Origin of the sequence: Amycolatopsis sp. lyj-108 (assembly GCF_046549005.1) — a bacterium.
GTDB lineage: Bacteria > Actinomycetota > Actinomycetes > Mycobacteriales > Pseudonocardiaceae > Amycolatopsis.
Genome location: NZ_JAJPWQ010000001.1, coordinates 620,916 through 675,976, shown reverse-complemented (window position 1 = coordinate 675,976; position 55,061 = coordinate 620,916). Strand labels below are relative to the sequence as shown.

The following is a 55,061-nucleotide window of genomic DNA, read 5'->3' as shown; positions in this document are numbered from 1 at the left end:
GTAGTCGAGCCCGCGCGGCGCCTTCGACGCCAGGATGTGGTCCAGCACCTGCGACTGGCCCTCGAAAACGTAGCTGTACCGCTCGTTCTCGGGCAGCGAAGCGATGAGATCCTTCAGCGCGCCACCGGCGGTCAGCGTCTGCACCGCGGGCGAGAACGGGTAGTCGTTGATGTCACCGGCGACCACGATGTTCGCGTTCTTGTCCGACGCGAGCAGCTTGTCGACGAAACCGCGGAGCACGGTCGCCTGCTTGACGCGCTGCACCTCGGAACTCCGGACCGGCGGCTGGTTGCGGCCGTGCGTCGGCTGGTCGCCGCCCTTGGAGTTGAAGTGGTTCGCGATGACGAACACGGTCCGGCCCTGGAAGACGAACTCGCCGACGAGCGGCTTGCGGCTGGCCTCCCACGCTTCGTTGGCGGGGTCGACGCGGCCGGGCGAGACGGTCAGGTGGGTCTTGCCGCGTTCCTTGACCACGTCGACCGGGGTGGTCGCGTCGCCGCCCTTGCGGTCCACAAAGGACACGCGGGCCGGGTTGAACAGGAAGCCGACGCGGATGTTGCCACCCGGCTGGCCGCCGTCCTTGCCGTTCACCGGGTCGATCTGGCGCCATTCGTAGCGCGGTCCACCGGCGGCGACGATCGCGTCGACGAACTTCTGCAACGTCTGATCGGCGGCGACGGTGCCGTCGTTCGCCGGGCCGTTGTTGTCCTGGATCTCTTCCAGGTTCAGGATGTCCGGCTTCGCCAGGTTGGTGGCGATCGCCTTGGCCAGCTCGCCGAACTTCTCCGCACCGTCCAAAGCGGACAGGTTCTCGACGTTGTAGGTGGCCACCGAAAGCTCACCGCCACGCTGCGCGCGGGTGCTCTCGCGTTGCAACCCGTTGTCCTTGGCGGCACCGACCTTCGTCGCGAACAGCGTGTAGCCGCCGAAGTTGCTGTACTCGACCGGGCCGGAGGTCTCACCGGTGAGCACGTCGCCGGTGTTGACCTTCGGGAACGGCTGCTGGGCGAACGGGATCAGCGAAGCGACCTTGAGCACGCCGGTGTTGAGCCGGTCGTAGTCCAGGTACACCGCGCCACCGCGGACGCTCGGGTTCTGCTTCGGTTTGGTGGTCACGTAAAGCTCGTTGAACGACGACGTCGGGCCGACGACGCGCGCGTCGGAGACGCTGACGATCTCGCTCTCGTGCGTCTCCCAGAAGTCCAGCGAGTACGTCGCCGGCTCCAGCGGCAACGGTTCGATGCTTCCGCCGGGCGCGGGGGCGACGGTGTCCGGGACCGTGTCCGGCGTGACGACGGTCGCCGCGGGCAACGCGTTTCCGCTCGAATCGACCGTCCACTGTGCACTCGTCAGTTCGGTGAGCGACTGGTACGGCGAGGTCGCGGGCGCGTCCGGGTAGAACTCGCGGACGGTGCCGGTGGCGGTCACCGCGTCGCCGACGGTCACGGCGGGGGTGGTCGAGCCGGTGAAGACGAACAGGCCCTCGCTGGTGCGCGGGTCGGCGTCGGGAGCGGTGTCGGTGAGCCAGAACCCGCGGGCCGAACCGAAGCTCCGGATCGCGGTGACCACACCGGTGACCCCGGCGACCTTGCGGTCCTTGAACGGCGAGATCCGGGTGGTGCCCTGGATCTCGTGGATCTTGGCGGTCACCGGCGGCGGGCCGGTCTCGCCCGGCGTCTCGCCCTTGCCGTTCGTCGGGGTGGGCGCCCCGGAGGTGAAGTCCGCGGCGTTGTCGTCGGTGTCCGCGAGCGTCGTCCCCCTGGCGACGGACGCGGTGTTGGACGGCGCGGGCGCCGCGGCGCCCTCACGGATGGTGGCTGTCGAGCCGAAACCGACCAGGTCCTTGATCCTGGTGTCGGCCGCGCAATCGGCGGCCGTCTTGCAGGTCAGCGCCGTGGTGCCCTGGACGAGCGCGATGGTGCCGGCGCTCGCGGACAGGGCCAGCGAACCGGTGGCGTCCGGCGTCGGCAGCGCGACGGTGCCGCCCGCGCCCTTCGCCTGCGCCACGAGGTACCGCGCGCCCGGCGCGACACCGCCGGTCAGCGGCGTGACCTGCCAGCTGCTCCCCGACGCTGGCGCGTACTGGACGCTGAAGCCGTCGAGGCTCACGGCGGCCGCGCCGCGGTTGGCGAGTTCGACGAAGTCGTTGGTCAGCGTGGCGCCCGAGTTGCCGCCACCGCCGTAGACCTCGGCGATCACGGCGTCGGCGCTGGGCGCGGCGAGCGCGGCCGGAGCGGATACACCGCTCACGACCAGCCCGGAGGCGACGGCCACGGTCAGGGCCCTTCTCCGGGCGGCACGTCGGGATATGGTCACTCTGAGTCCCCATTTCGCAAGATCGGTCGAGGAATACTCCCCCGGACAAGTGAAATGAGGAAGACGGCAAGACAACGATTCGTCACCGCTGGTCCGTTCGGACCCACACTTTCGTAGTTCCCAGTGCTGGTTTCGCGTGAGATGATCGGCTTCCGCCGCCTGTCACACCAGGAGGCGTCCTCATGCGCAGACTGCTTTGCGTGCTCATCGCGGCAGGTCTCGTGACCCCGGTCCCCCAGGCGGCCGCCAAACCACCGGAGAAGACCTCGTTCGAGGTGATGACCCCGGCGAGCACGGTCGCGTCCCGCACCGACCGGCGGCCGAACGCGGGCGGGATCTTCGACCCGGTCGCGCGCAAGACGTTCATCTCGTGGTCCGGCAAGGCCGCGGACACCTACGTCCAGGCCTACGACCACCGGACCGGCGCCTGGACCGCGCCGAAGAAGATCGCCGACGGCGAATCCGATCCGCACAACTACCCGACGATGCTGCTGGCGGGCGACGGGCACCTGCTGATCTTCCGCGGCATGCACAACACGAGGACGGTGATCAGCCGCGCGCCGCGTGCCCATTCCCTCGAGGGCACCTGGACGGACACCGAGGTCCCCGAGGGTGACGCGGCGAGCTACCCGATGCCGGTCAAGACCACCGACGGCACGCTGTTCCTGTTCTATCGCGAGACGGCCAATCAGGTCACGCCGGGCGCGAACACGGACTTCCGCCCGATGAAGTACCTCGTCTCCCGCGACAACGGGCGGACGTGGAAGAACTCCGTTCAGCTGACCGGAAAGCAGTGGGCGTTCGGCTCGCTGGGCAGGGCCGACCACATGGACGAGGTCTATGTCGGGCAGCTGCGGTACCTGCCGTCCGCCGGGCGGATCCAGTTCGTCTACACCCTCGCGGGCGGCGGGCCGGCACAGCACAAGCACGACGTCTACCACCGCAACGTCTACTACCTGTCGTTCGACGTCCGCACCCTGCGGTTCTTCTCCGCGGCGGGCCGCGACCTCGGCACGCAGGTCGACGACGCCGAGCAGGAGCGGTACCTCAAGGTCGCGGAAACCCCGCTCGAACTCCCCGGCGGGCTCAAGTCGCCGGATTACATCCTTCAGGTCGGCACCCAACGCGACGGCAAACCGTTCGTCACGTGGTTCCAGTTCGACGCCGCGGGTTCGCCGCGCGATTTCGCGGGTGCGTGGAACGGCCGGAACTGGGAAGTGCGCGAAGTCGCGAACGGACTCCGTTTGCGCGAGATCGAACAGCTCAATGGCGGCACTTGGCGCGTTTACGCCACCCGCGACGGACAACCGAACATCGAAACGTTCCTACTGGAGAACGGCCGCGTCTGGACGCCGGAAACCGTGATCACCACACCGAAACCGGTCCAGCGCGTGGAAATGATCACCGGTTTCCGCGACCCCGCGCGCATTCTGGCGACCGGCGCGTCCAGTGCGCGTGACGTCTCCGTGGCCGACGGTGACGTTTATGTCGCGGGAACCCCGCACAAATAGCCCATTGGGGTTTCCCTGCCTTAAATGAACCTCAAGTCCGGGTACATCCGGCCATTTCCGGCGCTACCTTGGATCACGTGAGCGAGGACACATTCTCCCGCTCACGGGACCCGAGGGGGTGTCGGATGGGATTGCTCATCGCAGGCATGGTCGTCGGATCGCTGCTGGCCTTCGCCTTGATCGTCGATCTTCGCGACCTGAAGCGCGGCGGCTCGCGCGAAATCCGCCGGAACGCTCACCGGGGAGGGTGAGCAGGGGGAACTGGGGGCGCACCGCCGGTGCACGGGACCCGTCGGGGGAGGACGGAGCCCGTACACCGGCGGTGTGTCATTTCGGCCTCTTTGAGGGGACCCAGAGGGTTATTGAACGTGTCGTGGCGTGGGGCCGGTGTCCGCTTCTGCGTACGCGTTCTCCTGGCAGTGAGGGCCTCCTTGCCTACTCTGACGGTAGTGGGACGAGTGTGACCTCAGCGGCTGGTCGTGAAGTAAGGCGTGACTCGCGTCGGCTCTAGCCGTCCTTGCCGCTCGCGAGTTCCTGCCTGCTCTTGTACTTCCCGATGAGCGACTTCGCCCCGGCGACCGCCGCCTTGCCCGCGCCCTTCGCGCTGGCGGCCAGGAAGGTCGTCCAGTCGAAGTAGTCGCGCCACAGCACGATCCGGCCGTCGCGCACCTCGAACGTGCCGCATACCCAGAACTCGGCCTCCCACGAACCGCGGCGCAGGACGTCGGTGCGCTCGGTGAGCACGATCGGGCCGTCGGCGGCGATGTGGTGGGTGCGCGCCTCGAACCCGCTGCCGTAGCGGGCCATGGTGCGCAACTGCTTCTCCACCGCCGAAAGGCCACGCGCAGGCGGCAGCGGGACGTTCTGATAGACGATGTCGATCGCGACGAAGCCCAGCGCGCGATCGATGTCGAGCTCTTCGAGGGCCTGAAGGAAACCGGTCACCACGGTCTTCGGATCCGTCATGCCTGCCAAGGCTAATCCGATTTTGAACCACCGGAAGGTCACAGCCGTATCACAGGAGGAGAGGGGCCGGTTTCCCCTGACTACGGAGGTATCGATGCGACGGCGACTGCCGATGGCACTGTTCGGGCTGGTCGTGTGGGTGCTCGCGGGCTGCTCGACGGCCACGGGCGCGGCACCGGCGACGCCGGGCGCCAACCAGGCCGACATCACCTTCTCTCAGCAGATGGTGCCGCATCACCAGCAGTCGATCCAGGTCGCGAACCTGGCCGCGGAACGGTCCGCGTCCGAGTACGTGAAGGCCACCGCGGCCAAGATCGTCAAGGCCGAGTCGGCCGAGGTCCAGACGATGACGGGCTGGCTGCAATCGTGGAACGCGGCCGTGCTGCCCGCGGCTGGCCACGCCGGGCACACGATGCCGGGGATGATCACCGCCGGGCAGGTCGCCTCACTGCAGAACCTGACCGGCGCCGAGTTCGACAAGACGTGGCTCCCGCTGATGGCCGAACACCTGCGCAACGGCGTCGAGATGGCCAAAACCGTGCTGTCGTCGGGACAGCACGCCGAGACCAAGGCGCTCGCCAAGGAGATCGTCGAGAACCAGACGGCGGCGATCGACGAGATCACCGCGCAGCTTTCTTGACCCCCTGAAGGCCCCGGAAGCCCCTCCGGTATTGTTCTCGGCGGTGGCGTGTCCGAGCGGCCGAAGGAGCACGACTCGAAATCGTGTGACGGTTAATACCCGTCCGTGGGTTCAAATCCCACCGCCACCGCAGCGAAGAGCCGGTCTCCACGGAGACCGGCTCTTCTGCGTCCGGACTACTTGTTGAACTTGTCCTTGAGGTCCTGCACGCCACCCTCGGCGCGGTCGCGCAGGTCGTGGCCGGTCTCCTTGACCTGGCCTTCGGTCTGGTCGGCCCGGCCCGAGTTCGCGAGGTCCTGGTTGCCGGTCTTCTCGCCGAGCTTCTCCTTGGCGGCGCCGATGGCCTGCTCGGCCTTGTCCTTCGCCTTGTCGAAAACGCTCATGGCGGGTGTTCCTCCTTCGACTGCGGCCGCCGTTTGCGGCCGCCTGCCCCAGGGTTACCCGGGTCGCCGGATCCGACACATCCGTCACCCGGTGCGGTTACCCCGTTGCCCGTGGAAGAAGTCTTCGAGCAGGGCCGCGCATTCGGCCTCCAGGACGCCGCCGACGACTTCCGCGCGGTGGCTGAGCCGACGGTCGCGGACGACGTCCCACAGCGACCCCACGGCCCCGGTCTTGGGCTCCCATGCGCCGAAGACGACCTTCGCGACCCGGGCCATCACGAGGGCGCCGGCGCACATCGTGCACGGCTCCAGTGTCACGGCGAGCGTGCAGCCTTCGAGCCGCCAGCCGTCGCCGTAGAGCTTGGACGCGGCCCGCAGCGCGAGGATCTCCGCGTGCGCCGTCGGGTCGCCGAGTTCCTCGCGGGCGTTGCGCGCCGAGGCGAGCGGTGTCCCGTCCGGGGAGAGGACGACGGCGCCGATCGGCACGTCGTCGCCCGCACCTCGCGCCGCGCCGATCGCCGCCCGGACGGCGGCGATGTCGGCGGCGGAGGCGGCGGGGCTCAGATCTCGTCCAGGATCTTGGTGAACTCGGGGGCGAATCCGCACCGCTGCGCGACCATCTGGAGTTGTTCGTCCGGATAGAGGTCGACCTCGCCGACGATCACCTGGAGTTCGGCCCCCGGCAGTCCGAGATCGGACAGGATCTCCAGATCGCCTTCCGGCCAGACCGCGTCGTCGTCCTCGTCCGGCGGGTCGACTCTCAGCACGTCGAGGACGTCGGCGGCGATGTCGTAGTCGAGCGCCGCGGCGGCGTCGGACAGCAGCAGCGACGGCCCTCTCGGACTCGGCCGGACGATCACGAAGAACTCGTCGTCGACCGCGAGCAGCCCGAAGGCGGCCCCGGTCGAACGCAGTTTTCCGAGCTCAGTGATCGCAGCGTCGAGTTCGGCCAGGGCCCCGGGATCAAGGGAGCTGCACCGCCATCGACCGTCCTCCCGCACCACGGCCACCGCGAACCCCGTGATCGGCTCTTGCACCGCCATGCGCACACCGTATTCCGCCCGCTTTCGGAACGCACGCACGGTGCGCCCGAAGCGCCGCATGCGCCACTATCGAGACATGACCGGACCGACCGACCTGCCCACCCTCCCCGATGCGCGCTTCGCCGGATTACTGGAGGAAGCCCGCGCGCTCCAAACGAAAACCGTAGAGCTCCGCCGGGAGATCCACCGGAATCCGGAGATCGGCCTCCACTTGCCGAAAACCCAGGCCTCGATCAAGGCCGCCCTCGAAGGCCTCCCGCTGGAGATCACCGAGGGCAAATCCACCACCTCGCTGACCGCCGTCCTCCGCGGCGGGAAGCCGGGTCCGGCGATCCTGCTCCGCGGCGACATGGACGCGTTGCCGCTGCAGGAGGACACCGGCGTCGACTTCACCTCCGAGGAAGACGGCGCGATGCACGCCTGCGGGCACGACACCCACGTCGCGATGCTGGCGTCGGCCGCGCGGCTGCTCAGCGAGCACGTCGACGAGCTGGCCGGGTCGGTGGTGTTCATGTTCCAGCCCGGCGAGGAAGGCGAGCACGGCGCGCGCCACATGATCCACGAAGGCGTGCTCGAAGCCGCTGGCGAACGCGTCGAGAAGGCGTTCGGCCTGCACATCTTCACCTCGGCCGCGTCCGGGGTCGTGCAGACGCGGCCCGGCCCGATCATGGCGTCGGCGAACAGCTTCCACGTGAAGGTCACCGGCAGGGGCGGGCACGGCTCGGCGCCGCATCAGGCGATCGACCCGGTGCCCGCCGCGGCCGCGATGGTGAGCGCGCTGCAGACGATGGTGACCCGCAAGGTGAGCGTGTTCGAGCCCGCGGTGGTCTCGGTCACCCGTATCGAGACCGGGACGACGACGAACATCATCCCGGAGACGGCGTTCCTGGAGGGCACGATCCGCACGCTGTCCGACCGGACGCAGGCGTACGTGCGCGAGGAACTGCCGAAGGTCTGTGAAGCGGTCGGCGCCGCGCACGGCGTCCGGGTGAGTGCCGAAGTCGTCGCCGGCTACCCGGTCACGGTGAACGATCCGCTGGTCGCGGAGCGCGTGCTGGAGCTGGCGGCCGAGGTGCTCGGGGCCGACAACACCGAGGTCATGGAGAACCCGGTGATGGGCGCGGAGGACTTCTCCTACGTCCTGCAGCGGGTTCCGGGCGCGTTCGCGTTCCTCGGCGCCCGCCCGGCGGGCGTCGACCCGGACGAGGCGGAGGCGAACCACTCGAACCGCGTGGTCTTCGACGAGGACGCGATGGCCAACGGCGTCGCGATGTACGCCGCCTTCGCGCTGGACGCGCTTCGGTAGCCTTTACACAACAGTGTTGATTTAATGGACGTCATGAGCGATGACATCCTGGCCGTGCTGGCCGCGCAGGAGGAGCGCCTGGTCTTCCGCCGGTTCGACAACGAGACCGCGCTGAAGCTGGGCGCCCACCTCCTCGCGGCGGCACGGGACCGGGCCCTCCCGGTGACGGTGTCCGTGCGCCGCGGCGGCCAGCGGCTGTTCCACGCGGCCCTGCCGGGGACCTCGGCCGACAACGACGCGTGGATCGACCGCAAGAGCCGTGTCGTCGACCGGTACGGCCACAGCTCGTTCCTCGTCGGCGAACAGTTCCGTGCGAAGGGCACGACGTTCGAAGCCGCTTCCCGCCTCGATCCGGACCTGTACGCCGCGCACGGCGGCGTGTTCCCGGTGCTCGTCGAGGGCGTGGGACCGGTCGGCACCGTCGGCGTCTCGGGACTGCCCCAGGCTGACGATCACGCGTTCGTCGTCGAGCAGCTGGAAGCCTTCCTCGCCACACTGTCCTAAGCAGACTTTCCACGGAGTTGTCCACAGGTTGTCCACCTGTGGACGGCTTCGAGTTCTGTTAGGGTGAGGCGTCACATCATATATCAGATCGGACATACCAGTGGTCTCCTCGCGGTTCGACGAGCGGAAACGGCGGCTGTCCGGGGTCGTGGCCATCCCGGTGACCCCGTTCGACGCCGACGGCGCCGTGGCTCCGGAGTCCTACGTGAACTTGGTGGACCGGCTGATCACCGGCGGTGTCGACGTCGTGACTCCGAACGGGAACACCGGCGAGTTCTACGCGCTGGACGAGGCTGAGACGCGTCACTGCCTCGAACTGGCGGTCCAGGCCACGGCGGGGCGGGCGAGTGTGGTCGCCGGTGTCGGGCACGACGTCCGCACGGCGATCGGGGCGGCGCGGCACGCGCGCGAGGCGGGCGCGGAGCTGATCATGATCCATCAGCCGGTGCATCCGTACGTCTCGGCGGAGGGCTGGGTCGAGTACCACCGCGCCATCGCGGTCGCGGTCCCGGAACTGGGCGTCGTGCCGTACGTGCGTGATCCGAAGATCGACGGCGGGCAGCTCGCCAGGCTCGCCGACGCGGCGGAAAACGTGATCGGGGTGAAGTACGCCGTGCCGGATCCGGTTCGTTTCGCTTCGGTGGCACGGGACGCGGGGATCGATCGCTTCGTGTGGATCGCCGGACTGGCGGAGCTCTCGGCGCCGGGCTACTTCGCCGTCGGCGCGACCGGGTTCACGTCGGGGCTGGTGAACGTCGCGCCGTCGATCTCTCTGGAGATGTTCCGCGCACTGCGGGACGGCGACTTCCGCGGCGCGATGGCCTGCTGGGAACGCGTCCGGCCGTTCGAGGAGCTACGGGCCGCGGACGGCAACGCCAACAACGTGAGCGTGGTGAAGGAAGCGTTGGCACAGCTGGGTTTGTGCCGCTCCGATGTCCGGCCGCCGAGCCGCGCGCTGACCGACGTCGAACGCGCGAAAGTCGCCGGGCTGCTTGAGAAGTGGGGCCTTCGCTAGCGGTTTTCGGACCGTGTCCGCACCCACCAGGGGCGGGTGCGGACACGGCGACAGGTCAGAGGTCGTGGCCATCGACGATCGCGGCGTGGCCCTAATGGGCGCCTCGGGGCGCGCTGTAGCGCGGCGGGCGGCTGCTCACCGGACAATGCCGGCGGGACCATGAGCGCGAAGAACGATGTGTCTGGCCGGTGCTCCTGTCTCCGATCGAGTCTCACGACCGGATGGAACCGGGGGAAATTTCCCTCGATGTCTTCGACTGTACGCCGGATCGTGCTGTTTTGGTGAATTGCTTCCGCTCCGCCGTCGTGGGACACTGGAGGCAGGCCACGGAGCGACCGTGGCGTGTTGTGGTACCAGTGCCTTTCTCGGCCGAACCAGACCCCTTCGGTGTTCTGAAACCCGTTGCTGGATTGCCCACTTTCACGAACCAGAACGGTGTGACTCTTCTATGACCTCCACACAGACAAGGCAGGGCAGCGACTTCGCTGAACTGTCCAAATTGGTCAAAGACGCCGGGCTCCTCGACCGACGGCGCAAGTACTACGCGGTGAAGATCGCCTTGAACCTGCTCGCTTTCGCGGGCGGCTGGGTCGCGTTCGCGCATCTCGGGGACTCCTGGTGGCAGCTGTTCCTCGCCGCGTTCTTCGCGATGATGTTCACGCAGCTGTCCTTCATCGGCCACGACGCGGGACACAAACAGATCTTCCGCGGCCGCAAGGCGAACGACGTCACCGGTTTCGTCCACGGTGGACTGACCGGGCTGAGCTACGGCTGGTGGGTCGGCACGCACACCCGCCACCACGCCAATCCGAACCATGAGGACGAGGACCCGGACGTCAACCTCGCCGCGCTCATCTTCACCAAGGGCCAGGGCACCGAACGACGCGGTTTCCTGCGCTGGATGGCGAAATACCAGGCGTTCCTGTTCTTCCCGCTGCTGCTGCTGGAAGGCCTGAACCTGCACGCCTCGAGCGTGACGGCGATCTTCCAGCGCGGCTTCAAACGGCGGAAGCTCGAATCGGCGCTGATACTGGCCCACACCGCCGCGTACCTGACAGCGGTGTTCGTGGTCCTCTCTCCCGGTGTCGGCTTCGCCTTCATCGCCGTGCACCAGTGCCTTTGGGGTGTCTACATGGGCTGCTCGTTCGCCCCGAACCACAAGGGCATGCCGACGCTGTCGGCGGGGCACACGCTCGACTTCCTGCGCAAGCAGGTGCTCACCTCACGCAACGTGCGCGGCGGACCGGTCGTCGATTTCGCGCTCGGCGGGCTCAACTACCAGATCGAGCACCACCTCTTCCCGAGCATGCCGCGGCCGAATCTCAAGCACGCGCAGGTGATCGTGCGGGAGTTCTGCGCGAAGCACGGCATCGACTACGCCCAGTGCGGCTGGGCGGCCTCCTACGGCTACGTGCTCCGGCATCTGCACGAAGTGGGGGCGCCGTTGCGCGCTCAGGCGGTGGCCGCGCGATGACCTCCTCCATCCGCTCCCTCGGCGATGTGGCCGAACCCGCCGCCGACGACCGCTGCCCGAGCTGCCCGCATCCCCTGTCCGCGCACGACGCGATCGCCCGCCGCTTCTGCACCGCGACCGCGGCAGGCGGGTTCAGCCGCGGCTGCACCTGTGCCACGAAACCCGAAACAACCGAATAGAGGATCACCATGAACGCCGATACCGTCCCCGTCTCCCGCTACGAGATGCGGGTCGACACCGTGAAGAAGATCGTCAACGAACACACCGACCTCGGCAACGAGGCCGCGTTCGCGTTGGCCGTGCACATGGTGCGCGCGCTGGACACCGTTCCGGAGCCCGTCCGCTGATCGCTGTGGCCCGGGTTACTCGCGCGTAAACATCGCGTCAGCGAGCCCCCGGAACGCGTCAGGGAGACGTTGCCGAAGCGGCCGTGCCGGGTCGATCGGAGTTGTGCTGAGAGAGCACTGACCGATCGACGCGGAGGTAACCGTGACGCTCAGCGAGCTCCTGCCCAGCCTCGGCTGCGAAGCCGCCGACCACCTCGAACCCGGGGTCTGGCCGCGGAGCACCCGGCTCGGGGACGGCGGGGAACTGCTGTTCGCCGGCGCGCCGGTGTCCCACCTCGCCGCGAGGTTCGGGACACCGGCGTACCTGCTCGACGAGGACGAGGTCCGCCAGAACGCCCGCGCGTACCGCCGGGCGCTGCCGGACGCCGAGGTGGCGTACGCGAGCAAGGCGCTGTGCATCCGCGCCGTCCTGCGCTGGGTCGCCGAAGAAGGACTTTCCCTCGACACCTGCTCGGCGGGCGAGATCGCGGTGGCGCGGTCGGTCGGCTTCCCCGCCGAGCGGATCCTGCTGCACGGCAACGCGAAGACCCCCGAAGACCTCAAGGCGGCGCTGTCCTACGGCGTCCGCCGGATCGTGGTGGACTCGCTCGACGAGATCGAGCAGCTCGGCGCGCTGGCCACCGGCGCGCAGCAGGTGCTGATCCGCGTGACACCCGACGTCGCGGCGGGGACGCACGCGGCGATCACCACCGGCACCGAAGGCCAAAAGTTCGGCTTCTCATTGCGCGAGGAGGTCCGCGACAACCTCGGCCGCGCCGTCTCCGCGGTGCTCGCGCAACCCGGACTCCGCCTGGCCGGTCTGCACTGCCACATCGGTTCGCAGGTGTCCCGGGTCGATTTCTACGAACTGGCCGCCCGCAAGATGATCGCGGTGCTGGTCGCACTCCGCGAAACCCACGGCATCACCCTGCGCGAACTGGATCTCGGCGGCGGGCACGCCGTGCGCTATCTGCCCGGCGACACGGGTTTCGACATCGACGGTTATGTACGGCGTCTGCGTGTCGCGCTCGCTTACGAATGCGCTTCGCACGGTTTCCCGCTGCCGAAACTGACGATCGAACCGGGCCGCGCGATCGTCGGCCCGGCGGGGATCACCGTGTACCGGGTCTGCGCGGTGAAACGCGGTTCGCGCACCTTCGTCGCCGTCGACGGTGGGATGAGCGACAACGCGCGGCCCGCGCTCTACGGCGCGGCGTACACCGCGCGCTTGATCGGCAGGCGCAGCCGGGCCGCACGGCGGCCGATGACGGTGGTCGGACGGCACTGTGAATCGGGCGACGTCCTCGCCGACGGGCTCTCGCTCCCCGACGACGTCCACCCCGGCGATCTGCTCGCCGTTCCGTGCACCGGTGCCTATCACCACTCGCTCGCGTCGAATTACAACCTCGTCGGCAGGCCCCCGGTGGTCGGTGTCTCCCGCGGTGCGGCGACCCTGCTCGTACGCCGCGAAACCGAGGAAGACCTGCTGAAACGCGACCTGGGCTGACGCGCCGTCCGAAAACCTCGGCACCCGGCCTGTCACGCGACAGAATCCTCGGCTCCAAGGCGCCGGGAAAGAGAATCGCGACAAACAACTTAACGGCGGTAGCATTCTGGACATTGATCGATACGCTGCGCGACAAGAATCGCATGCCGAAACAAAGGGAGGGACGGCATGGGTGACGAACCACGCGCGCAGATGGAGCAGCGCACGCCTAGAGGTTTGGACCATACCGATCGCACTCTGATCGCTCTACTGCAAGTCGACGGGCGGGCCTCGTTCACGGCCTTGGCCAAGGCCGTCGGACTGTCGGAGGGTGCCGTGCGGCAGCGCGTCCAGCGACTGCTGCGGGACGAGACGATGCAGATCGTCGCGGTCACGGATCCGGCGAACGTCGGGCTCGGCCGTCAGGCGATGGTCGGGATCAAGGTCCATGGCGATCCGCGAGCGGTCTCCGACCAGCTCTCCGGATTGCCGGACGTCCATTACGTCGTGCTGACCGCGGGAGGCTACGACCTGCTCGCCGAGGTCGCCTGCAGGGACGACGAACACCTCTTGAGTGTGCTGAACGACGACATCCGGCCCATACCGGGTGTCGTCAGCACTGAAACACTGGTCTACCTGAAACTGGCAAAACAGACATACGCCTGGGGAAACCTGACCAAGTAGGCCGGGGCCGCCGCGCATCGGACCGGCGGCGGCCTGAAGGGGACTTTCCCCGCGTCTCATGCGCTGAAAGTCCCCTTCGCCTGGCTGGGGCTTCGGGTTCTGCCGAGGTGGCGTGCCGGTCGCTTGACCGGTGTCCCCAATGCGGCATTGGGGACACCTGGCCCGCGCCGAACCCCGGACCACGAAACCTCACTCACGACCCCGTGACCACGGGCTCGCGGGCACCCGATTCAAGGACCGAAGGCGCAATGAAAGGTCCCTTCCTTGCAAATTTTGCAAGGAAGGGACCTTTCATTGCACTCCCGGAGGGGCTAGACACAGCGCAGGTACGCGTCCGGCGTCCGCCGCCGCGTGTCGAGCCCGCGCAGCACGGCGGGCAGCGCCCCGCTGTACAAGACCCCGAGCCGCTGCGTCGCCCGCGTCAGCGCGACGTACAGTTCCGCCTCGCCGCTCGGGCCGTCCGCGAGGATCCGCTCCGGCTCCACCACCAGTACCGCGTCGTACTCCAGCCCCTTCGTGGCGGACGGCGGGATCGCGCCCGGCACGCCCGGCGGCCCGATCACGACCGAAGTCCCCTCACGCCCCGATTCCTCGCGGGTGAACTCGGCGACCGCCTCTTCGATGTCCATTTCGGACAGTCGGCGCGCCCACGGCCGCACGCCGCAAGAACGCACCGAGTCCGGCGGAACGGCGTCCGGCGCGAAACTCGCCAGCAGCGAGGCCGCCACCGTCATGATCTCCGACGGCGTCCGGTAGTTGACGATCAGTTTCCGATACACCCATCGGTCGGCGACGTACCGCGACAGCATCGCGTCCCACGATCGCGCGCCGGACGGCGACCGCCGCTGCGCGAGATCCCCGACGACGGTGAACGACCGGCTGGGACAGCGCCGCATCAGCACCCGCCAGTCCATTTCGGACAGTTCCTGTGCCTCGTCGACCACGACGTGGCCATAGGTCCACTCCCGGTCTGCGGCGGCGCGTTCGGCCAGATCCCGTTCGTCGCGTTCGGCGAACCGGTCCGCCAGCTCCTCCGCCATCAGCACGTCCGTCGGCCGGAGCGCGAATTCGTAGTCGTCGTGGTCGTCCTCGACCTCGACGATCTCCAGCACCCGCTCGGCGTATTCCTTCCGTGCCAGCCGCTCCCGTTCCGCCGCCCGGCGTTCGGCGGTGCGGTCCCTGCCGAGCAGTTCGACGGCTTCGTCCAGCAGCGGCACGTCGGACACCGTCCACGCGTCGGCGTCCTCGCGGAACAGCGCCGGATCGGCCCCCGCCGCCCGCAACCGCTCCGGAGAGGCGTAGAGGTCGGCGAGCAGCCGCTGTGGCGTCAGCACCGGCCAGAGGCGGTCGAGCACCGCGCGGAGCTCCTCGCTGGCTTCCAGGTCGCGCCGGGCGTTCTTCAGCAGCTCCGGACGCGTGTGCTCGTCGCCGGACGGCAGCCAGCCCGCGCCGAGCCGGTCGACCGCGCGGGTGGCGAGCGCGGCGATCACCTCCCGGTCGAAGACGGGCCGCGCCTCGTTGTGCAGCAGGCCGCTTTCCCTGGCCACCGCACGCGCGGCGGCCGCGACCTCGGCGTCCACCGGCACGGTGACGTCGTCGAGTTCGATCGGCTCGGCCTCGGCCGGTAGTTCCTGCCGGTCCGCCACCGCCGCCGAAAGCACGTCCAGGATCGCCAGCGAACCCTTCAGCCGCTGCACCGGCGGCGGATCCTCGCGTTCGGCGCGCAGACCGGCGACGAGGTCACCAGGCGTCGCGAAGACGACGCTGGTCTCGCCGAGCGACGGCAGGACCCGGCCGATGTGATCGAGGAAGCCGCTGCTCGGCCCGACCACGAGCACGCCGCGGCGTTCCATGCGCTCCCGTTTCGTGTACAGCAGGTACGCCACCCGGTGCAGTGCCACCGCCGTCTTCCCGGTGCCGGGGCCACCCTCCACGACGACGACGCCCGCGTGGTCCAGCCGGATGATCTCGTCCTGCTCGGCCTGGATCGTCGCGACGATGTCCCGCATCCCCTCGCCGCGCGGCGCGTTGACCGCGGCCAGCAGTGCGACGTCACCCCGTTCGCCCGCCGATTCCGGACGGCCGAAGACCTCGTCGGTGAAGTCGAGGACGTCACGTCCGAGGGTGCGGAATTGACGGCGCCGGGACATTCCTTCCGGGGACGCGCCCGTCGCGCAGTAAAACGCGCGCGACGCCGGCGCCCGCCAGTCCAGCACCAGCGGTTCGTAGTCGTTCTCCTCGTCGAAAAGGCCGATCCGGCCGACATACCTCCGTTCTCCCGAAAGGGCGTCCAAACGGCCGAAACAAAGGCCCTCGTCGGCGATCTTCAGCCTGGCCATCTCGCTCGCCTTGGCGCCGACGGACACCTCACGGTCGGAAAGCGCGAAGCCTTCTCCCCGCAGCGCACCGGCATACGCCTCCCTCACCCGCGCGCGTTCGGTGTCCAGCCGTCCGTAGAGCGACGCGACATACTGCCGTTCGGACCGCAATTCCTCGTCGTACCCCTGATTTGACAAGTTCCCCTCACAGCGGTTAGACTGACAACACATTCGGCGTACCGATCAGCATTCTTGATTGGGCGCCGATTTTCTATTGTCCACCGCTTGTCAAGAGGGGCCCGGTATTCCACCGGAAACGACGGTGCGCGATAATGGGGACGAAGATCCACCATTACCGCGCACCATCCGGAGCACTCAGCCGAGCATGAACTCGCGCGGGTCGAGCGCCCTCCCCACCACACGGACGTCGCCGAGCCAGCCGTGGAACGCCTGCTCGACGATCGAGTCGTAGGCGTAGGCGCCGATCAGCCAAGAGCCGCCGGGGTTCGCGATCCCCGTGGCAGGCGTCTTCGGATTCCGCAGCACAGGGCAGCCGTCGACGTAGAGCGTCGTCCGCCTGCCGTCGTTGACGGCCGCGACGTGCGTCCACTCCTGCAACGCCAGTTCGTGGCTCCAGCAGGTGGAAATCCCGTTCTGGTTCACCGGGAACACCGCCCACTGGAACGCCGCACCGTCCGAAAGGGACAGTGTGGCCGACGGCTCGCCGGGGTCGTCACCGGTTTTGCCCGCCTTGCCGCCGGAACCCTGCCTGCCGAAGATCGCGGCCCAGGAGTGCTTGCCGTCCTTGAAATCCGCGGGCAGTTTCACGAACGCCTCGACGGTGTAGCCGCGGGCGAACGTCTCCGCGTTCATCGGCGCGGAGTCCGCCGTGCGCAGATACCCGCCGCGAGCCGGTTTCTTGCCGCCGTCGAAACGAAGGCTCGACCTCGACGGCTGCCGCCCGGAGAACTCGCCGGAGAACCGCAGCGCCTCGGGAGCGCTGCCGGGCAGGGTCACCCGGACCAGATCGTTGCCACGGCCCGAAAGGTCCCGGACACCGTCTACGGGCGCGCCGTCACGGCCTTCGAACCGCCAGTAGGCCACGGTCCCGCGGATCAGCTGCCGTTCGGCGGGCCGCGCGGGCGGGACCGGGACCGGCGCGAAACCGGCGAACCTCGACTCGAAGTCGACCTCCAGGCTGAAGTAGTCCGCCGGGCCGGTGCGTTCGATCTCCCGCCGTTGCAGTTCGTTCAGTCGTGGCGCCTGGTCCGCCAGCCACGGCGAGAACGTGCGGACGTCGATCACGTTCCGCGCCAGGTCGAACCGGTAGAGCCGGATCATCGCGCTGCCGCCGTAGTAGCGGTCCTGGTAGTTGGTGATGTGCAGATGGACGTCGTTGCCCGCGTTGTTCCGCTTCACCGCGCGGCCCGGCGGCCAGAAGTGCCCGTTGAGGGTCAGGAAGATCTGGTCGTTCCCGGCGATCAGCTCGTCCCAGACCCGCTGCCCGAACTCCGAGAACTGAGCCTGTCCGGCCTCGTCGGCCCATACCAATTCATGGATGGTCAGAATGGCCGGAAGCCGCGGGTTCCGCGCGAGCACCGACCGCGCCCACTCCAGCCCGCCGGCCGACGGCCTCCAGTCGAGCGCGAGCAGCAGCCACTCACGCCCGCCGGCACGGAAGACGTGGTGGCTGTTGTAGCCGTCCGGGCTCGCGCCGCGGAAGGTCCGCGAACCCCGTTGCCGCTGCGGACCGAACGCGTCCAGATACGGCGTGCGGCCACGCTGGTCGTCGGTCGAGGACTTGATGTCGTGGTTGCCCGCCAGCGTGCTGTACGGGAACCGGCGCCGGTCCAGGTGCTGGAACGACCGGCTGATCTGGTCGAACTCGCCCGGCTGCCCGTTCTCGGTGAGGTCGCCGAGATGCGCCAGGAAGACGATGTTCTCGTCGCCGCCGGTGACGTACCGCAGCGTGGCGTCCAACGGCGCGGGATCGCCGCGGTCGGCGTCGAAGAGGTACTGGGTGTCGGGCAGGACCGCGAGGGTGAAGCGGCCGTCTTCGGCGTCCGGGCCGTGGTGGCCGAAGGTCGCCGAAGCCGCTGGGGCACCGAGTGCCGGCAACGCGGACACCGCCGCACCGGCGCCGAGCAGGCCCGCACCGCGCAGGAAGGTCCGTCTGGAGGAGTCGTTCACGGCCGCAACCTACGGTCGCGGAGGCAACGCGTCCCGAACCGCGGGTGAACACTTGCCCCGCTCGGTAGCTTCGTCACATGGGGAACGTCAAACGCTGGCCCGTGCTCGCGGGGGTCGGTGTGGTGGTGACCGCGGCGGCCTGGTGGATCGTGGACGAGATGCCGACGGTGGACGACGCCGTCGCGCGGGAGGCGCTGCCGCCGATCGATCGGCATGTGCGCGCGCTCGCCGGTTCCGGCGGCCCGGAAATCCGCTGGGTGTGCACGCAGAAGGTGATCGAGACCCGGCCGGACGGCGAGCGGGTCAAGATCGGCCTGGTCGCGAGCTGCGACGAGGTCGCGAAAGAGGGCGGCGAGCTCGTCACGCGCAGCGGATTCCGCCGCCGGGCGATGGTCTACCGCGTCGAACGCACTCCCGACGGGTACCGCGTGCTAGACCGGGAACTCGCGAAGGACGGTGCCGGCTATTCGCCCTCGGTCAAGGAGATGTTCTCGTGGGTCGGCGCCCGCCGGGTGCTCGACGGCGCTAGCCCGGACGAACCGAAGTCGGTGTCGGCCGCCGCGTTCGGCCTGCCGGCCGGAACCCCGGTGCGCACCGGCCGGTGATCAGTCGCCGTTGCGGTCGATCTTCTTCGGCACCACGAACCACATGACGACGAACAGCACCGCCGACACCACGCCGAAGATCGTCATCGAGATCGGGCCGTAGACGACCTTGGCGATGAGCGCGACGGTCGTGGTGATGGCGGCCGCGAGGCAGCCGAGCCCGACGAGGACCGAACGGTTGCCGACGGTGAGGATCCGCTCACGGTTGCCGGTGCGGAACAACAGCCGATGCCATGCGGCGGGCGCCGTCAGCAGCACCGTCGAACAGACCGTGAGCAGGACCGCCGTCAGGTGGACGGCTTTCTCGAACCCGCTCGCCGCGTGGAACTCGTCGGTGAACACCACCGTGAGCAGGAAACCGAAGAGGATCTGAACGCCCGCCTGCGCGACCCGCAGCTCCTGCAGGAGCTCACTGACGTTGCGGGTCAGGCGTTCGTTCTTCGTCTCGCCGGTGTGCTCGACCATGTGGTGGCTCCAGGACCATCGGTTGACGCCTGACCTTCTCGTGCCAGCCGAGAGATGTCACTGACACGACCACTACGGCGAGGCCCAGCCACTGAGTACCCGACAAATCGGCGTTCAAGCACAATACGCCGATGATGGCGGCCGTGACGGGGAACGCCAGCTCGGCCAGCGTCGCCCTGGCCGCGGGCGTCGACCGCAGGCCAACGTAGTAGAGGCTCAGCGCCAGCAGGCCGGGGACCAGCGCGAGCAACGCGAGCCCGAGCGCGTTGTCCCAGCCGACCGCGAACTCGCCGCCCTGAAAGGCCACGATGCCCGCCGCCACCGGGAGCCCGACGGTGAACCGCAGGGTGGTGACCTCCTTCGGCGCCAGTTCGGTGGAGAGCAGCCGTCCGAGCACCGTGCCCGCCGCCCACAACGCGGCCGCGCCGATCGCCAGCAGCGCCGCCTTCGCCGCGGCGAGCTGGATGTTCAGCGGATCCTTGAACGCCAGCAGCCAAGCGCCCAGCAGCGCCGGGACCGCGAAGAAGGCGTATCCCGGGCGGACCCGCTCACGGAGTACGAAATATGCCGCCAGAACGGCGAACACCGGCTGGAGCTTCTGCAGCACCAACGGCGTCACCGGGTCGCCCAGTTTGAAGGCCGCGGTGAACATCGCCGTCGCCAGCGCGGAGGAGCCGCCGCCGATCGCGAGCACGGCAAGCCATTCCCGCGGCCCGCATCGGCGCAACGCCCGGAAGGCGCCGGGGATCAACGGGCTCAGCACGAGCACCACGAGCAGGTGCTCCCAGAAGACGACCGTGGCCGCCGGGAGCGCCTCGGCGAGCGGAAGCCTCAGAAGCCCGTCGGTGCCCCAAAGAGCGGCGGCGACCGCGACCAGCCAAGTTCGATCCGGAGGGTTGGTACTCACTTTTCCTGCCCATAGTTTGAGAATGATCGCCCGACGGAGTGACCGCTCTGGCGTGTCCGATTCGGGCGGACTAGGCAGGGGGCATGCGCCCCATCCCCACACTCGCCCTCGTCCTGTCCGCGGCCGCAGTGGCCCTGACCGCCGGCGCCGGGCCGGCCACCGCCGTCCCCGGCTCCCGCGTCCACGTGATCACCGCCAAGAGCGGCCTCACGATCTACAAACCCGAACTGGTGCCGCCCGGCGCCCGCGCGCACGTCTTCGGGTTGACGTCCAAGGCCTACGGCACCTCGACCGCGGTCCTCGTGACCGGCCTGCTGCCCAACCGCGAATACGGCGCCCACGCGCACACGAAGCCGTGCGGTGCCACCGGAGACCTCGCCGGCCCGCACTACCAGAACGTCGAAGACCCGGTGAAGCCGTCGGTGGATCCGGCCTACGCCAACCCCCGCAACGAGATCTGGCTCGATCTCACCACCGACGCCACCGGCCGCGGCGCCGCCGTGTCCAAAGTGGACTGGACGTTCACCGATCGGCGCGCGAACTCCATCGTGATCCACGAAACGCATACGCACACCCACCCGGGTCACGCCGGGACCGCGGGCGCCAGGCTGGCCTGTGTGACCGTCGGCTTCTAGCGGCGCTTCTTAAAACCCCCAGGTGCGTTCGGGCCGGATCCTGATCCGGGCGCCGTACTCCTTGTCGAACTTCGCGATGTCGTAGTCGATCGCCGGGTAGTGCTTCTCGTACTTTTCGAGATAGCCCGGCTGCTCGGAGGGGAGGCCGTCCGGCAGGATCTCGGCCCTGCCACCGATCACCAGGATCGAGCCGCCGTGCTCGTCGCTGTTGAAGTGGAGGCTGACCTCGGGGTTGGCCTCGATGTGCCGGGTCTTCGCCGTGTCCGGCTGACTGAAGACGATGATGTCGTCACCGTCGAGTACGAACCACACCGGGCGGGGCGAAGGGCGTCCCTTCGGGCTGATCGTGGTCAGCCAGGCGACGTATTCCTTCGCCCGCTCGGCGAGCCGCGGGTCGGGTCGGTAGCTCATGCCCGACCCAACCACGACCCACCGACATTTCTTCCTCGTCCGCTCAGCGGGACGCGACGAGTTTCGCGTAGCGCGTCCCGGCGCCGAGCAACACCAGACCGGCGAGGAGGAAGGCGGCGACCCTGGCGAGACCGTCGAGCGCGGAGAGGTCGAACAGCACCAGCTTCAACACGGCCGCCCCGACCAGCACGAATCCGATCACCCGCAGGCTGACCGCGGAGATGCCGCGGATGAGCAGCACCAGCGCGGCGACCGTCCAGGACACCGTGATCACCACGTGGCCGACCAGGAAACCAGAGCGGCCCGGGACGGCCAGCAGCGCGCCGCACAGCACCATCGCGCCCGCGCCGTAGAGCCCGCAGACCCCGGCGAGGAGCCACGGCACCACGTTCTCCGACGCGGCTTTGAACAGCCCGAGCCGATGCGCGACCCACGGAAGCGTGATCGAGACCGCCAGGATCGCGACGGCCACCAGCAAGGAGGCGGCGAGGTCGGCGTCCGGCCGGTTCCGGATCAGGAAGAACAGCGTCGGCGGGACGTCGAAGGCAAACGCGATCATGCCGCCGATGACGGCGAAGCCCAGCCCGCCGAAGAGCGCCACGTGCTTCTTCGTCCACAGCGCGACCAGTGCCAGCAGAACGCCTTCGCCGATGAGGATCGCCGAACGGGCACTGCCGTCGAACAGCGTCATCGTCGTCTGCAGGGCCGCCAAAAGCCCGGCGGCGCCCGCGAGGTCACCCGTCCAGCCGTCGAGCCACTGCCCGGCCGCCCACACCCCGAGCAGCACCAGCGCCACCGACGCGGTGACGAGCACGGCCGGCGTCTTCGGCAGGAACAACGCGGCGAGCAACGACGGCGCCGGCGCGACGGCCAGCAGGGCGAGCGCGGCGGCGTCCCCCGGCCGCTTGGCCGTGACGATCAGGGCCAGCGCGAGCGCGACGCCTCCCGCGGCCAGCGCGGCCGCGGTGTTGGCCGTGCTGCCACCGAAACCGGTGAACGCCGTGCTGAAGACCGACGCGACCAGCGGTGGGATCCCGGCCGCGACCGCGACCGACGGCCACGACTGGCGCAGCTGCACCGGCGTCGAAGCGACCTGGACCACCAGCAGGAACGCGACCAGTTGCGGGGTGAAACCCTGCGTGATGATCGGCGCGCAGACCACACAGCCGAGCACGACGGCCGTCGCGAGCAGCGAAGACTTCCACCGCACGGCCAGCAGCAACCCGCCGACCGCGATCAGGAGCCCGATCGCGAGACCGGCGTAGGCAGGGAGGTACTCGTACATCGTCGTCGCGGCGATGGCGTCGAGGTACAACGCCCCGATCCCGGTCGCGGCGAGCGCGAACGCCCCCGTGCGGCCCGCCGGCGTGCGGTGCAGGCGAAGCCCGATCCCGACCAGCACCGCGCCGAGCACAGCGCCCCCGAGCACCCGCGGCAACGGGCCGAACCAGCCACGCTGGATCGCGAGCACGAGGAACAGCACGACACCCAGCAGCGTGACCGCGCCACCGATCCAGGCCAGCAGCCTGCTGCCGGCGCCTTCCTTGCTCAACTTCTCGCCGAGCGTGACCTTCGGGGCAGGCTGATACGGGCGGTAGGGCTGCTGCGGCGCGTGCTGCTGCCGGTACTGCTGTTGCTGCCACTGCGCGTACTGGGCCTGCTGGTATTGCTGCTGGTATTGCTGCTGGTAGTGGGCGTACTGCGGGTGCTGGTACTGGGGGTGGGGGTACGGCTGCTGCGGCACTTGGGGCTGCGGCTGGGGCTGCCCGGCTTGCGGCTGGGCCTGCTCAGCCTGCGGTGCCTGCTGCTCCGCTTGCGGTGCCTGCTGCTCGGGCTGCTCTTGGGCAGCCTGCCCAGGCGCCTCTTCGCGCGTCGGCTCCGCTCCTGATCGGACGGTCCGCAGCTCCGTACCGACCCGCGCGAGGCGGGCCCCAAGGTCGTCGATCTCCCCGGCGAGCCTGAGGAGCACATCCCCATCGGTGGTCATGGCGATCAGCATGCGGCCTGAGACCCGCCGATGGATCCGTAGCACTACTCAATCGTGATGACGATGTGGTCGCGACCTGCAAGATCATCGCGAGCGAGCCCACGCCCGGAGCGCCCGCAGAAGGTCGATGTACCGGAAGCCCGGCCAGTTGGCGTCGCAGAAGTACAGCTGGGAATCCTTCGCCTGCCAAAGCAGGAATCCGGACAGCCGGACCTCGCCGCTCGTCCGGATGATCAGGTCCGGATCGGGACTGCCCACCGTGTACAGATGCGCGGACAGGGCGTCCACGGAAACGGTTTCCGCGATCTCCACAAGGGACTTGCCGTCCGCCGCCCCTTCGAGCACGAGATCGCGTACGGCGTCGACGATCTCCTCGCGGCTTCCGTACCCGATGGCGAGAGTCAGCTCAGGCCCCGTCGCGCCGCGAGTGTCCTCTTCGGCCCGCTTCAGCACTTCGGCCGTGGACGACGGCAGCATGTCGAGACGCCCCACAGGCACGACACGCCAGTTCGCACCCGGCGCGGTGAGCCGGTCACGGACGACGTCCTCGATCACCTGCATCAGGAAGGCCATCGCGGGCGACGCACGCTTCGTCAGATTGTCGACCGAAGCGAGGTACACCGTCACGTGCCCGATGCCGAGGCCTTCGCACCACGTCATCAACCGCGCGATGTGCCGGGCGCCGTGCCGATGCCCTTCGCGGACGTCCTCGAACCCCATCTGGCGAGCCCAGCGGCGGTTGCCGTCGATGATCACGCCGACGTGCCGCGGTAGCGGGCCTCGGCGGAGACCGGCGCGGAGCCGTCGCGCGTAGAGGTCGCCGAGTCTGGTCCGGACGCTCATGGAGGCGAAGCTACCGAAAGAGAACGTTCTTCACTCCGGCCGAGTGGTCCACAGCGCGCTGATCGGGAGACAAGCGAGGTTCTCTCCGAAGGGAAGCTGCTGGTCGCCGCAATAGAGGACGAAACCGGCACGAAACCGGTCACCCAGCCGGCGTTGCAGAACCCGGATCGAGCGAAAATCGTCGGTCCGGACGGTTTCCGCGGCCTTCACTTCGATAGCCACCACCAGACCGGCGTTGTCCTCCAGCACCGCATCGACCTCGTAGCCGTCGCGGTCACGATAGTGATGCAGACGAGGCATCGTCTGGCTCCACGTGATCTGGCGGGCTAGTTCGCCGATGACGAAGGTTTCGACCAGTCCGCCGGTCGTGGCGTCGTTGGTGACGCCGGAGACGAGGTGCCCTGCCAGCCCCACGTCGTTGAACACCAGCTTCGGCGTGGCGACCGCCCGTGTCGTCGCGTTCGCCGACCACGCCGGAATCAATCGGATGAGGTAGATCAGCTCGAGGAGTCCTACGTAATCACGGACAGTCGACGCGGGGAGAGCCAGATCCGATGAAAGCCGGCTGTAGTTGAGCAAGCCGCCGGACTGCGCCGCGAGCGTTCCGATCAATCGCCGCATATCGGAGATGCGTTGGATGTCCGCGACTTGGTGCACGTCCCGGCTCATGATGTCGTCGAGATACGACCTGAAAAACTGAGCACGCCGCCGGGGCGTTTCACGACGAACGGCTTCGGGGTATCCACCACGAGTGGCAAGAGCCAGATAGTCGCGGCGGCGCAAGGTCGAGGATGCTGCTCGCAGCCGGCTGCCGTGCTCGAACGCGGCGTCGACGAAACCATCGGGCTCGCCAGTGATTTCCCCCTGCGACAAGGGGAACAGTTCGATCGTCTCCGAGCGTCCCGGCAGGGAATCAGGAAGTTGGCTCAAGCCGAGCAGCCGTGCCGAGCCGGTCAACAGGAACCGCCCCGGACGCGGGTCTCGGTCCACTATGTGCTTGATGGTCAGCCACAGTTCCGGAACCCGCTGGACCTCATCGATGAGCATGGCCCCCGGCGCGTCCAGAAATGCCACTGGATCCGCAGCGGCCGAAGCCCTGGTCCGCGGATCATCCAGGTATCGCCGCACGCCAGCAGGGTGGTCACGCAAACACAGTTCAGCAAGGGTGCTTTTACCCGTTTGACGTGCTCCGTTAAGGATGACGACACGCGTGTCGCCGAGCGCCTCCACGACCATGTCAGCCGCTCTGCGCGGAAGGTAGCCGTCAGCTCTGTGCACGGCTCGACCCGTGCAGCGTCCGTGGATCTGCCGATACACATGTCGCTGATCTGCCGAAGAATCTGTCGCTGATCTGCCGATGAGTAGCCCGCGCATCTGCCGACTCAAGACCGCTCGTGGGCGTCCCAGATGGACTCATCGGCCGTCCGGCACCGGATCTTTAGTCTGGAGTGACCGCGATTCCGGCGAGGCAGCCCCTGTCGACCCGCCTCGCCAACGACGGCGGAGTCGCGCCTTGTCTGGACGCTCATGAAGGCGAAGCTGCCGAAATCCGGTGATGCGCGGCGGCAACGAGCGGACCGTGCTCATCCCATCTCGGGAGATGCCCAGCCCGGCCTTGACGACTGCGTCTCCCCGCCTCTGGACAGGCTCACTGTCGCCGCCAGGCGGCAACGCGCGGCGTGGATCCTAGAACTGGGCGAGGTCTTCGCCGTCGACATTTTCAAGGAATGCGAAGGCGTCCTCGGGAAAGGATGGTGGAGGAAGTGAAGACCTACCACGCCGAAGTCACTCGCGATGGAAGGTTCTGGCTGATCCGGGTCCGCGAGATCGATCGCTCGACCCAGGCTCTCCGCTACAAGGACGTTGTGACGATGGCCAACGAGCTCATCGAAATCATGGACGGTGCCGAAGACGAGTACGACCTGCACCTCGAGGTGCACCTGCCGAGTTCCGTGAAGGACCATCAAGCCCGCGCCGAAGTCCTGCGCGAAGAGGCTCAGCGCAAGCAGGCCGAAGCCGCCGCCGAACACCGGGCGGCAGTTCAAGAACTGCTCGCACTCGGCGTTTCACAACGCGAAGCGGGCAAAGTGCTCGGCATGTCGTTCCAGCGAGTCAGCCAATTGGCGAAGTCGTCCTGACGAGTCCGCTTGTACGGCAGGATCAGCTCACTGGGCCGGGCTCATGAGTTCGATGCTCCGCCACTAAGGTGTTACCCCGATCACGGAGGGTCAGGGGGACATCATGAGTGATGATCAGGAATCCGCAAAGAAGACCGGCTGGGGTCAACTCGGCCATCAATGGATCACCGCGATCGCCGCATTGGTGACCGCGTTGGCCGGGGCCGGTTTCTTCCTCGGCCGCACGAGCGCTCCGGACGCGGAACAGCCGAAGGCAACGACCGTCTCCTCGACTGAGACGGTCACCGTCACCGCGACGCCAGAAGTTCGGCCCGTCGGTGAAGCCCCGACAACAGCACCGCAACCCAAGACCGACGGTGCGGTCTACTGGACCGGCGAGCTCACGTGGGGCAAGTTCAACCTCGACCACAACCCACCGAATTACACCGACGGTGAGTACCTCGCCAGAATTTCGAGCGACTCCTTGTATGTCAAAGGAAATACGATCGTGACGTCCTGGAAGAAGAGCGGACGGCCAGGCAAAGGCGAGTGCGCTTCGGCCGTGGACACGGACGGCTCCAACCAGGTCCAGGTCACTACCGGAAATCAGGTATGCGGGCGCACTGCCGAGGGACGGATCTTCGTCCTTGACGTGGTCGGTGCCGGTAACACCATTCGTACCAAGGTCACCGTCTGGAACAAGTGATCCGAACCGGCAGCCGAGCGGTCGCGTGGTTCTCCGTCGGGCGCGTTCCACCTGCGAGCGACAGGCAGCACACGCCGCAATGGAGGTTTTCAGTCTCTGCGCGCACACGAGCTACGCTTGTGATGTCGCCCGAGCAGGTCCGGACGACGCGGAGTGTGGCGCCGTGGGCATCGCACGAGTCGCAAGGCCAGGTGCACCCGGGGAATACCGGGACCCTGGCCTTACGCATGTCTGAACTGCGCATCACTTCCGAACCGGGTATCGGAATTTCTCCATACTGGCCTGATGAACCCCGGTGAAACGCTCCTCAGCACGTCCCGCACCTTCCAGCTGTGGCGATACGGCGCCGGGCACTCGCAGTTGATCCTCCGGTCCGGGTTCAGGCCGGAGACCGAGCCTGTCGAACTCCACTTCGAGGGCGTCCGGTCAGTGCGCTTCGACAGCCTCACCTTCCCCGAGCTGACCGTGTGGCGAGACGAAGACGAAGTCGTCGAGAACGACAGAGCCCGCTTCTACAACCTGCGGATCGAATTGAGGTCCCCGAAGCACACCGGCGTGATCACCGCCGGTCGTATGACCTGCATCGACGGGACCTACCCCGACGGCACGATCAAATGGTGGGTGACCTCCCCTCGCGGCGAGGCGATCGGCGGCGGAGACCGGCCCACCTGCGAGTGACAGACACCACAGGCGACAATGGAGGACGTGACAGCCACCCTGAGCAAGCCCGTCCTGAAGATCGGCCCCTACGAGGTCGATCCGCCGGTCGTGCTCGCTCCCATGGCGGGCATCACCAACGTCGCGTTCCGGCAGCTGTGCCAGGAGTACGGCGCGGGCATCTACGTCTGCGAGATGATCACCGCCCGCGCGGTGGTCGAGCGCCATCCCGGCACCATGCACATGATGACCTTCGGCGAGAACGAAAAGCCCAGGTCCATGCAGCTTTACGGGGTCGACCCCAAGACGATGGCCGAGGCCGTCCGCATCATCACCGGCGAGGGGCTCGCCGACCACATCGACAGCAACTTCGGCTGCCCGGTGGCGAAGGTGACGCGCAAGGGCGGCGGCGCGGCGTTGCCGTTCAAGCGCAAGCTGTTCGCGGACATCGTGCGCGAGTCGGCGAAGGCCGCGGCCGAGGCGGGCGTGCCGTTCACGGTCAAGTTCCGGGTGGGCATCGACGACGACCATCTCACCTACCTCGACGCCGGGCGGATCGCCGAGGCGGAGGGCGCGGCGGCGGTCAGCCTGCACGCGCGCACGGCCGCGCAGCGCTACTCCGGCCAGGCCGACTGGACGAAGATCGCGGCGCTCAAGGAAGCCGTCACCAGTATCCCGGTGCTCGGCAATGGCGACATTTTCTCCGCCGAGGACGCGTTGCGCATGGTCGACGAGACCGGCTGCGACGGTGTCGTGGTCGGACGCGGTTGCCTGGGCAGGCCGTGGCTGTTCGGCGAACTGGAAGCCGCCTTCGCCGGGCGTCCGCAGCCCACGCCGCCGAATCTCGGCGAGGTCGCGAAAGTCTTGCGCCGCCACACGGAACTACTCGTCGAACACGACGGCCACGACAAGGCGATGCGGGACATCCGCAAGCACATGGCCTGGTACTTCATGGGTTTCCCGGTCGGCTCCGAACTTCGCCGCGGCTTCGCGATGTTGTCCGGTATGGACGAACTCGACGATCTCATCGCCAAGCTCGACCACGACGCCCCGTTCCCCAGCGCCGCCACCGGGCCGCGCGGGCGGCAGGGTTCGCCGGGCAAGGTCACGCTGCCGCACGGCTGGCTCGACGACCCGGACGACGACTGCGTCCCCGAAGCCGAGGACATGCACTCGGGCGGCTGACCGTCCCCGTAAAGTCGGTGTCGTGATCGAGCAGCTGACCATTCCCACCGACGCCGGTTCCTTCGACGCCATCGCGGCGGGCCCCGAAGACGGCCGCCCCGTCCTGTTGCTGCACGGGTTTCCCGAGGCCGCGGTGGAATGGGAGCACCAGGTCGCCACGCTCGGGGTGCTGGGCTATCGCGCGGTGGCACCGGATCAGCGCGGTTACTCGCCGGACGTCCGGCCGGAACAGGCGTCCGAGTACAACATGGATCACCTCGTCGCCGACGTCATCGCGATCGCGGATCGCTTGGGGTGGAACGAATTCGATCTCGTCGGGCACGATTGGGGCGGCGCCGTCGCGTGGTGGACGGCCGATGCGCATCCCGGCAGGCTCCGCAGTCTCGCCGTCATTTCGACGCCGCATCCGGCGGCGCTGGCGGAGGCCATGAAGACCGACGAGGACCAGCACCTCCGTTCGGGGTACATGACCGAATGGCGGCAGACCCGCGTCACCGAACGGCGGATGCTCGAGAACAACGCCGACGCGCTGCGCCGCATGTTCGACTGGAAGCTGCCGCCGAGCAAGGTCGACGAGTACGTCCGGCGGCTGTCCGAACCGGGCGCGCTGACCGCCGCGCTCAATTGGTACCGCGCCGGCCGTCCCGGCGGGAAGATCGGGCCGATCGAGGTTCCGACGCTCTACATCTGGAGCACCGAGGACGCCGCCTTCGGGTCGACGGCCGCGCTCGACACCGCGAACCGGGTCACCGGCCCGTACCGCTTCGAGATGATCGAGGACGCCTCCCACTGGGTGGTGGAAGAGGCGCCCGAGGCCGTCACTTCTTTGCTCGTGGAGCACCTCTCATCCCACTAACAGGGGTAACTCTGGTCGCGGTACCGGTTACAGCGAGCCTGCTGGTTCAGTGGGTCCGGTGAACGAAACGACCGAAGTGGACACCGAACGCATCGTCTACGTCACCGAGGACGGCGAGCCGACCGGCGAAACCGCGCCCAAGCTGGCCGCGCACCACGAGCACACCAGGCTGCACCTGGCGTTCTCCTGTTACCTGTTGCGCAGCAGCGACCAGGCCCTGCTGATCACCAGCCGCGCCGCCACCAAGAAGGTGTGGCCCCGGGTCTGGACCAACAGTGTCTGCGGGCATCCCGCACCGGGTGAGCCGATCGAGGAGGCCGTCAGGCGCCGTGCCGACTTCGAGCTCGGCCTGCCCCGGCTGAACGGGCTCCGCTGCGTCCTTCCGGCGTACCGCTACTCCACGCCACCATTCGATGGAGTGGTCGAGAACGAGTTCTGCCCGGTCTTCGTCGCCTGGGTCGACGACGATCCGGAACCGCATCCGGACGAGGTCGGCGACTGGCGCTGGGTGAGCTGGAATGATTACGCACTGTTGCTGAATGACGATGTGACTGACGTGAGTTACTGGGCGAAAGATCAGTTTTCGCAGCTCAAAGACGCCGAGCCGTTTTCGGCCTTACAGAACGGCACTTCGGTGCGTGACAATGGTGCGCGACCGTCGTCCACTTGAGCGATATTCACTTTGGACCGTACTCATACCTCAAGAGATCCCTCCTATACGACGAAAACCAATTCGTGGCGGAGGTGAGCGTGGCAGCCGACGACGAGGCCGCGCTCCCATCGGGCGCGCCGACCACCGATCTGCTCAGCCTCCACGAGTCGATCGCCGGGGTGCTCGCCACCCAGGGTGACTGGCGCCGCGCCTATCACCACCTCAAATCCGCCTTCGACCTCGCCAGGGCCGGCAGCCTGCGGGACACGCTGACGTCCAGCTACAACCGCCGCTACCTCGACCAGTGGCTGCACGGCCCGGCGGTCGACCACCGCGGCCCGCCCGGGATCGCGATCGCGCTGGTCGACCTCGACCTGTTCAAGGGCGTCAACGACACTTTCGGGCATCTCGTCGGCGACCGGGTGCTGCGTGAAGTGGCCGATCTGCTGCAGCAGGGGTTGCCGCCCGAGGCGTTCTGCGCCCGCTACGGCGGCGAGGAGTTCGCACTCGTCATCCCGGACGTCGACGCCGCCCGCGCCGTGCGCATCGCGGACACCGCCCGTATCCGGGTCGCCCGCCATCCGTGGCGCCGGATCCGGCCCGGTCTGTCGGTGACGATCAGCGTGGGACTCTCGCACGAGAGCCGCGCGGAAGCGAATCCCGCGGTGGAACCGGAACGACAGTTGCGCAGTGCCGACGCTTTGTTGTATATGGCGAAACGGGCAGGACGGAACAAAGTCGCCTATCACGATGAGGAATCTTCACGGACGATTCCGCATCCGATGAACGCCGCGGACTCCGCCGGCGGCTAGGCCACTCACTCGGCCAACACTCGCACTCTGCGTAGTGGTTTCACACCTTTTAACGCAGCTTTAACCACGACCGCTCACCCGATCGCATGGACCGCTCGGCGCTTCTCGGTACCTTGGGTGAAGAAAATTCCGGGATGGTTGTCGTCACGAACCCAAGGTGTCCGTACGATAACGAAAGAGCTTCGACCGATTCGTGAAAGGAGACCGAGTGCCCGACGAGCACCACAACCCGGGGACCGGTCGCCACAGCCAAACGGAGAGAAGTCCCGGTGAGCGCGGCCGCAGGGCTCGACGCCGCTCGATGGACACCCACGGCGGGATCAGCGTTTCCGACGTCGTCGCACGTCATACCGGTGAGCGCCCGATCTTCGACCCCGCCGCCGAGGCGCCCGCTCCGCGCCGTCTCCGGCAGGACGAGCCGTCTCCCGAGCCTCCGAGACCCGGTGCGCGTGCCGCCAGGGTGGAGCCGCCCGCACCGCGTCGGCCTCGTTCGGCCGCCCCCGTCGAAAGCCCGGCGCCCGCGCCTCGTGCGGCCAGCCCCGCCACACCGCCTGTTCAGACGCCGCCCGCGGAGACCCCGCGCCCGCCTCGCGCACGGCAGCCGCGCCGTACTCCGCAGGTCGCGCCCACCCCCGAAGCGCCGACGCAGCGCCGTCCGCCGGTGGTGAACCCGGGCGCGCAGCAGCAGCCCGTCGCACCGGCGCCCCCGCGTCGTCCCCGCCGCCCGCCGCAGCGGCCGGTGCAGCAAACCCCGGTCCCGCAGCCGTCCCTCTCGCCCGGTGTCCCGCCGCGGTCCGAGATGGACCCGCTCACGATGACCGACGAGCTCGAAGCGATCGACGACGCGACGATCACCAAGCGCAAGATCGACCACACGCTCGCCCGGTTCTCCGCCGCGCACGACGAACTCGAGGCCGAAGAGGCCAAGAAACGCGAGCGCCGCGAGCGGCTCGCTTCCCGTCCCGCCGCGCTGCTGGAGCAGACCCGCACGGCCCTGCAGCGCGTGGTCACGACCACCGATTCCGAGCCTGCCGAGGCCTCCGGGGAATCGTCGCCGCAGACCCGCCTTCAGGAGAAGAAGGAACGCAAGACCAGGCAGACGGCCAAGGCCGGCCGGATCGCGGCCGCCGTCGTCGCCGCGCTCGTGTTCCTCTCCATCGGTTCGGCCTGGGGTGCCCAGACCTGGTTCGACGCGAAGTTCAACAACGTCGCCTCGCTCGACGAAGACTCCGCCGACATCCAGGACGCCGCCGGTCAGACCGGCGACGAGAACTTCCTGATGGTCGGCTCCGACACCCGTGACGGCGCGGCCGCCGAAGACGGCGTCGGCGACGCGGACGGCACCCCGGGCGCCCGTTCGGACACGGTGATGATCGCGCACGTCCCCGCCGACCGGCAGCGCGTCGTCATGGTGTCCTTCCCCCGCGACCTCGAGATCAACCGTCCCGAATGCAAGCGCTGGGACCCGGCGACGTCGTCGTACAAGGAAGAGACCTCGCCGGCGCAGAAGATCGCGAAGCTGAACACGGCCTACGCGGTCGGCGGCCCGCAGTGCGTCACGAAGGTCATCCAGCAGATCACCGGCATGAAGATGAACCACTTCGTCGGGATCGACTTCAACGGCTTCAAATCCATGGTCGACGCCGTGCAGGGCGTCACCGTGTACAACGAGAAGCCGGTCGACGACACCACGCTCGGCATGATCATCCCGCAGGCGGGCGAGGTCCGGATCTCCGGCGACCAGGCGCTGAACTACGTCCGGGCGCGGCACGTCAAGGGCGACCCGACGTCGGACTACGGCCGGATCAAACGGCAGCAGGCCTTCCTCGGCGCGCTGCTGAAGACGGTGATGTCGAAGGACGTCATCCTGGACACGGGCAAGCTCAGCGGTTTCATCGACGCGTTCGCCAAGGCCACCTTCGGCGAGAACCTCGGCATCAACCAGATGATGACGCTGGCGAAGTCGATGCGCGGGATGGGTTCGGACAAGGTCAAGTTCCTCACCGTGCCCACCACCGAAGAGGCGAACAAGCGCGGCAACGAGGTCCTGGTGCAGAGCCGGGCGAAGGCCGTCTTCGACGCGCTGATCAACAACACCCCGCTGGAAGAGAAGGCGCCGGCGCCGCCCGCGAGCGACACGGCGGCCGCTCCGACCAGCTCCGCCAAGTCCGGCGGCGCCAAGAAGAGCACCAGCTCAGGCTGAGGATCATTCGTTAGTCCGGGTTCACGTCGGGTTCACTCTGGGATGCGGCTTTTGGTGCCCGTTCCCCGTAGGGTTGGGCCATGCGTGAGGCTTACCATGTCGAACTCGAACAGCTCGCCGAGAACCTAGCGAGCATGTCCCTCCAGGTCGCCGACGCGATGGAGCGGGCGACCCGGGCGTTGCTCGAGGTCGATCTCGGACTCGCCGAGCAGGTGATCAGCGACGACGCGAAGGTCGACGACGCGCGCGCCGAATGCGAGGAGCAGGCGTACGCGCTGCTGGCACTGCAGGCACCCGTCGCGACCGACCTGCGGACCGTCCTCGCCGCGATCCACGCGGCGGAAAGCCTGGAACGGATGGGCGATCTGGCGCTGCACGTGGCCAAGGCCGCGCGCCGCCGTCACCCGGACCCGGTGCTGCCCGACGAGGTGAAGGCCGACTTCGCCAAGATGGGCGAGGTCGGGGTGAGCCTGGCCCGCCAGGTCGAGCAGGTCATCAAGTCCAAGGACGTCGAGGCCGCCCGCACGATCGAGTCGGACGACGACGAGGTCGACGAGATCCACAAGCACCTGTTCACCGTCATCATGGACCGGAACTGGGACCACGGTGTCGCCGCGGCCGTGGACGTCACCCTGCTGGGCCGCTTCTACGAGCGCTTCGCCGACCACGCCGTCTCGGTCGCGCGCCGGATGATCTTCGTGGTGACCGGCAAGATGCCCGGCTACGGACCCGACGAGCTGTAACTTCTGTCAAGCGCTGACGAAGGGGCTCTTCGCCGCATGTGATGTGGTGAAGGGCCCCTTCGTTGTGTCGACGGCTCAGTGCTCACGACCGCCCTGCGCGGGTGTCGCGAAAGCCACTTTCGGGACACCCAGCGTCGCGAAAGTGGCTTTCGCGACCTGCCTCGCCTGCCCCACCCGGCCCAGACCCCCAAGCGCGTGAAGGCCCCTTCCCTCGGCTGAGCCGAGGGAAGGGGCCTTCACGCGCAAAAAGACTCAGCCGAACCGGCCCGAGATGTAGTCCTCGGTCGCCTTCTCGTCCGGGTTCGAGAAGATCTTCTCGGTGTCGTTCAGCTCCACCAGGCGGCCCGGCTGGCCGACGCCCGCCAGGTTGAAGAACGCCGTCTGGTCCGAGACCCGCGCCGCCTGCTGCATGTTGTGGGTCACGATGACGATCGTGTATTCCTTCTTGAGCTCGCCGATGAGGTCCTCGATGGCGAGCGTCGAGATCGGGTCGAGCGCGGAGCACGGTTCGTCCATCAGCAGCACGTCGGGCCGCACGGCGATGGCCCGCGCGATGCAGAGCCGCTGCTGCTGACCGCCGGAGAGGCCGCCGCCCGGCTTGTTGAGCCGGTCCTTGACCTCGTTCCACAGGTTCGCGCCGCGCAGCGCGCGCTCGGCGACCTCGTCGAGTTCCTTCTTGCCCTTGGCGCCGCCGAGGCGGAGGCCAGCCACGACGTTGTCGCGGATCGACATCGTCGGGAACGGGTTGGGCCGCTGGAACACCATGCCGATGGTGCGGCGGACCTGCACCGGGTCGACGCCGGCACCGTAGATGTCCTCGCCGTCGAGCAGCACCTCGCCCTCGACGCGGGCGCCGGGGATGACTTCGTGCATGCGGTTCAGCGTGCGCAGCACCGTCGACTTGCCGCAGCCCGAAGGGCCGATGAACGCGGTGACGTTCCGCGGCGGCACCGAGAGGGTGACGCCGTCCACGGCGTGGAATTTGCCGTAGTAGATGTCCACGTCTTTGACGTCGATTCGTTTGGCCATCTCAAACAGCTCACTTCTTCTTCGGGGCGACAAGACGGGCAAAGAGCATGGCGAGGAGGTTCACGATCGCGATGATCAGCACCAGGGTGAGGGCGGCACCCCAGATCCTGTCGAACGCGACGGTACCTTCGTCGAACGGGTTGCTGACCCGTTCGTTGTTCATCAGAAGCGGCAGAGCGGCCTGCTCGCCACCGAAGATGTCCCAGTTCACGTAGGCGGAATAGCCCACGAGGACCAGCAGCGGCGCGGTCTCGCCCATGACCCGGGCGAGCGCCATCATGATGCCGCCGATGATGCCGGACAGCGCGGTCGGCAGGACGATCTTCATGATCGTCTTCCACTTCGGCACGCCGAGCGCGTAGGAGGCTTCGCGCAGGTCGTCGGGGACGATCCGCAGCATCTCCTCCGAGGACCGCACGACCACCGGGATCATCAGCAGCACCAGGGCGAGCGACACGGCGAAACCGCTGCGCGGGAGGCCGAACGTGGTGATCCACAGCGCGTAGATGAACAGCGCCGCGACGATCGAGGGGACACCGGAAAGGATGTCCACCATGAACGTCGTGGTCTTCGCCAGTTTGCCGCGGCCGTACTCGACCAGGTAGATCGCGACCAGCATGCCGATCGGGACCGCGATGATCGCGCAGACCACACCCTGCAGCACCGAGCCGATGACGGCGTGTGCCACGCCGCCGCCGACCTCGTCCGACAGCACCGAGCCGAAGTCCTCGGTCCACCAGTTGCTGTAGGGGATCCGCTTGACACCGTTGATGACCACCGTGGCGAGCAGCCACACCAGCGGCACGACGGCGATGAGGAACGACAGCCAGATCAGGGCCGTGGCGAGGCCGTTCTTGGCCTTCCTCGCGAGGCTGACCTGCTGGAAGGCGGGGGTGGTGGCGGGGGTCTTCTCGAGCGTGGTGGACATGCTCAGTCCCCCTTCTTGGCGATGATGGATCGCGCGGCGAAGTTGACGATGAACGTCAGCAGGAACAGCACGAGGCCGGCCGCGATGTACGCGCCCGCCGAGATCTCGTTGTTGAGTTCCGCGTAGTCCGCCGCGATCTTCGAGGCGAAGGTGGCGCCGCCGTCGAAGAGGCTCCAGGTGAACTCGCGGCCCACCGCGCCGGTCAGGATGATCGCGAGCGCGATCGTCTCGCCGAGCGCGCGGCCGAGGCCGAGCATGGAGGCGCCGATGTACCCCGCCTTGCCGAACGGCAGCACCGTGGTGCGGATGACCTCCCAGCGGGTGGCGCCCAGCGCCAGCGCGCCTTCGATATGCGGGGTCGGGGTCCGCTCGAACACCTCGCGGGACAGCGAGGTGATGATCGGCAGGATCATCACGGCGAGCACGATGCCTGCGGTGAAGATCGTGCCGCGCATGTCCGGCGAGACGTTGCCCGCCGCGAAGATCGGGATCCACGAGAAGGTGTCGTTGACCCACCGGGAGAAGGGCTCGATCGTCGGCGCGAAGACCATCAGGCCCCACAGGCCGTAGATGATCGAGGGGACCGCGGCGAGCAGGTCGATCACGTAGGCGAACGGCCGCGCCAGCCGCTTCGGCGCGTATTGGGTCAGGAAGAGGGCGATGCCGAGCGAGATCGGCATCGCGATGATCAGCGCCAGCAGCGACGAGTAGACCGTGACCAGCAGCAGGCCCATGATGCCGAAGCGCATGTCGCCCGGATCGGTCTGCCAGACCTGGCTCGTCAGGAAGCTCGCTTCGTCGGCCTGGAGCGCCGGAATGGCCTGCACCAGCAGGAACAGTCCGATCAGGCCGATCAGTGCGACGACGAAGACGCCGGCACCGGTGGTCAGGAACTGGAAGATGCGGTCACCGGGGCGCACCGTCCTGGAATTGGGGCTCGCGAGCGGCACCGAGGACTTCTCGGGCGGTGACGCGGCAGGTTGCTCCGAAATCGGGTCCTCCGTGAAGGTCTCGCGGACGCCAGAACGCCCACCGGGGTCGCCGGTGGGCGTTCTGGGCGAAGAGGAATCGCTCATCGACTACTTCTGTCCAGCCTGTCTTTACTGATCAACCTGAAGGTTGGCAAACAGGGTCAGGCGATGGCCTTGACGGCGGTCAGGACCTTGTCCTGCAGGCTCTGCGGGATCGGCACGTAACCCTTGTCCGCGAGCGGCTTCTGGCCGTCCGTGGCGGCGACGGTCAGGAAGGCCTTGACGGCCTTGGCGACCTCGGCGTCGGCGTACTTCGAGCAGACGATCTCGTAGGTGGCGAGGATGACCGGGTACGCGCCGGCGACGTTGCTGCCGTAGATCGCGTCGAGGTCGAGGGCGAGGTCGTTCGACCCCTCCTTCTTGAACTTCGCCGCATCGAGGGACTTGGCGACGTTCGCCGCGGTCAGCTCGACACCGCCGGAGCCGCTGTCGATCAGGGCGGCGTTGAGGCCGTCCTTCGCGAAGGCGGACTCGACGTAGGTGATGGCGCCGTCGGTGGCCTTGACCGCGCTGGCCACACCGTTGGACTTCTCGGCACCGTTACCGACGCCACCGTTGAACTTCTTGCCGTCGCCCTGGGTCCAAGCGCCCTTCGAGGCGATCTTCAGGTACTTCTGGAAGTTGTCGGTGGTGCCCGACTCGTCGGTGCGGGAGATGACCTGGATCGGCTTGTCCGGCAGGTTGACGCCCTCGTTGCCCTTGACCGCCTTGATGGCCGGGTCGTTCCACTTGGTGATGCCACCGTTGAAGATCTTGGCGGTGACCTCGGGGGTCAGGGTCAGCTTGTCGACCCCGGAAACCTTGTAGGCGACCGCGACCGGGCCGATGACGAGCGGGAGGTTCCAGGCGTCGGAGGCGCACCGGGCCTTGGCCTTGTCGGCTTCCTCACCGGACTTGAGCGGCGAGTCGGATCCGGCGAAGTCGACCTGGTTGCCGTTGAACTGCTTGACGCCGGCGCCCGAACCGCTGGGGTTGTAGTTCACCTTCTGGCCGGAGCACTTGGCGGCGTAGGCCTGCACGAAGATGTCGATCGCCGTCTTCTGGGCGGACGAGCCCTCGGCCGAAAGCGGGTTCTTGCCGCCGCAATCGACGTCGGCCGTGCCGCTGGGCGCGGCGGCGGCACCGGTGCTGCCGGGCTTGGTCGCCGCCGGGTCGGATCCACAGGCGCCGAGCACGAGGGCGGCGGTGGCCACGATGCCGATCGCGCCCGCGGGCCGCATGATCTTCACTGCATTTCCTCCACTGGGAGACTTTCGCCGGATCGGTGGAACGGGAGCGTTCCTTCCGGACCCGGACACTAAGCACCGACAGTGGACAGGTGGCCGTCAGAGGGTGAACGGCAAGTGAACAAGGCGGCCGATGTGAGCAGCGCGACTACTCCGAAAGTGGACCGTGTCCCGGCCGTGACCTGCGCGTCTGCTCTCCGTGACCGGTCAAGTGCCGCAAGTGTGAACACGGTTACCGAGCGTATTGAACGTCTACCTCGTATCGGGTGAAGCCGAGCTTCGAATAAACGGCGAGTGCGGGGGCGTTGTCGCCTTCGACGTACAAGATCACTTGGCCGAGTCCGCGATCGCGGAGATACCGCAGCCCGGCGAGGGTGAGCGCCTTGCCGAGGCCGCCGCCCTGCGCGTCCGGATCGATGCCGACGACGTAGACCTCACCGGCGGGCTCGCCGCCGAACCGGCCGGGAACGGCCTCGTGGACCTTCGTCCAGTGGAAGCCGACGACCTCACCGTTCTCCTCGGCGAGGAAGAAGCCTTCGGGGTCGAACCAGGCCTCGGTCTCGGTCGCGCGGACCTCGTCGGCGGTCAGGGCGCCTTGTTCGGGGTGCCAGTCGAAGGCACGCGCGTTGACGCGGACCATCGCTTCCTCGTCCTGACCGGGCACGAAGGTGCGCAGTGTGACGCCTTCGCGCGTCACGGGTTCCGGCCAATCGGCTGTTTCGACGTCCGCGTGCAGGATCAGCAGTTCCCGCGCGCGCTCGAAGCCTTCGGTACCGGCGAGGTGGACGGCGGCGGGGTGATCCCCGTGCGCCCAGACGCGCAGAGGCTTCCCCGCGACGCGGTCGACGAGCGCCTTGGTGAGTGCCCTGCCGTGCCCGGAGCGGCGGTGCCCGGGATGAACGAAAAGTTCGGCGACCTGGTTTCCGTGCGAATCGCCTTCGGTGTCCAGGTGCGCGTACGCGACCAACTCGCCGTCGACATGTCCCAGAAGATGCTGTCCACCGGCGAAACCGGTGTCTTCGGGGCGGCCGTCGGCTTCACGCACGGCGAGCAGGAAACGGCGGATCTCTTCCGTTTCCGGTTCACCGGTCCACAGCAGTTCGAGCATGAAACCGACACTACCGGGGAACCCGGGGGGCGCCCGGGCGTCTTGTCAGGCAGGAGGAGAGGGGACTCAGTGCGAGGAAAGCTCGCTCGGCTCGTAGACGCTCGCGTCCGGGGCGATGGCCTGCTGCTTGGTCGTGCCTTTGGCGGGCCGCTCGAACTTGTAGCCGACGTTGCGCACGGTCCCGATCATCTGCTCGTGCTCAGGCCCGAGCTTCGCGCGCAGGCGCCGGACGTGGACGTCGACCGTGCGCGTGCCGCCGAAGAAGTCGTAGCCCCAGACCTCCTGCAGCAGCTGGGCGCGGGTGAACACCCGGCCGGCGTGCTGCGCGAGGTACTTGAGGAGTTCGAACTCCTTGTAGGTGAGCTCGAGGGTGCGCTTGCGCAGCTTCGCGGTGTACGTCGCCTCGTCGATGACCAGTTCGCCGACCCGGAGTTCGGCGTCGACCTGCGCAGAAGCGCCGTCGCGGGTGGTGACCAGCCGCAGCCGCGCGTCGACCTCGGCGGGACCCGCGGTCGGGAGGAGGATGTCGTCGGTGCGCCATTCCGCGCTGACCGCCACCAATCCGCCTTCGCCGACGACGGCGATGACCGGCGTGGAGGTCTCGTCCTCGCCGGCGCCCTTGAGCAGGCGGCAGAGGCTCTTCGCGGAGGCGAGATCGCTGCGGGCGTCGAGGACGATGACGTCGCGGTGGCCCGCGTCGAGCAGCGCGGTCACTTCCGGAGCACGGACGCGTACGGTGTGGGGCAGCAGATCCAGGGCGGGGAGCACCGTGGTGGCATCTGCTTCCGGGGTCAGTACCAGAAGGTCCAGGCTCATCGCCGCACCGCCTTCAGTCGTGGTCGCCTCGAACGTGGCTACAGCCGGTGCTTAGTGAGAATAGCGGGTGAACAGCCGAGGACCTACCCCGTGCTGGATCGATCACACCTGGCCAAAGAGCTTTACGAAGGAGATTCGACGCAATGGTGAGCAGGCCCGTGGCGCATGACGACCGACCGTCCCCCGGCCGGTCCGCCAAGCGAGGAAAGCGCCGTGGCCGGGGCTGGCTCATCGCCCTCGCGGTACTGGTGGTGCTGCTGGTCGGGGCCGATTTCGGGGCGGCGGCGTTCGCCGAGCACACGATCTCCCAGAAGACCCGGGAACAGCTGGCGCTGGCCAACGATCCGGCCGTCACGGTGCACGGTTTCCCGTTCCTGACCCAGGCCCTTTCCGGTGACTACAGTCACATCACCATCAACGCCCAGGGCGTCGCGGTCCCGCCGAAGCTGCGGGACGTGGACTTCAACGCGGACATGAGTGACGTCACGGCGCCGCTGTCGGATCTGACGTCCGGCAACACGAAGTCGATCGTCATCGGCACGCTCAAGGGCGAAGTGACCGTCAAGGCTTCCGACATCGCGAAGCAGGCCCCGCTCGACAAGATCGAGAACCTCAAGATCGAGCCGGTCACCGAGGACTACGTCCGCAACGGCGAGAACGGCCAGGGCGAGACGACGCCGCCGACCACCAACGCGCAGGGTGAACCGATCGACAGCTCCAGCGCGGGCATCCGGCTGTCGGGCAACGTGCAGATCGCCGGGCAGAAGGTGGAGATCTTCTGCTTCGCGATGATCGAACTCAAGGGCCAGAAGATCAGCATCGAGCCGAAGCGGCTGCAGTTCGGGAATGACAAGGAGACCACCGTCGTTCCCCAAGCGGTACAGGACGCGCTGCTGCCGAACTTCAACGCGACCATCGACACCGGCGCGATGCCGTTCTCGGTGACCCCGACGTCGGTACGCGTGAACAGCGGCTCGGTGACCATCAAGGGTGAAGGCAAGAACGTCGCCTTCAGCGGAGCGAAGCCTCAGGGGTGACTTGCGGATGACCGGGGTGTGGGTGCTGCTGGGCGTACTGGTGCTCGGCGGCGTGGCGGGCGCGCTGCTGCAGGCGCGCAACGGCCGCATCCGCGCGGCGAAGACAGGCGCGCCCGCACTGCCCGGCCGCGTCTCGGACGCCCTCGCGCCCGAAGGCGTCACCCTGGTCCAGATCTCGACGACGTTCTGCGCGCCGTGCCGCCACACCCGCGTGATCCTGTCGGCGCTCGCGGACAAGACCGATGGCCTCACACACGTCGATCTGGACGTCACCGAGACCCCCGAAGTCGCCCAAGCACTTTCGATATTGCGGACTCCGACGACGCTGGCCTTGACGCCGGACGGCCGGGAGGTTTTCCGCGTCGGCGGCGTTCCCCGAGGTCAGGAGCTTCTCGAAGCCCTGAAACCCCATCTGGCGAACGTCTGATCCCGAATTTTGGGAAGCGTCCCAAGGTGTGAACACGGTTCCCAACCTGAGGGAGCTCTGCGTACCCTCGTGCCCGTGAACAGGCTGCCCCGAACCTTGCTGACCCAGCGCCGCGCAGTGGATCTGTGCCGCGTTCGCAGCAGCCTGTGTCCGGCTCGCTGAACGCGCCCTGATGCCTGCGCGTGCCTTCCGGCACGCACCTTTTCCCTCTCGTTCGCAGGAGGAACCATGTCCGCAGGACCGGCCGTCGACCCCCGCGGTCCGCGTTTCGCCGCCATCCTGACGACGATCGTGCTCGCGGTCGTGCTCATCACCCAGTGGTGGCCACTGCTCGCGGCGCAGGCGGTGGTGTTCGCGATCGGGGCCTTCATCGGGCTCAAGCCGGCGCCGTACTCCCTCCTCTACCGCTACCTGGTCGCGCCGCGGCTCGGCCCGACGGCCGAACGCGAGGATGCCGCCCCGCTGCGGTTCGCGCAGGCGGTCGGGTTCGTGTTCGCCGTCGTCGGCACCGTCGGCTTCGCCACCGGGCTGACCGCGCTCGGCTTCGTCGCGACGGCGTTCGCGCTGCTCGCGGCCTTCCTCAACGCGGCGTTCAACTTCTGTCTCGGTTGCGAGATGTACCTGCTCATCAAACGTTTCAGCCCCAGCCCTCGCGCGTCCTAACCCAGAAAGAGAGTCAGCTCCATGAGCCGTGAAGACGTCCTGGTCACCACCCAGTGGGCCGAGGAGAACCTGGACACCCCGGGTGTCGTGTTCATCGAGGTCGACGAGGACACGACCGCGTACGACAACGGACACATCCGCGGTGCGGTGAAGTTCGACTGGCGCAAGGACCTGCAGGACGGGGTCCGCCGCGACTTCGTCGACAAGGAGGGCTTCGAGAAGCTGCTGTCCGAGAAGGGCATCTCGAACGACGACCGCGTGATCCTCTACGGCGGCAACAACAACTGGTTCGCCGCGTACGCGTACTGGTACTTCAAGCTCTACGGCCACGAGAACGTGCAGCTGCTCGACGGCGGCCGCAAGAAGTGGGAGCTCGACGGCCGCGAGCTGAACTCCGAGGACGTCAAGCGCGAGCCGGCCGAGTACAAGGCCAAGGAGCAGGACCTCTCGATCCGCGCGTTCCGCGACGAGGTCGTCCAGGCCATCGGTTCCAGCAACTTCGTCGACGTGCGTTCGCCCGACGAGTTCTCCGGCAAGCTGCTCGCCCCGGCGCACCTTCCGCAGGAGCAGTCGCAGGTCCCTGGCCACATCCCCGGCGCGCTGAACGTCCCGTGGGCGAAGGTCGCCAACGAGGACGGCACCTTCAAGACCGAGGAAGAGATCAAGGAGCTGTACTCCGACGAGGGCCTCGACGAGTCGAAGTCCACGATCGCGTACTGCCGGATCGGTGAGCGTTCGTCCATCGCGTGGTTCGCGCTGCACGAGCTCCTCGGCTACGACGCCGTGAAGAACTACGACGGTTCATGGACGGAATACGGCTCGCTCGTCGGCGTGCCGGTCGAGTTGGGAGCTAAGTGATGGCTGGCAATGACACTGACAGCTGCGGCGCACCGGTCCAGGAGGCCACGCCCGCCGATTACGACACCCGCGGCCAGGTCGTGCTGGCGGGCAAGGTGACCGGTTCGGAGGGCCCCGTCGGCGGCGCCTTCGTGCGGTTGCTGGACGGCGGCGGCGACTTCACCGGCGAGGTGGTCTCGTCGGCCGACGGCGACTTCCGCTTCTACGCGGCCCCCGGCGACTGGACGGTGCGCGCGCTGCACCGCTCCGGCAACGGCGAGGCCTCTGTCACCGCACAGGGACCCGGCGTGCACCAGCTGGCGATTTCGGTCGCCTGACGACGGGCTGAAGGGGCCCTTCACCGCATGCGACGCGGTGAAGGGCCCCTTCGTCGCGTCTGATGCGGTGAAAGCGTCCTTCAGCTCCTGTGGGCACGGCCACGCGACCTCGGCAGGCCTGTCCGGGCAGGTAGCGACTAAAGTGCGTGGCGTGGAGATCCTGTTTACGACCCTGCTGGTGCTCGCCGGCGTCGCGATCACCTGGTTCGCCGTGTACGTCGTCTACCGGCTTTACGCGGACCAGCGCTGACCGATGACGGCTAAGGGCGACGAGGCCATCCAGGCCGCGGAGAAGCGCGCGGAAAACACGCGCGACCGGAACCTTCCGCAGTTCGACGACATGCCCATCCCGGGCGACACGGCGAACCTGCGCGAAGGAGCGAACCTCAACGACGCCTGCCTGGCGCTGCTGCCGCTCGTCGGCGTCTGGCGCGGCGAGGGCGAGGTCGACTACCCGACCATCGAGGGCCCGTACCGGTTCGGCATGCAGCTGACCATCGCGCACGACGGCCGCCCGTTCCTCATCCACGAGGCGCGTGCCTGGCTGCTCGACGAGGACGGCAAGGTCATCCGTCCGGCCGCGCGGGAATCCGGGTTCTGGCGTCCGCAGGCGGACGACACGATCGAACTGCTGCTGACCCACAACACCGGCATCGTGGAACTCTTCTACGGCAAGCCGCGTGGCAAGGCTTCGGTCCCGGCCTGGGAGCTGGGCACCGACGCGGTCGTCCGCTCGTCGAGCGCCAAGGACGTCACGGCGTCGCAGCGGCTCTACGGCATCGTCAACGGCGAACTCGGCTACGTCGAGGAGCGCGCCATGATGGGCCAGGAACTCCAGCCGCACACGTCGGCGCTGCTGCGTCGCGTGGTGGGCTGACCCTCTTTCCATGCGGTGGCGTGCCTACGGCGAGCACGCCGCCCTGCTCGACTGCGATTCCCTTGCCCAGACTATCGCGGCACACGCCGCGATTTCGTCCGCGCGCCCGCCGGGGATCGCCGAACTCGTCCCCGGCGCCCGCAGCCTGCTCGTGGTGGAAACCCCGGGCTCCGGTGCCCTCGCGGCCGCCCGTGGCCTGCTGGCGGACGCCGATCTCGAACATCCGCCCGAAGGCGAAGCCGGGGAGATCACTCTCGACGTCACCTACGACGGCGAGGATCTCGAACTCGTCGCGCGGGACGCCGGAGTGTCCACTGAGGACGTCGTCCGGCTGCACACCGGCGCCGTCTACACCGTGGCCTTCACCGGGTTCGCGCCCGGATTCGGTTACCTGACAGGGCTTCCCGAGCCGCTCCAGCAGCCCCGGCTGTCGACTCCGCGCACTCGTGTGCCGCCGGGTTCGGTCGGGATCGCGGGCGAGTTCACCGGCGTCTACCCGCGCGTCTCGCCCGGTGGCTGGCGGCTGATCGGCCACACCCGGACCGTCCTGTTCGATTCGCGCGCCGACCCGCCCGCGCTGCTGTCGCCCGGCGACCGGGTGCGGTTCCGGAGTGCGGGATGAGGGCGCTCGCAGTGGTCGAGACCGGCCCGCTCGCCCTGATCCAGGACCTCGGCAGGCCCGGTTACGCGCATCTCGGTGTCCCGCCGTCCGGCGCGCTGGATGTCTCCGCGCTGAAACTGGCCAACCGGCTCGTCGGCAACGCCGAGGACGCCGCGGGCGTCGAGTGCCTGTTCGGCGGCCTGCGACTGCGCGCGTCGGCGTCCTGCACCGTCGCGGTGACCGGCCCGGCCGTCAGTGTCGAGGTCGACGGACGCGACGTCGGCTCACACGCGCCGGTGTGGCTGGCCGCGGGCCAAGTCGTGTCGATCGGCGCGCCCGCCACCGGTTTGCGGTGCTACCTGGCGGTTTCCGGCGGGATCACGGTCGAGGCGGAACTCGGCAGCCGCTCGCGTGACGTCCTTTCGGAGATCGGGCCAGCGCCGCTGAAAGCGGGCGACGTCCTCCCTCTCGGCGCGCCGTCCGTGACCGGAGGCGCCGACGTCGTCTTGCCCACGATGGCTCCGGCGGAGGTCGCCGTACTGGTCGACCCGGGGCCGCGGGCGCACTGGTTCGAGAACCTGGCGGCAGGGCTCGCGAAGCCCTGGACGGTGACGGCGGATTCCAACCGCGTCGGGCTCCGGCTCGACGGGCCCGCCTTGGCTCGCGGGAACGAATACGCGGAGCGGGAACTGCCGAGCGAAGGCCTGTTGACCGGCGCCGTCCAGGTGCCGCCGAACGGGTTGCCGGTGGTGTTCTTGGCGGATCATCCAACTACCGGTGGTTACCCGGTGGCGGCCGTGGTGAGACAGGCGTCACTCCCGGCACTCGCGCAGGCCCGACCCGGAACCCTTCTCCGCTTTCACTCGTCCACGAAGATGTGGAACAGGTAAAGGTCGACGGTGGCACAGGTGTCATCGACACAACTTCGGTCCCCGTCCAACCCGAACTCCCGCAGTCGCTGCGGATCGCGCTGGCCACCGGTCAGATGCGGCGCCCGCTCGGCGACACGCTCCGCCCGCTTCTCGATCTCTTCACCGACGGCGAATACCAGGTCACCGGACCCGAACGGCTCGCCGAGGACCGCTACCTGACCCCGAGCGCCGACTGGCCGCCCGCCGACGTGTCCCGGGTCGGCTACTACCGGACGGCGATCAAGAGCGGGCACCGGCCGGTCGCGGTCGTGCTGGAGACCGCCGACGCGGCGGTGATCCTCGACGGGCACCACAAGATCGCGGCCTACCGCGAAGAAGCGATCCTGCCGCACCTGCTGATCATCAGCGCCCTCAACTGATCGCGTACTCGCTCTCGTACGCGGCGGCCAGCTCGGCGTGGATCGCGCTGGAGTCGGTGAGCGTGACGCCGTCGAGCGTGTGCACCCTGGTCAGCTTGCGGACCGACGAGGCGAGGAACAGCCCCTCGCCCTCGATGAGGTCCGAGACCTTGAGCGGCTCGACCTTGACCGACCAGCCCGCCCGCTCGGCACCGCGGAACAGCGCCGCCTGCGTCGTGCCGGGCAGGATGCCGATGGTCGCCGGCGGCGTGTAGATCGTCCTCTCCTTCGCGAGGACGACCGTCGACGTCGGCCCTTCGAAGACCGAACCGTCTGCGGCGGTGAAAATCACATCGCTCGCGCCGCGGCGGCCCGCCTCCCGCAACGCCGCCATGTTGACGCCGTACGAAATCGACTTCGCGCCCAGCAGCAGCCACGGCGCGCGCTCGGCGAGATCGGGCTCGATACCGCGCTCAAGGGTGATCGCCGCGACGCCTTCGACACGGGCCCGCTGGACCTTCTCGTCGATCTCGACACCGAGCGCGAACCCGAACGGCTTCGCCTCCGGATCGCCGTCGATTCCCCTGGTGTACACCAGTTTCAGGGCGATTTCGGCGGGGCCGGACCAGTTGTCGATGACGGTCTGCGCGGCACGCTCCCAGTCCGCGAGGTCCGGCTCCGGCAGGTCGAGCATGGCCGCGGAACGGGCCAGCCGCTCGAGATGCGGGCGGAGCTCACGAGGGCGCCCGTCGACGACGAGGATCGTCTCGAACACGCCGTCACCGCGAAGCAGCCCGAGGTCGTCTACCCGCAGGTGAGCGGCTTCGGGGTCGGCCAGGGTCCCGTCGAGAAAGGCAAGCACGCGCATGGGGACACGGTACTCACTAGCATGGGTTTCATGCCCTACCGCTCCCCCCTGCTCGACCTTCCCGGACCGATCGCGGCTCCCGACGGGCATCCTGAAGAGGGTGTCCCGTGGCATTGGGGAGACCCTTTCGCCGAGCAGCGGACGGCCGCGCGCGGCGCGGTCGTGATCGACCGTTCGCATCGCGAGATCCTGGCCGTGACCGGGGAAGAACGGTTGTCCTGGCTGCATTTGGTGATCTCGCAGCACGTCACCGGGCTCGCCGAAGGCACCGGCACCGAGGCGCTCGTACTGGACACCCATGGCCGCGTCGACACCCACATGGTCGTCGCCCACGCGGACGGCACGGTGTGGCTGGACAGCGACCGGGGCGCGGTGGCCACCAGCGCGCTGCCGTCCGGCGGCAAGCAGACCCTGCGTGACTACCTCGAAGCGATGAAGTTCTGGTCCAAAGTGGACATCCGCGATGTCTCGGACGAACTGGCGCTGCTGACCGTCCTCGGACCCGAGGCGGACCGCGTGCTGGCCGCCGTGGATGTTTCCCTGAGCTCGGACCCGTACTCGGTCGTGCCGATCCCCGGCGGCTTCGCGCGACGGATGCCGTGGCCCGGACGGCACAGCGTCGACCTCGCCGTACCCCGCGCCGAACTCGCCAACTGGTGGCGCCGCCTGACCGACGCGGGCGCGCGCCCCGCGGGCAGCTGGGCGTTCGACGCGCTGCGGGTCGAATCGCTGCGGCCGCGGCTGGGCCTCGACACCGACGACCGCACGATCCCGCACGAGGTGAACTGGGTCGACTCCGCCGCGCACGTGGCGAAGGGCTGCTACCGCGGTCAGGAGACCGTCGCGAAGGTCCACAACGTCGGGCGGCCGCCGCGGTACATGGCGCTGCTGCACCTGGACGGTTCGCCGGAGATCACGCCGGAAACCGGCGACCCGGTGCTGCTGGGCGAGCGGACGGTCGGCCGCGTCGGCAGCGTGGTGCAGCACCACGAACTGGGCCCGATCGCGCTGGCGCTGGTCAAACGCTCCACGCAGCCTGGCGCGGAACTGCTGGTCGGCGCCGAGGACCGCGTCGTGCAGGCGACCATCGACCCGGACTCCGTGCCGGGCGAAGCACCGGCTCCCGGACGGGAAGCGGCTCAGCGGCTGCGGGGCTGAGCGGCTTCTGCGGGCTTACCCGGGTTTCTGTTGCTACGCGGGCTTGCCGGTTGCGTTCCCGTTCCGTTCCGTGAAGGCCTCCTTGCCTACCTTGAGGGTAGGGAAGGGGCCGTTCACTACCTTGCGACTCTCACGGCGTGGTCACAGCAGCCCCACCCGTCACACCGACCGCGCGTGAAAGCCCCCTTCGCTCGCGTCCAAGTACATGAAGGCCCCCTTCATGTACTCCCGCCCACCACAGTCATCCACAAGTTGTCCACAACCCCATCCACCTGTGGACAACCTCGCCGACCAGCACTTTTCCGCCCCCACCCCCGGTAGACTGGACCAGGGGCCGCCCCCGGGACGGGTGGGGGGCGCGCTCTGGAAGGAACCGAAAGAGCAGCGTGGCGCCGGAGGGTGTCGTGAGGGACAGAGATCCTTGTGGTATCGCTCCCTGCGGAACATTTCCGCTGGAGCGCGATAAGCTACGCGGGTGATCGAAGTCCGGCCCGGTGGTCGCCGTCGTATCGACCGCGTGCTCGGCCCTGGGTATCTCAGCGACCTCGGCGAGCTGACCCTTTCCGTGCTGCGCGAGCGCCGTGACGAGGCCGCGCAGGAGGAGACCGACCTGTCGTACCTGCGGCGTCTGCTGCACGCGCGGATCGACATCGTGCGGGCCGAGCAGAAGCGCCGGACTTCGGGCGGTGACGAGAGCAGCGTCGTCGAGCGGCTGGCCGCGATCCTGGCGGACAACGCGATCGGCCCGGCCACGGGTTCGGGCAGGCATCAGCGGCTGGAGCCGTCGCGTGCCGGCGAGCATCGGCGGTTCGCCGAGGCGCTCATCGGCGACACGGATCTTTCCGACGTCAGCACGCTGTCGGACGAGAAGCTGATCAACGCCCTCAACCGGTACGCCGACGAAGAGGTCTCGGTCTCTTCGTACCGCCGCGAGGTGCAGGGCGTGATGGACACGATCAACGCCGAGATCGCGACCCGTTACCGCAAGGGCACGGCATCGGTCGACGACCTGCTCGACACCGAACGCGGCGGGTCCGAGTGACGAATCCTGTCCTGGTCGAGGTCGTCCGGTCCGGGTTCGTGGAGAGCACGCACCGCGGCGCGCTCGTGATCACCGCCCCGGACGGGTCGGTGCGGTTCGCCGCGGGCGACATCGAGCGGCCGGTCTACCCGCGCTCGTCCAACAAACCCCTGCAAGCCGTCGGGATGCTCCGCGCCGGCCTCACGATCGGCGACGAAGAACTCGCGCTGGGCTGCGGATCGCACAACGGCGAGCCAGGCCACGTCGAGGGCGCCTTGTCGATGCTTTCCCTCGCGGGGCTGACCGAGGACGCGCTGGCCTGCCCGCCCGCCTTCCCGCTGCACGAGCCGAGCATGCTGGCCGCGGTCTCGGCCGGGAAACGCCGCGCCGCCATGAACTGCTCCGGCAAACACGCCGCGATGCTCATGACCTGCGCGCAGCTCGGCTGGCCGACCAAGGATTACGCGGCCGCGACCCATCCGTTGCAGAAGGTCGTCCAGGCCACGGTCGCCGACCTCACCAGCGAGACGATCGAAACGGTCGGCGTCGACGGCTGCGGTGCCCCGCTGTTCGCGTTCTCCCTCACCGGCCTCGCCCGGTCCTTCGGCAGGCTGGTCACCGCGATGGGCGGGCCGGACCGCCGCGTCGCCGACGCCGTCCGCGCGCATCCGTGGCACGTCGCGGGCACCGGCCGCGAGGACACCGTGCTGATGCGGAGCGTCGAGGGCCTGCTTTCGAAGGGCGGCGCCGAGGGAGTGCACGCGTTCGCTCTCCCGGACGGCACGGCGCTGGCGTTGAAGATCGACGACGGCGCCGCCCGCGCCCGGATCCCGCTGCTGCTCGCGACCCTGCGTCACCTCGGCATCGACCCGGGCGACGAAGCCGGGGACCTCGCGCGCAACGCGGTCCTGGGTGGCGGGAAACCGGTCGGCGAGCTGAGGGTCGTCACCGGCCTCTTCGGCTAGTTCGCGCGTTCCCGCGCGGCCAGGTCACCCCAGAAGTCCCGCAGGTCGGCGAACAGTTCCGCCAGCTCGTCGACGTTGCCGGTGCGAAGCGCGTCGAGGATGTCGTGCACTTCTTCGGCGGTCGTGTCGGCCTGCAGGATCGCGTCGCCGAAGAGCTGCACGAGACCGCCGTAGTCGAGTTCTACCGCGGAACCGGGGTGGAAGCTGTCGAGCCAGCGTCGCGTTTCGAGCAGCACCCGGCCGGGCCCTGAGTCACCGAAGGTCGCTTCGAGCAGGTCTCCGACGTCGCGGGCACGATGCCGCGCGTCGGCCATGGACACCCGCCACGACACTTCGCGCTCGGGATCGTCGCGGCCCTTGCCCAGTTTGACCCGGCGCATCCCGGGATCGAACAGCACGAACCACGGAAGCGGGACGGTCCACGTCGTCGAGAGCGTGTGCGAAGCCGAAGCGGACAAGTCGCCGATGGCGGACTTCGCCCGCGAGCGGATCGTGTCGAGCGACGCGCCACCCGCGTCGAGCACCGCGTTCTTCAGCGCCGGATGCGCGTCACCCAGGAAGGTCACCAACGCCGCGGCCGAGCGAGCGCGGATCTCCATCGGGCAGATCAGCGGGCCCGGACCCGCGTCGCCGTGCTCACCCTCGGGTACGTCTTCGGGGTCCATGACGAGGACATCGGTGATGAGACTGGGCGCGGGCCTGCCGTCCGCGAGTTCGGCGGGCAACAACCGTCCGACATGTTGTGACTTGAGCCACAGTGTCTGCTCGCGCTCGCCTGCGGCCGAACGATCGAGCCGGGCCGCTTCGACGGCCTCGAGCAGGCGTTCGTCCGGTGGATCCCCCAGCGCGAGCAGGGGCTCATAGACGCGGAGGTAAGCCGCGAACGGACGGGGCACACGAGCATCGTGGCACGCCGACCTGCGACTATCGCCACCGACCGGCCGGTAACCGGCGTCCGGTGAACACTGTCGCCACCGGCACACCGTGCCACGTCGCATCCAACCCCCCGGACACGGTACGGTGTCAGCAGGAAATAATTGTCGAGACGATGCGGGGCCGCCGATTCCCCCGGCCGCCCCGCCCCTGTGCGAGGGGGTCGAGCCATGGGGCGCGGCCGGGCTAAGGCCAAGCAGACGAAGGTGGCGCGCGAGCTCAAGTACAGCTCGCACGAAACCGACTTCGATGCTTTGCAGCGCGAGCTGTCCAGTAGTTCTTCGGATTACGGGCACGAGGACGACAAGCGGGAAGACGACGACCCGTACGACGGGTACGACGAATACCGCCGCTGAGCGACGCGTGACACGCGAGGGTGGCTCGGGGCTTTGCCCCGGGTACCACCCTCGCGTGTCGCGTGCTGCCCAAAATAGGGAAGAGGTGCCATGTCCGACGTAACGCGGGTCGGTGTAATCGGAGCCGGGCTCATGGGCTCCGGCATCGCCGAGGTGCACGCACGTGCCGGACTCGACGTGATCATCACCGAGGTGAACCAGCCCGCGCTGGACTCCGGGCGAGCGCGGATCGAGAAGTCGCTGCAACGCGGCGTCAAGAACGGGAAGCTCTCCCAGGAAGACGCCGACGCGGCACTCGGACGGCTCCGCTTCACCACCGAGATCGGCGAGTTCGCCGACCGCGACCTCGTCATCGAGGCCATCCTGGAACAGGAGCAGGCCAAGGTCGAGGTGTTCCGGTCGCTGGACAAGATCGTCGAGCGTGAGGACGCGCTGTTCGCGTCCAACACCTCGTCCATCCCGATCATGAAACTCGGGATGGCGACCAACCGCCCGCAGCAGGTGGTCGGCATCCACTTCTTCAACCCGGTCCCGGTGCTGCCGCTCGTCGAGCTGGTGCCTTCGCTGCTGACCAGCGACGACACCGCCCGCCGCGCGGAGGAGCACGCGACCTCGGCGTTGAGCAAGACGGTGATCCGGTCGCAGGACCGCGCCGGTTTCATCGTGAACTCGCTGCTCGTGCCGTATCTGCTTTCGGCGATCCGGATGATCGAGTCGGGCTTCGCCTCGGCGGAGGACATCGACCGCGGTATGGAGCTGGGCACCGCGCACCCGATGGGCCCGCTGCGGCTTTCGGACCTGATCGGCCTGGACACCATCAAGGCGATCGCGGACTCGATGTACGCCGAGTTCAAGGAGCCGCTGTACTCGTCGCCGCCGCTGCTGCTGCGCATGGTCGACGCCGGCCTGCTCGGTAAGAAGACCGGCCGCGGCTTCTACAGCTACTCCTGATCTCCTTCGCCTTCCCCGCAATTAGTCACCTACTTGCGTTCTCGTACGCCCGAGCGCCGCAAGTAGGTGACTAATTGCGGGGGCCCTAGACTCGGGGTCGTGGGACAGGGACAGCTGCGCGTGGGTCTGGTCGGTGCCGGTCCGTGGGCGAAGACGGTGCACGCGCCGGGCCTCGCCGATCACCCCGGAGTCACGTTGCGCGCGGTCTGGGCCAGGCGTCCTGAAGCCGCGAAGGAGCTGGCCGAAGCACACGGCGCGCAGGCTGTCGACAGTTTCGAGGCGCTGCTCGACCAGGTGGACGCGGTCGCGTTCGCGGTGCCGCCCGCCGTGCAGGCGGAGCTGGCGGTCAAGGCGGCCGAGGCGGGCAAACACCTGATCCTGGAGAAGCCGATCGCCGCGGATCTCGACGGCGCGCGGCGGCTCGCGGACGCGGTGGACGCCGCCGGTGTGGCCGCCCTCGTGGTCTTGATTTTGCGTTTCTCGCCGATGACCCGCGAGTGGCTCGACGGCATCAAGGAAGCCGGCGGCTGGCGGGGCGGTGGCGCGCGATGGCTTTCGGGTGCGCTGCTCGGCGGCCAGTATCAGTCGTCCGCGTGGCGGCATGATTCCGGCGCGCTCGCCGACATCGGTCCGCATGCCCTCGATCTGCTGGACGCGGCGCTCGGCGAGATCACCGACGTGCTCGCCGCGCATCGGACCGATGACGATCTGTGGCAATTGCTGTTAGCCCACGAGGGTGGCGCGACCAGTACGGCGACCTTGTCGCTGCGGTTGCCGATCCAGCCGACGGTCGTCGAAGTGGCCGTTTACGGCGAGCACGGTTACCGCACTTTGGGCCGCAAGCCGGGCGCTGCGGGCGAGTCGTACACCGCGCTCCTGGACGATTTCGCCGCCATGGCCGCGAGCGGGACGACGTCGCACCCGTGTGACGTGCGCCGTGGTCTGCATCTGCAGAAACTGCTCGAACACGCGCGGCGGCTCGCCGGACACGGCAAGTAGTACACAGGTCACTCACAAGGCTTTTCCTTGTGCGATAACACCTTCTTCCGGTTACTTCCAGATCTGTCCACAGGTTGTCCACAGGCCTCCTTTGTGGACGGTCCAGCGCGAAAAGATCACCTCTTAGTGCGGTCACTCCGCCATGCCGAGTTGATCTTGTGATGCGAAGGTGATCTTGGGCGCTCCGGAAAGGAAGGCCATGGGAGAGCTGCTCCGTGCTTTCGGCGCGATGATCCCGTTGACGATCACCGCGATCCCGTACGCGTTACTCGGCTGGCCGCTGCTCGCGGCGCATCGACGACGGCGAAGACAAGCTGACCGCTTCTGCGCGTCGGCGACGGCGGCCGTCGACATGACGCTCGCGCTGGGCTGTTTCCTGGTGTTGTGCCTGGTCACGATGCCGGTGGCCGGCGCGCAGGCCAGCAGGCTCAGCCTCGAACCCGGCACCGACCTTCGTCTCGTCCTGAGTGACAGCGCCAACCTCTGGCAGGCGCTGGGCAACGTCCTCATGCTGAGCCCGCTCGGCGCGCTGCTTCCGGTGCGCTCCCGCCGCTTGCGTTCACTGTTCCGGATCGCGCTGGGCGCGCTGGCCGTGTCGGTGCTGGTGGAGGGCACGCAGTATCTGATCCAGGCCGGCCGGGTGACCTCAATCGACGACATCCTGCTGAACACGCTGGGCGCGGTGGCGGGTGCCGCGGTGAGCAGACGGCTGTGGCACCGTCTGGACGTCCGGCCGCCGGTGAAGATCCCGGTGCAGATGCGGCGGGTCTGCGACGCCCCCGTCCGGCTGCGGGTCCCGAGATCCGTGTGGGACGAGCGGTATTCGAGCATCGCGCATCCGCAGCGGAGATAAAGGGTTTGACCATGGTGCGAGAGTGATCGCGAAAGCCTTACGTACTGAGAAAGAGGGATGCCTCATGCCTGACGCCTTCGGTGGCGTCGGCACGAGCTAGCCGGCGCATACGCCAGCTCCACCACGCACGCGGGTCCTCCCGTGCGTCTCTTTCTTCTGCCCGAAAGGCTTTCCACCAGTGCTTTCCGAGACGATTCGTGCTTTGCAGTCCTACATTCGCCTCACCGCGGCGAAGTTCCGGGAGACCGAGCGGATCGGGCCGTTCCTGGCGACCTTCACGGCCGGGAACGACCACATGTTCCTCAACTACGCGATCCCTGACGACGGCGCCGTCCCCACCGCGGACGACGTCGCCGCGCTCACCGAGGCGTTCCGCGAACGCGGGCTCGTGCCGCGTCTGGAGTTCCTCACCGAAGCGGTTCCGGCCGCGGAGGCCGTGCTCGTCGAGTGCGGTTACACGCTGGAGCGGCGGGTTCCGCTGATGATCTGCACTCCGGGGCAGGTCGTCGAACAGCCGGTTCCCACCGGGATCACGCTCGTCACCCCGAAGACACCGGCCGAACTCCGGCAGATGATCCGGGTACAGAACGTGGCGTTCGGCGAGCCCGACCCCGGCGAGCACGTCGAGCCGTCGCCGGATCAGCTGAGCGGCGAGACCCTCTCGGTGATGGCCGTGACCGAGACCGGCGAGGTCGTCGGCGGCGGGGTCGCGACCGCGATCCTCGACGGCGCGACGGAAGTCGCCGGGATCGGGGTGCTCGAGGAATACCGGAGCCGCGGGATCGCCGCGGCGATGACGGAGTACCTGACGCGTGAAGCCCAC

The 55,061-nt window shown here is 68.2% G+C and carries 60 protein-coding genes and 1 tRNA gene (2 of these 61 cut by a window edge); 40 read left to right on the top strand and 21 right to left on the bottom strand.

Annotated elements, in window-relative coordinates; genetic code table 11:
* Positions 1-2,316, bottom strand: partial view of an endonuclease/exonuclease/phosphatase family protein gene (locus tag ACLJO0_RS03330; protein WP_410576491.1) — the 5' portion only. 162 nt of this gene lie to the left of the window's left edge; the window shows 2,316 of its 2,478 coding nt (coding positions 1-2,316); its start codon is at positions 2,314-2,316; its stop codon lies off the left edge, out of view.
* Between the two features lie 182 nt (positions 2,317-2,498).
* On the opposite strand from ACLJO0_RS03330, the gene ACLJO0_RS03325 reads away from it, so the two are divergent.
* Together ACLJO0_RS03325 and ACLJO0_RS03320 are read left to right on the top strand one after the other, a co-directional pair.
* The gene (locus ACLJO0_RS03325) at positions 2,499-3,827 is read left to right on the top strand and encodes a BNR-4 repeat-containing protein (protein ID WP_410576490.1); all 1,329 of its coding nucleotides are present in this window, start codon (positions 2,499-2,501) and stop codon (positions 3,825-3,827) included.
* Positions 3,828-3,952: 125 nt separating this feature from the next.
* Positions 3,953-4,078 carry a hypothetical protein gene (locus ACLJO0_RS03320; protein WP_410576489.1) on the top strand — a complete coding sequence of 42 codons (126 nt, stop codon included), beginning with the start codon at positions 3,953-3,955 and terminating at the stop codon, positions 4,076-4,078.
* 256 nt (positions 4,079-4,334) lie between these two features.
* On the opposite strand, the gene ACLJO0_RS03315 is transcribed toward ACLJO0_RS03320, so the two are convergent.
* Positions 4,335-4,793: a limonene-1,2-epoxide hydrolase family protein gene (locus ACLJO0_RS03315; RefSeq protein ID WP_410576488.1), complete on the bottom strand. Its 459-nt coding sequence runs from the start codon at positions 4,791-4,793 to the stop codon at positions 4,335-4,337.
* A 94-nt stretch (positions 4,794-4,887) separates the two neighbouring features.
* Here ACLJO0_RS03315 and ACLJO0_RS03310 point away from each other — a divergent pair, with 94 nt between their 5' ends.
* Both ACLJO0_RS03310 and ACLJO0_RS03305 read left to right on the top strand, forming a co-directional pair.
* Positions 4,888-5,433 (top strand): DUF305 domain-containing protein, encoded by a 546-nt coding sequence (locus tag ACLJO0_RS03310; RefSeq protein WP_410576487.1) that lies wholly within the window; start codon positions 4,888-4,890, stop codon positions 5,431-5,433.
* Between the two features lie 42 nt (positions 5,434-5,475).
* Positions 5,476-5,563 (top strand) — tRNA-Ser (locus ACLJO0_RS03305).
* Positions 5,564-5,609: 46 nt separating this feature from the next.
* Here ACLJO0_RS03305 and ACLJO0_RS03300 read toward each other — a convergent pair.
* The 3 genes from ACLJO0_RS03300 to ACLJO0_RS03290 all read right to left on the bottom strand — a co-directional run bounded on the left by ACLJO0_RS03300 (position 5,610) and on the right by ACLJO0_RS03290 (position 6,859).
* On the bottom strand, positions 5,610-5,816 hold the full coding sequence (locus ACLJO0_RS03300; protein ID WP_093938135.1) for a CsbD family protein: 207 nt from the start codon (positions 5,814-5,816) through the stop codon (positions 5,610-5,612).
* Positions 5,817-5,900: 84 nt separating this feature from the next.
* Positions 5,901-6,353: a nucleoside deaminase gene (locus ACLJO0_RS03295; RefSeq protein WP_396554762.1), complete on the bottom strand. Its 453-nt coding sequence runs from the start codon at positions 6,351-6,353 to the stop codon at positions 5,901-5,903.
* Positions 6,354-6,376: 23 nt separating this feature from the next.
* Positions 6,377-6,859 (bottom strand): tRNA adenosine deaminase-associated protein, encoded by a 483-nt coding sequence (locus ACLJO0_RS03290; RefSeq protein WP_199746177.1) that lies wholly within the window; start codon positions 6,857-6,859, stop codon positions 6,377-6,379.
* 76 nt (positions 6,860-6,935) lie between these two features.
* Here ACLJO0_RS03290 and ACLJO0_RS03285 point away from each other — a divergent pair, with 76 nt between their 5' ends.
* The 8 genes from ACLJO0_RS03285 to ACLJO0_RS03250 all read left to right on the top strand — a co-directional run bounded on the left by ACLJO0_RS03285 (position 6,936) and on the right by ACLJO0_RS03250 (position 13,654).
* Positions 6,936-8,165, top strand: coding sequence for a M20 metallopeptidase family protein (locus tag ACLJO0_RS03285; protein WP_410576486.1), 1,230 nt, complete (start codon positions 6,936-6,938; stop codon positions 8,163-8,165).
* 33 nt (positions 8,166-8,198) lie between these two features.
* Positions 8,199-8,669 carry a heme-degrading domain-containing protein gene (locus ACLJO0_RS03280; RefSeq protein ID WP_410576485.1) on the top strand — a complete coding sequence of 157 codons (471 nt, stop codon included), beginning with the start codon at positions 8,199-8,201 and terminating at the stop codon, positions 8,667-8,669.
* Positions 8,670-8,769: 100 nt separating this feature from the next.
* The gene (locus ACLJO0_RS03275; RefSeq protein WP_410576484.1) at positions 8,770-9,684 is read left to right on the top strand and encodes a dihydrodipicolinate synthase family protein; all 915 of its coding nucleotides are present in this window, start codon (positions 8,770-8,772) and stop codon (positions 9,682-9,684) included.
* 448 nt (positions 9,685-10,132) lie between these two features.
* Complete coding sequence (locus tag ACLJO0_RS03270) at positions 10,133-11,158, top strand: fatty acid desaturase family protein (protein ID WP_410576483.1); 1,026 nt, start codon at positions 10,133-10,135, stop codon at positions 11,156-11,158.
* The gene (locus ACLJO0_RS03265) at positions 11,155-11,337 is read left to right on the top strand and encodes an RGCVC family protein (RefSeq protein ID WP_125791040.1); all 183 of its coding nucleotides are present in this window, start codon (positions 11,155-11,157) and stop codon (positions 11,335-11,337) included. The genes ACLJO0_RS03270 and ACLJO0_RS03265 overlap by 4 nt, the downstream gene beginning before the upstream one ends.
* A gap of 9 nt (positions 11,338-11,346) precedes the next feature.
* A complete protein-coding gene (locus tag ACLJO0_RS03260; protein WP_199753951.1) occupies positions 11,347-11,505 on the top strand; it encodes a DUF6307 family protein in 159 nt (52 codons plus the stop codon).
* Positions 11,506-11,647: 142 nt separating this feature from the next.
* Positions 11,648-12,991 carry a diaminopimelate decarboxylase gene (gene lysA / locus ACLJO0_RS03255; protein WP_410576482.1) on the top strand — a complete coding sequence of 448 codons (1,344 nt, stop codon included), beginning with the start codon at positions 11,648-11,650 and terminating at the stop codon, positions 12,989-12,991.
* Positions 12,992-13,159: 168 nt separating this feature from the next.
* Positions 13,160-13,654 carry an Lrp/AsnC family transcriptional regulator gene (locus ACLJO0_RS03250; RefSeq protein ID WP_410576481.1) on the top strand — a complete coding sequence of 165 codons (495 nt, stop codon included), beginning with the start codon at positions 13,160-13,162 and terminating at the stop codon, positions 13,652-13,654.
* Between the two features lie 311 nt (positions 13,655-13,965).
* Here the strand turns inward: ACLJO0_RS03250 and helR are convergent, their stop codons facing one another.
* The gene (gene helR, locus ACLJO0_RS03245) at positions 13,966-16,170 is read right to left on the bottom strand and encodes an RNA polymerase recycling motor ATPase HelR (RefSeq protein ID WP_410576480.1); all 2,205 of its coding nucleotides are present in this window, start codon (positions 16,168-16,170) and stop codon (positions 13,966-13,968) included.
* A gap of 177 nt (positions 16,171-16,347) precedes the next feature.
* Entirely contained in the window at positions 16,348-18,162 is a 1,815-nt protein-coding gene (locus tag ACLJO0_RS03240) for a LamG-like jellyroll fold domain-containing protein (protein WP_410576479.1), read from the bottom strand.
* A gap of 77 nt (positions 18,163-18,239) precedes the next feature.
* On the opposite strand from ACLJO0_RS03240, the gene ACLJO0_RS03235 reads away from it, so the two are divergent.
* Positions 18,240-18,767 (top strand): hypothetical protein, encoded by a 528-nt coding sequence (locus ACLJO0_RS03235; protein ID WP_410576478.1) that lies wholly within the window; start codon positions 18,240-18,242, stop codon positions 18,765-18,767.
* Here the strand turns inward: ACLJO0_RS03235 and ACLJO0_RS03230 are convergent, their stop codons facing one another.
* Both ACLJO0_RS03230 and ACLJO0_RS03225 read right to left on the bottom strand, forming a co-directional pair.
* Positions 18,768-19,232: a DUF6328 family protein gene (locus ACLJO0_RS03230; RefSeq protein ID WP_125791035.1), complete on the bottom strand. Its 465-nt coding sequence runs from the start codon at positions 19,230-19,232 to the stop codon at positions 18,768-18,770.
* On the bottom strand, positions 19,177-20,139 hold the full coding sequence (locus tag ACLJO0_RS03225; RefSeq protein WP_410576477.1) for a DMT family transporter: 963 nt from the start codon (positions 20,137-20,139) through the stop codon (positions 19,177-19,179). The genes ACLJO0_RS03230 and ACLJO0_RS03225 overlap by 56 nt, the downstream gene beginning before the upstream one ends.
* An 83-nt stretch (positions 20,140-20,222) precedes the next feature.
* On the opposite strand from ACLJO0_RS03225, the gene ACLJO0_RS03220 reads away from it, so the two are divergent.
* A complete protein-coding gene (locus ACLJO0_RS03220; protein ID WP_410576476.1) occupies positions 20,223-20,774 on the top strand; it encodes a superoxide dismutase in 552 nt (183 codons plus the stop codon).
* 9 nt (positions 20,775-20,783) lie between these two features.
* Here the strand turns inward: ACLJO0_RS03220 and ACLJO0_RS03215 are convergent, their stop codons facing one another.
* The 4 genes from ACLJO0_RS03215 to ACLJO0_RS03200 form a co-directional block, all read right to left on the bottom strand.
* A complete protein-coding gene (locus ACLJO0_RS03215) occupies positions 20,784-21,185 on the bottom strand; it encodes a TIGR03667 family PPOX class F420-dependent oxidoreductase (RefSeq protein ID WP_410576475.1) in 402 nt (133 codons plus the stop codon).
* Positions 21,186-21,228: 43 nt separating this feature from the next.
* The gene (locus tag ACLJO0_RS03210) at positions 21,229-23,184 is read right to left on the bottom strand and encodes a DUF2339 domain-containing protein (protein ID WP_410576474.1); all 1,956 of its coding nucleotides are present in this window, start codon (positions 23,182-23,184) and stop codon (positions 21,229-21,231) included.
* Positions 23,185-23,256: 72 nt separating this feature from the next.
* A complete protein-coding gene (gene uppS / locus ACLJO0_RS03205; RefSeq protein ID WP_410576473.1) occupies positions 23,257-24,015 on the bottom strand; it encodes a polyprenyl diphosphate synthase in 759 nt (252 codons plus the stop codon).
* A 30-nt stretch (positions 24,016-24,045) separates the two neighbouring features.
* The gene (locus ACLJO0_RS03200; RefSeq protein ID WP_410576472.1) at positions 24,046-25,251 is read right to left on the bottom strand and encodes an ATP-binding protein; all 1,206 of its coding nucleotides are present in this window, start codon (positions 25,249-25,251) and stop codon (positions 24,046-24,048) included.
* 527 nt (positions 25,252-25,778) lie between these two features.
* Between ACLJO0_RS03200 and ACLJO0_RS03195 the strand changes: the two genes are divergently transcribed.
* The 9 genes from ACLJO0_RS03195 (at position 25,779) to phoU (ending at position 33,946) form a co-directional block, all read left to right on the top strand.
* On the top strand, positions 25,779-26,153 hold the full coding sequence (locus ACLJO0_RS03195) for a hypothetical protein (RefSeq protein ID WP_410576471.1): 375 nt from the start codon (positions 25,779-25,781) through the stop codon (positions 26,151-26,153).
* A gap of 103 nt (positions 26,154-26,256) precedes the next feature.
* A complete protein-coding gene (locus ACLJO0_RS03190) occupies positions 26,257-26,838 on the top strand; it encodes a hypothetical protein (protein ID WP_410576470.1) in 582 nt (193 codons plus the stop codon).
* 285 nt (positions 26,839-27,123) lie between these two features.
* Positions 27,124-27,516 carry a hypothetical protein gene (locus ACLJO0_RS03185; RefSeq protein WP_410576469.1) on the top strand — a complete coding sequence of 131 codons (393 nt, stop codon included), beginning with the start codon at positions 27,124-27,126 and terminating at the stop codon, positions 27,514-27,516.
* Between the two features lie 18 nt (positions 27,517-27,534).
* Entirely contained in the window at positions 27,535-28,680 is a 1,146-nt protein-coding gene (dusB, locus tag ACLJO0_RS03180) for a tRNA dihydrouridine synthase DusB (RefSeq protein WP_125791028.1), read from the top strand.
* 22 nt (positions 28,681-28,702) lie between these two features.
* The gene (locus ACLJO0_RS03175) at positions 28,703-29,536 is read left to right on the top strand and encodes an alpha/beta fold hydrolase (protein ID WP_410576468.1); all 834 of its coding nucleotides are present in this window, start codon (positions 28,703-28,705) and stop codon (positions 29,534-29,536) included.
* Positions 29,537-29,594: 58 nt separating this feature from the next.
* Positions 29,595-30,206, top strand: a complete 612-nt coding sequence (idi, locus tag ACLJO0_RS03170) for an isopentenyl-diphosphate Delta-isomerase (protein ID WP_410576467.1) — start codon at positions 29,595-29,597, stop codon at positions 30,204-30,206.
* Positions 30,207-30,271: 65 nt separating this feature from the next.
* Positions 30,272-31,000, top strand: a complete 729-nt coding sequence (locus tag ACLJO0_RS03165) for a GGDEF domain-containing protein (RefSeq protein WP_410576466.1) — start codon at positions 30,272-30,274, stop codon at positions 30,998-31,000.
* 799 nt (positions 31,001-31,799) lie between these two features.
* On the top strand, positions 31,800-33,203 hold the full coding sequence (locus ACLJO0_RS03160) for an LCP family protein (protein WP_410576959.1): 1,404 nt from the start codon (positions 31,800-31,802) through the stop codon (positions 33,201-33,203).
* 80 nt (positions 33,204-33,283) lie between these two features.
* Positions 33,284-33,946, top strand: coding sequence for a phosphate signaling complex protein PhoU (phoU, locus tag ACLJO0_RS03155; protein WP_125679662.1), 663 nt, complete (start codon positions 33,284-33,286; stop codon positions 33,944-33,946).
* 252 nt (positions 33,947-34,198) lie between these two features.
* Here the strand turns inward: phoU and pstB are convergent, their stop codons facing one another.
* The 6 genes from pstB to ACLJO0_RS03125 all read right to left on the bottom strand — a co-directional run bounded on the left by pstB (position 34,199) and on the right by ACLJO0_RS03125 (position 40,084).
* Entirely contained in the window at positions 34,199-34,975 is a 777-nt protein-coding gene (pstB, locus tag ACLJO0_RS03150; RefSeq protein WP_125679661.1) for a phosphate ABC transporter ATP-binding protein PstB, read from the bottom strand.
* A 10-nt stretch (positions 34,976-34,985) separates the two neighbouring features.
* Entirely contained in the window at positions 34,986-35,903 is a 918-nt protein-coding gene (gene pstA, locus ACLJO0_RS03145; RefSeq protein ID WP_410576465.1) for a phosphate ABC transporter permease PstA, read from the bottom strand.
* A 2-nt stretch (positions 35,904-35,905) separates the two neighbouring features.
* Positions 35,906-36,823 (bottom strand): phosphate ABC transporter permease subunit PstC, encoded by a 918-nt coding sequence (pstC, locus tag ACLJO0_RS03140; protein ID WP_410576958.1) that lies wholly within the window; start codon positions 36,821-36,823, stop codon positions 35,906-35,908.
* 212 nt (positions 36,824-37,035) lie between these two features.
* Positions 37,036-38,163, bottom strand: coding sequence for a phosphate ABC transporter substrate-binding protein PstS (pstS, locus tag ACLJO0_RS03135; protein WP_410576464.1), 1,128 nt, complete (start codon positions 38,161-38,163; stop codon positions 37,036-37,038).
* Positions 38,164-38,392: 229 nt separating this feature from the next.
* Positions 38,393-39,268, bottom strand: a complete 876-nt coding sequence (gene mshD / locus ACLJO0_RS03130; RefSeq protein WP_410576463.1) for a mycothiol synthase — start codon at positions 39,266-39,268, stop codon at positions 38,393-38,395.
* A gap of 66 nt (positions 39,269-39,334) precedes the next feature.
* Positions 39,335-40,084, bottom strand: a complete 750-nt coding sequence (locus tag ACLJO0_RS03125) for a winged-helix domain-containing protein (protein WP_410576462.1) — start codon at positions 40,082-40,084, stop codon at positions 39,335-39,337.
* A gap of 143 nt (positions 40,085-40,227) precedes the next feature.
* Between ACLJO0_RS03125 and ACLJO0_RS03120 the strand changes: the two genes are divergently transcribed.
* The 9 genes from ACLJO0_RS03120 (at position 40,228) to ACLJO0_RS03080 (ending at position 46,155) form a co-directional block, all read left to right on the top strand.
* Entirely contained in the window at positions 40,228-41,121 is an 894-nt protein-coding gene (locus ACLJO0_RS03120) for a DUF2993 domain-containing protein (RefSeq protein ID WP_125791018.1), read from the top strand.
* A 7-nt stretch (positions 41,122-41,128) separates the two neighbouring features.
* Positions 41,129-41,548 carry a TlpA family protein disulfide reductase gene (locus ACLJO0_RS03115; protein WP_125784898.1) on the top strand — a complete coding sequence of 140 codons (420 nt, stop codon included), beginning with the start codon at positions 41,129-41,131 and terminating at the stop codon, positions 41,546-41,548.
* 228 nt (positions 41,549-41,776) lie between these two features.
* Positions 41,777-42,211, top strand: a complete 435-nt coding sequence (locus ACLJO0_RS03110) for a DUF4395 domain-containing protein (protein WP_396554079.1) — start codon at positions 41,777-41,779, stop codon at positions 42,209-42,211.
* 21 nt (positions 42,212-42,232) lie between these two features.
* A complete protein-coding gene (locus ACLJO0_RS03105; RefSeq protein ID WP_125784896.1) occupies positions 42,233-43,069 on the top strand; it encodes a sulfurtransferase in 837 nt (278 codons plus the stop codon).
* The gene (locus ACLJO0_RS03100) at positions 43,069-43,386 is read left to right on the top strand and encodes a DUF1416 domain-containing protein (RefSeq protein ID WP_410576461.1); all 318 of its coding nucleotides are present in this window, start codon (positions 43,069-43,071) and stop codon (positions 43,384-43,386) included. The genes ACLJO0_RS03105 and ACLJO0_RS03100 overlap by 1 nt, the downstream gene beginning before the upstream one ends.
* Before the next feature lie 253 nt (positions 43,387-43,639).
* Positions 43,640-44,263, top strand: a complete 624-nt coding sequence (locus ACLJO0_RS03095) for an FABP family protein (protein ID WP_125791013.1) — start codon at positions 43,640-43,642, stop codon at positions 44,261-44,263.
* Positions 44,264-44,273: 10 nt separating this feature from the next.
* On the top strand, positions 44,274-44,885 hold the full coding sequence (gene pxpB / locus ACLJO0_RS03090) for a 5-oxoprolinase subunit PxpB (RefSeq protein ID WP_410576460.1): 612 nt from the start codon (positions 44,274-44,276) through the stop codon (positions 44,883-44,885).
* Positions 44,882-45,754, top strand: coding sequence for a biotin-dependent carboxyltransferase family protein (locus tag ACLJO0_RS03085; RefSeq protein ID WP_410576459.1), 873 nt, complete (start codon positions 44,882-44,884; stop codon positions 45,752-45,754). Before pxpB ends, ACLJO0_RS03085 begins: the two co-directional genes overlap by 4 nt.
* Positions 45,742-46,155, top strand: coding sequence for a hypothetical protein (locus tag ACLJO0_RS03080; RefSeq protein WP_410576458.1), 414 nt, complete (start codon positions 45,742-45,744; stop codon positions 46,153-46,155). Before ACLJO0_RS03085 ends, ACLJO0_RS03080 begins: the two co-directional genes overlap by 13 nt.
* Here ACLJO0_RS03080 and ACLJO0_RS03075 read toward each other — a convergent pair.
* Positions 46,148-47,002, bottom strand: coding sequence for an aminodeoxychorismate lyase (locus ACLJO0_RS03075; RefSeq protein WP_410576457.1), 855 nt, complete (start codon positions 47,000-47,002; stop codon positions 46,148-46,150). The genes ACLJO0_RS03080 and ACLJO0_RS03075 overlap by 8 nt on opposite strands.
* A 30-nt stretch (positions 47,003-47,032) precedes the next feature.
* Here ACLJO0_RS03075 and ACLJO0_RS03070 point away from each other — a divergent pair, with 30 nt between their 5' ends.
* The 3 genes from ACLJO0_RS03070 (at position 47,033) to ACLJO0_RS03060 (ending at position 50,146) form a co-directional block, all read left to right on the top strand.
* Positions 47,033-48,160, top strand: a complete 1,128-nt coding sequence (locus ACLJO0_RS03070) for a YgfZ/GcvT domain-containing protein (protein ID WP_410576456.1) — start codon at positions 47,033-47,035, stop codon at positions 48,158-48,160.
* Between the two features lie 475 nt (positions 48,161-48,635).
* Positions 48,636-49,202 carry an aerial mycelium formation protein gene (locus tag ACLJO0_RS03065; protein WP_410576455.1) on the top strand — a complete coding sequence of 189 codons (567 nt, stop codon included), beginning with the start codon at positions 48,636-48,638 and terminating at the stop codon, positions 49,200-49,202.
* Positions 49,199-50,146, top strand: a complete 948-nt coding sequence (locus ACLJO0_RS03060) for an asparaginase (RefSeq protein ID WP_410576454.1) — start codon at positions 49,199-49,201, stop codon at positions 50,144-50,146. The genes ACLJO0_RS03065 and ACLJO0_RS03060 overlap by 4 nt, the downstream gene beginning before the upstream one ends.
* On the opposite strand, the gene ACLJO0_RS03055 is transcribed toward ACLJO0_RS03060, so the two are convergent.
* The gene (locus ACLJO0_RS03055; protein ID WP_410576453.1) at positions 50,143-51,042 is read right to left on the bottom strand and encodes a hypothetical protein; all 900 of its coding nucleotides are present in this window, start codon (positions 51,040-51,042) and stop codon (positions 50,143-50,145) included. The two genes, ACLJO0_RS03060 and ACLJO0_RS03055, sit on opposite strands and share 4 nt — an antisense overlap.
* 207 nt (positions 51,043-51,249) lie before the next feature.
* On the opposite strand from ACLJO0_RS03055, the gene ACLJO0_RS03050 reads away from it, so the two are divergent.
* From ACLJO0_RS03050 to ACLJO0_RS03030, 5 genes are all read left to right on the top strand, one after another.
* On the top strand, positions 51,250-51,435 hold the full coding sequence (locus ACLJO0_RS03050; protein ID WP_076156206.1) for a DUF3073 domain-containing protein: 186 nt from the start codon (positions 51,250-51,252) through the stop codon (positions 51,433-51,435).
* Positions 51,436-51,525: 90 nt separating this feature from the next.
* Positions 51,526-52,386 (top strand): 3-hydroxybutyryl-CoA dehydrogenase, encoded by an 861-nt coding sequence (locus tag ACLJO0_RS03045; RefSeq protein ID WP_410576452.1) that lies wholly within the window; start codon positions 51,526-51,528, stop codon positions 52,384-52,386.
* Between the two features lie 99 nt (positions 52,387-52,485).
* Complete coding sequence (locus tag ACLJO0_RS03040) at positions 52,486-53,385, top strand: Gfo/Idh/MocA family protein (protein ID WP_410576451.1); 900 nt, start codon at positions 52,486-52,488, stop codon at positions 53,383-53,385.
* Between the two features lie 199 nt (positions 53,386-53,584).
* Entirely contained in the window at positions 53,585-54,238 is a 654-nt protein-coding gene (locus ACLJO0_RS03035) for a VanZ family protein (RefSeq protein ID WP_410576450.1), read from the top strand.
* A gap of 178 nt (positions 54,239-54,416) precedes the next feature.
* Positions 54,417-55,061, top strand: the 5' portion of a protein-coding gene (locus ACLJO0_RS03030) for a GNAT family N-acetyltransferase (protein ID WP_410576449.1). The gene runs 114 nt beyond the window's last position; 645 of the gene's 759 nt are visible here — the first part of the coding sequence; it begins with the start codon at positions 54,417-54,419; its stop codon lies off the right edge, out of view.

Coding starts and splice junctions, on each gene's coding strand:
- ACLJO0_RS03265 (WP_125791040.1), top strand. CDS start 11,155: ATGACCTCCTCCATCCGCTCCCTCGGCGATGTGGCCGAACCCGCCGCC.
- ACLJO0_RS03120 (WP_125791018.1), top strand. CDS start 40,228: ATGGTGAGCAGGCCCGTGGCGCATGACGACCGACCGTCCCCCGGCCGG.
- ACLJO0_RS03325 (WP_410576490.1), top strand. CDS start 2,499: ATGCGCAGACTGCTTTGCGTGCTCATCGCGGCAGGTCTCGTGACCCCG.
- ACLJO0_RS03315 (WP_410576488.1), bottom strand. CDS start 4,793: ATGACGGATCCGAAGACCGTGGTGACCGGTTTCCTTCAGGCCCTCGAA.
- mshD (WP_410576463.1), bottom strand. CDS start 39,268: ATGCTCGAACTGCTGTGGACCGGTGAACCGGAAACGGAAGAGATCCGC.
- ACLJO0_RS03320 (WP_410576489.1), top strand. CDS start 3,953: ATGGGATTGCTCATCGCAGGCATGGTCGTCGGATCGCTGCTGGCCTTC.
- ACLJO0_RS03280 (WP_410576485.1), top strand. CDS start 8,199: ATGAGCGATGACATCCTGGCCGTGCTGGCCGCGCAGGAGGAGCGCCTG.
- pstB (WP_125679661.1), bottom strand. CDS start 34,975: ATGGCCAAACGAATCGACGTCAAAGACGTGGACATCTACTACGGCAAA.
- ACLJO0_RS03085 (WP_410576459.1), top strand. CDS start 44,882: ATGAGGGCGCTCGCAGTGGTCGAGACCGGCCCGCTCGCCCTGATCCAG.
- phoU (WP_125679662.1), top strand. CDS start 33,284: ATGCGTGAGGCTTACCATGTCGAACTCGAACAGCTCGCCGAGAACCTA.
- ACLJO0_RS03300 (WP_093938135.1), bottom strand. CDS start 5,816: ATGAGCGTTTTCGACAAGGCGAAGGACAAGGCCGAGCAGGCCATCGGC.
- ACLJO0_RS03110 (WP_396554079.1), top strand. CDS start 41,777: ATGTCCGCAGGACCGGCCGTCGACCCCCGCGGTCCGCGTTTCGCCGCC.
- ACLJO0_RS03035 (WP_410576450.1), top strand. CDS start 53,585: ATGGGAGAGCTGCTCCGTGCTTTCGGCGCGATGATCCCGTTGACGATC.
- ACLJO0_RS03200 (WP_410576472.1), bottom strand. CDS start 25,251: ATGGTCGTGGAGGCGCTCGGCGACACGCGTGTCGTCATCCTTAACGGA.
- ACLJO0_RS03115 (WP_125784898.1), top strand. CDS start 41,129: ATGACCGGGGTGTGGGTGCTGCTGGGCGTACTGGTGCTCGGCGGCGTG.
- ACLJO0_RS03230 (WP_125791035.1), bottom strand. CDS start 19,232: ATGGTCGAGCACACCGGCGAGACGAAGAACGAACGCCTGACCCGCAAC.
- ACLJO0_RS03290 (WP_199746177.1), bottom strand. CDS start 6,859: ATGGCGGTGCAAGAGCCGATCACGGGGTTCGCGGTGGCCGTGGTGCGG.
- uppS (WP_410576473.1), bottom strand. CDS start 24,015: ATGAGCGTCCGGACCAGACTCGGCGACCTCTACGCGCGACGGCTCCGC.
- ACLJO0_RS03100 (WP_410576461.1), top strand. CDS start 43,069: ATGGCTGGCAATGACACTGACAGCTGCGGCGCACCGGTCCAGGAGGCC.
- ACLJO0_RS03075 (WP_410576457.1), bottom strand. CDS start 47,002: ATGCGCGTGCTTGCCTTTCTCGACGGGACCCTGGCCGACCCCGAAGCC.
- ACLJO0_RS03250 (WP_410576481.1), top strand. CDS start 13,160: ATGGGTGACGAACCACGCGCGCAGATGGAGCAGCGCACGCCTAGAGGT.
- ACLJO0_RS03270 (WP_410576483.1), top strand. CDS start 10,133: ATGACCTCCACACAGACAAGGCAGGGCAGCGACTTCGCTGAACTGTCC.
- ACLJO0_RS03190 (WP_410576470.1), top strand. CDS start 26,257: ATGAGTGATGATCAGGAATCCGCAAAGAAGACCGGCTGGGGTCAACTC.
- ACLJO0_RS03185 (WP_410576469.1), top strand. CDS start 27,124: ATGAACCCCGGTGAAACGCTCCTCAGCACGTCCCGCACCTTCCAGCTG.
- ACLJO0_RS03215 (WP_410576475.1), bottom strand. CDS start 21,185: ATGAGCTACCGACCCGACCCGCGGCTCGCCGAGCGGGCGAAGGAATAC.
- ACLJO0_RS03070 (WP_410576456.1), top strand. CDS start 47,033: ATGCCCTACCGCTCCCCCCTGCTCGACCTTCCCGGACCGATCGCGGCT.
- ACLJO0_RS03260 (WP_199753951.1), top strand. CDS start 11,347: ATGAACGCCGATACCGTCCCCGTCTCCCGCTACGAGATGCGGGTCGAC.
- ACLJO0_RS03050 (WP_076156206.1), top strand. CDS start 51,250: ATGGGGCGCGGCCGGGCTAAGGCCAAGCAGACGAAGGTGGCGCGCGAG.
- ACLJO0_RS03310 (WP_410576487.1), top strand. CDS start 4,888: ATGCGACGGCGACTGCCGATGGCACTGTTCGGGCTGGTCGTGTGGGTG.
- ACLJO0_RS03095 (WP_125791013.1), top strand. CDS start 43,640: ATGACGGCTAAGGGCGACGAGGCCATCCAGGCCGCGGAGAAGCGCGCG.
- pxpB (WP_410576460.1), top strand. CDS start 44,274: ATGCGGTGGCGTGCCTACGGCGAGCACGCCGCCCTGCTCGACTGCGAT.
- ACLJO0_RS03285 (WP_410576486.1), top strand. CDS start 6,936: ATGACCGGACCGACCGACCTGCCCACCCTCCCCGATGCGCGCTTCGCC.
- ACLJO0_RS03235 (WP_410576478.1), top strand. CDS start 18,240: ATGGGGAACGTCAAACGCTGGCCCGTGCTCGCGGGGGTCGGTGTGGTG.
- ACLJO0_RS03210 (WP_410576474.1), bottom strand. CDS start 23,184: ATGCTGATCGCCATGACCACCGATGGGGATGTGCTCCTCAGGCTCGCC.
- dusB (WP_125791028.1), top strand. CDS start 27,535: ATGGAGGACGTGACAGCCACCCTGAGCAAGCCCGTCCTGAAGATCGGC.
- pstA (WP_410576465.1), bottom strand. CDS start 35,903: ATGTCCACCACGCTCGAGAAGACCCCCGCCACCACCCCCGCCTTCCAG.
- ACLJO0_RS03160 (WP_410576959.1), top strand. CDS start 31,800: ATGGACCCGCTCACGATGACCGACGAGCTCGAAGCGATCGACGACGCG.
- ACLJO0_RS03045 (WP_410576452.1), top strand. CDS start 51,526: ATGTCCGACGTAACGCGGGTCGGTGTAATCGGAGCCGGGCTCATGGGC.
- ACLJO0_RS03125 (WP_410576462.1), bottom strand. CDS start 40,084: ATGAGCCTGGACCTTCTGGTACTGACCCCGGAAGCAGATGCCACCACG.
- ACLJO0_RS03105 (WP_125784896.1), top strand. CDS start 42,233: ATGAGCCGTGAAGACGTCCTGGTCACCACCCAGTGGGCCGAGGAGAAC.
- ACLJO0_RS03220 (WP_410576476.1), top strand. CDS start 20,223: ATGCGCCCCATCCCCACACTCGCCCTCGTCCTGTCCGCGGCCGCAGTG.